We start from the raw sequence: 56491 nt of genomic DNA, 5'->3' as shown, positions 1-56491 counted from the left end.
GTACGTCGAGTCATGGATGTCGGTGTCGCGGATCGTGACACCGGGGATGTCGGGGCCCTGGGCGAACAGCGTGATCGCGCCGAACTCCTGGTCCTCGTTCCAGAACGCGCCGCCGGTTCGGTAGAGCCCGTTGTTCGCGATCAGCGTCTGCCCGGTGAAGGGAATCGGGTCGTGGTCGGTCGCGAGCATGATGCCGGGGTAGTTCATGGTGTCGTACACGAGGTTGTTCTCGATCTTGTTGCCGTAACCGCCGTACACGGCAATGCCGTTGGCGCGCCAGGGCAACTGCACGGTGTTGTTGCGGAAGGCGTTGTCGTGGCCGACGTCCACCGATGTGTCCTTGACGTACTTGCTGGCCCACACGGCGAGGGCGTCGTCACCGGTGTTGCGGAAGGAGGAGTTGAAGACGGTGGAATTCCGGGTGCCGTTGGTGAAGTTCACGCCGTCCGCGTACGTGTTGCGGATGCGCATCCCGTTGAACTCCAGGCCGTCGCCGGGACCCCACAGCTCCGGGATGTTGCTGTAGTCGCGGCCGACCCAGGCACCCACGTTGGCGTGCTCGATCCAGACATCATTGATCTTGGTGTTCTTGCCGAAGCGGCCGTTGAGACCCACACCCCCCTCCGCGTTGCCGTCGCCGCCGCGGATGGCACCCGAGCCGAAGATGGCGATGCCGGAGATCTTGGTGTTGTCGTCGATGTCGAAGCCGAAGTTGCCCTCGTGCGGATGGTTGATGCCGCCCGCCTCGTGCGGCGGGGTCAGCGTGTAGAGCTGGGAGTGCCACATGCCCGCGCCCCGGATCGTCACGTCACGGATGCCCACCTGGTTGAACTGCCCGCGGTTCAAAGGGTCGTCGGTGAGAATCTTCTGCTCCTGGCGCCACTGTCCTGCCGGGATCCACACGCACGCGATGTCGCCGTTCTGGTCGGCGGTCACGGCCCGCTGGATCGCGGTCGTGTCGTCGATGCCGTCGTTGGGGATCGCTCCGTACGTGGTGATCGACGTGCACTCGGCGGGCTTGCTCGCCGCGGGCGCCACCTGCTCCAGATCGACCAGATCGACGATGTAGAACGCGGCGTCGTCACCGGCGTCGCGCTGCAGCTTGAACTTGGTTCCCTGTGGATACGTCTGCGTGAGCAGTGCGTGCGATTCGTCGAAGAGCCGCCGCGCGTCGCCGCCCGGGGTGTTGGTCAGACCCTCGGGCTGGTCGGTGTTGCCGTACAGCCAGCTGTGCTTGGAGGACAGGCTCAGCTTCTGCACGAACTTGCCGTCCGCGTAGAGGCTGAGGGTCTTCGACTGCCCGCCACCGCCCGGAGCGTCGGGTATCGAGTTGCGTACGACGATGGAGTTGGCCGCACTGGTCGAGCTGAACTCCACATACTGACCGGTGGAGTTGAGACGGACGGACTTCCGCCCCGAGGACTCGGTCGCGAAATTGGTGTGCCCGAAGGTGCGCGCGGCGTCGGCCTCGAGCAGCGTGCCTTCGTACCGACCGTCCTCCGCCTCGTACTCGACGTACGGCACGGCCGCCCCGCGCCCGACCACGATGGAGCGCGCGAAGACGTTGTTGTTCTCGTTGGTCTCGGCGACCGTGTTCGTGGCGTCGGCGGTCGCGGTGAGCGTGGCGCCGCCGCTGGCCGCGGTCCAGCTGCCGCTGATGCTCACGGTGGCCGTCTCACCCGCGGCGATAGCCGGAGCCGCACCATTGAGGGTGGTACCGCCCACCGTCAGACGGGTCACCGACCCCGCGCTCACGCCGCTGGTGCCGCGGTTGTGGACCTTCGCGGCGAAGGTGACGTTGGCGCCCACGGCGGGGTTCGCCGGGTTGGACGTGATCCCGGTGACTTCGAGGTCGGGCCCAGGACTCTGACCAACCGTCAATTTCTCCTCAGCGGTGCGACTGTTGTTGTCGTCGTTCTGCTCATCGATCGTGTCGCTCGGGTCGACCACCGCGGACACGGTGTAACTCCCCTGCGCGCGCTTGCCGATGCCCGCCTTGACGACAGCCGACTCACCGGCGCCGAGCGCGGGCACCGAAGCACTGCCCGCGACGGTGCCTCCGAGGCTGACGTTCACCGTGGTCGCGCCCGCGGCCGCGCTGCCGGTGTTGCGCACCGTGGTGTTCACGGCTATCTCGTCACTCTCGGAGGGCTTCGCAGGGTCCCAGGTGAGGTTCGAGACGGTCAGGTCGGGATTGGGCGCCGGGGTCCCGATCACCTGGAACTCGGCTGCCTGCGCCCCGTATCCGGAGCTGTTGCTGAAGATCTTCAGCTGTACGTCGGCGTACCGGCCGCTGACCGGAATGGTCACGGAGTTCCGGTTCCCGGAGGGATTGAAGCTGTAATCAGCGCGCGCCTTCAGGGACTTGAAGCCCTGAGCCGACTGCTCGCGCCCGAGCACCTCGATGCTCTGCGTGCGCGTCGACCAGGCGGCGTCGGGGTTGAGTTTGACGACGACCGATTCAAGATCGGCGTTGGCGCCGAGCTTCACCGTCAGCGTCGACGGGTGGCCGCTCGACTCCCAATAGGTGCTCGTGCTGTTGTCGTTGGCGTTCGTGGCGAAGTAGTTCTGCGTCGACGATGACGCCTCGATCGGCTTGTTCAGAGCGAGGTTCGCGGGCTCGGCCGCGGGCCGCGCGGGGGCCGCGCCGGCACTGACGGGCACAAGGCCCAGGGCTATCAGTCCAGCGCTGAGCGCGACGGTGATCAGCCGCCGGCTGCGTTGCTTCCATCTCATGGCGTCCTCTGTTCCACGGGGGGCTGCGGTGCCGCGGTGCGCCTTGCCGACGCAGCGCGGGGAGGAGCGGGGACTTGCTTGGGCGGTCGGATCGCCCGGCAGGAACTCACGTTTCACGTAGGCCTGTTGAGCCGGTAGTCCGCCCCGTTGGGCCGGTGCGGATCCATGCGGACCTATGTGAAATTTGCCGAATCTAGTCGACTTCTTGCGCCCACGACAGCACAGATTTGCCGCACACCACAGGAATGTCAACGCTTCGCACACACCACTCAACTCCGGTCTGTTCCAGGGCAGTTCAAACCCCACAGCCGCCGCAGCCGCCACGCCCCTGGCCAACGGGGTGCCGCGAAGGGGCGACGGACAGCGCCACACCTGACCGACTACGCGAAGTTCTTGCTCGATTTCATCAGGATCTTGCGAAGCAGGTGTCGGCCCGACGCGGGGCCCCAAGCTCGCCCCGCTGCCGAGCACGGGCGCCGGCGTCGTCGGCATCACCCAGTTGAGAGCAGGCCCTGACCCGGTACCGGAGAAGCGATGCAGTACCAGCCACTGGAAATCGTTCGCTGCCCGAGGCAGGCGCTTCTAGCCTGCATCGGGTGATGACAGCCGATGACGTGTTGTTCGTTCTGACCCAGTTGCAGCGGGCGAAGGTGGACGTCTGGGTCGGTGGAGGATGGGGGATCGACGCTCTGCTCGGCGAGCAGACCCGAGACCACCGCGACCTGGACTTGATGCACCGGCAAGACCAGGAAGGCGCTGTGCTGACGGTCCTCTCCGCCGAAGGATTCGGGGAGAGCCTGAACTGGAGGCCCGTCCGATTCGTCGTGACAGCGCCCGACGGGCGAGAGATCGACCTTCATCCGCTGGTCTTCTCCGATGACGGCTCAGCAGTGCAGGCGTCCCCCGAACCTCAGCGTCCGTTCATCTATCCCTCCGCGTGCTTCGCGACGGGCAGCGTCCAGGGGGCCCCTGTCCCGTGCTTGTCCGCCGAGCAACAGGTCTACTTCCACCAGGGATACGAACCATCGGCACGCGACCGGCACGACATGGCACAACTCCGCCGCGCCTTCGGGATCGCCACGCATTTCTGACCCATGCCGTCGGTGCGCGCGCCGTCAGGTTCGTCCGCGCCGGCGGAATGGCCTCACTGATCGCGCAACTGCTCGGCGGCCTCCTGGTACGCCTCGGCGGCACGGGCGAAGTAGTCGAAGAGGACGTCGAGTTGCTCCGGCTCATACCCGCCGAGGATCTGGCCGATCTTCTGTCGCGCCGGGGCCATGACGCGGTCGAGGTCCGCGGGTTCGCCGACCGGCTCGACGGTCACCTTGCGCCGGTCGACGGGGTCGGGGACGCGGCGCACGTAGCCCGCCTGCTCCAGGCGATCGATCAGGCGGGTGGTCGGCCCGGTCGTCAGGCCGGTGCGCGCGGCCAGTTCGCCCGGGGTCATCGCGCCCGTCAGCTGCAGGATGTTCAGCGCGTACAGATCGGTTGCGCCGAGCTCGCAGGCCCGGGCGCTCGCATGGCTGTGGAGCAGCACCGCGCTGAGGTACTGGCGGTAGATCTGGCCCGCATCGGGGCGCATGGCCGGCGTTGACATGGGCTCCCCCACTCCCTAATCTCTTCCTCAACGCAGAGACTTCCTCTGCGCAGTAACTTCGCCTACGAAGCTATCACGGGGGAGCCTGACCATGAACGCCACCAGCACAGCACAGCCCGAGCAGACCGAGCCCGCCACCACCCCGGCCCCGAAGAACCGCCGTCGCCGCCGCATCAAGATCGCCCTGGGCGTCACCGCGCTGACGCTGGCCGCAGCCGCCGGCGGTGGATACCTGTGGCTCAACGCCGTCTCCGACGTGAAGAACCTCGGCGTCAGCGACTGCAACGCGATCGAGCCCGAAGTCACCGCCACCCCGGCCGGCACCGCGACCGCCGACGACCAACGGGCCCTCTGCCACACCCTGCGCTCGATGAAGGACGCGTGGGCCCGGCACGACGCCACCGCGTACGGCGACCACTTCGCCAAGGACGCCACCTACACCAGCTACGTGGGCACCGCCTACCAGGGCCGACGCGACATCGCCGAAGGCCACCGCGCCCTGTTCGACGGATTCCTCAAGGGCACCAAGCTCTCCGACTCGTGGCTCAGCATCCGCTTCTACGGCCCCGACACCGCCGTTGCCACCAGCCGCGGCGACACCTACGAGGGCGGAGAGCCGAAGGCGGCCGACCTCTCCAAGACGCAGACCTACACACTGGTCCGCCAGGCCGACGACACATGGCGCATCGCCGCCTTCCAGAACACCAAGCGCCAGCGCGTCATGGAACGCATCTCATTCCTGTTCTCCCCCGACACCAAGCCCCGGGCCGAGAAGTGACCCCGCATGGCAGCAGCACATTCAGCGCTGAAATCACAGCCTCTCAGCGCTGACGGCGGCAGTCCCGGCCGGGGCGATGCGGCGCAGCAGGAAGCCGGCGGTCAGCGCCATGACGAACATCGACACCGCGTACACCGCCGAGGGGATGGCCATCCGGGTGCTGTCAAGGAGCGAGGGGCTGAGGGCGATCGCCATCGACAGCGTGGTGTTGTGCATGCCGATCTCGAAGCAGGTGGCGACGGACTGCCGGTGGTCGCCGCGGGCCAGCCGGGTCGCGGCGTAGCCGATGGTGAGGGAGATCGCGCCGAAGAGGAAGACGACGAGGCCGACGTCGGCGAGATAGCCGAGCACATTCTCCCGCTCGGCGGTGAGCGCGGCGATGATGATGCCGACGAGCGCGGCAACCGCCGTCACCTTGACCACCCGCGTGGAGCGCTCCGCGAAGTCCGGACGGCGGTGTCGGACCAGCATCCCCGCCGCGACCGGCACCAGGACGACGAGGAAGACCTGCAGTGTCTTGTCGAAGCGCAGTCCCAGCGCCTCGTCCGTACCGGTCATGAAGTGGTCGAGGGAGAGATTCACGACGATCGGCAGCGTGACGACGGCGATGACCGAATTGATGGCGGTCAGCGTGACGTTGAGGGCGACGTCGCCGCCGAAGAGATGGCTGAAGATATTGGCCATCGTGCCGCCGGGAGAGGCCGCGAGCAGCATCATGCCGACAGCCAGCGCGGGACTCAGGTCGAAGGCGAGCACCAGGCCCAGACAGACAGCGGGCAGCAGCACCAGTTGGCAGACGAGCGCGACGGCCACAGGCCGCGGATACGCCGCGATCCTGCGGAAGTCGGCCACGGACAGGCCGAGTCCGAGACCGAACATGATCACGGCGAGGACGGCAGGCAGCAGATAGGTGGTCAGCGGCGAGTCCACGCAAACAGACTCCGGGAAGCTGCTCGAAAAGTCCACGACCATGCAGAACGGCTACCGCACGGTGGCCGCGGCGGAGAGGTGGCAAGGCCCCGCGCAGCACCCCGGTTCGGTCCGGGGCGCTGCGCGGCGGTCCGGACCGTGGGTCGCTCGGGTCAGTGGGCGCGGGTCACCTGTGCGGCGAGGAGGTGTGAGTCGAGGAGGGTGATGTCGGCGGTGCGGTCGGCCCGGGAGTAGCCGGCCAGCATGCGTTTGGTCGTGATCAGAGCTTCGGGCGAGCGTCTGGCGAGCGGTCTGGTCCACGCGGTGACGGCCTCTTCCAGAGCGTCGGGCGTTGTCACCTTGTGCAGGAGCGAGATGCGGTGCGCGGTGGTGGCGTCGAACGTGTCGCAGGTGAGCATGAGTTCGCGGATCCTGGCGGCTCCGGCCTCGGAGATCAGGCGGCCCATGGCGCCGCCCCACGCCGGGGGCAGGCCGACGCCGACCTCCGGCATGCGGAACCGGCACGTGTCCGCGCCCGCGCGCAGGTCGCAGTACGAGGCCAGCGCGAGGCCTGCTCCGATGATCCCGCCATGGAGCCGGGCGATAGTGATCGCGTGGGTGTTCTCGAACGCTTGGCACAGGCGGTGGGCCTTGTCCGCGATACGGCGCAGGGCGGCGCCGGTCGGGTCCGCCTCCATGGCCGCCTGGAACTCGGTGCGGTCGACCCCCAGGCTGAAGTCCTCGCCCATCGAGGACAGCACCAGAATGCGGATGTCGGGCCGTTCGTGGAGATCGTCCAGTACCGCGATGAGGTCGTCGATGACGGCGACGCTCAACGTATCGTCCTGCCCTGCGGGGTTGAGGCGGACATGGAGGACCGGGCCGTCCTGCTCGACGCGTATCGCCTTGCGGGACGGCACAGTGAAGAAGCGATTCTGTTCTGTCATGCGAACGTAACGTCCAAGTTCAGCGGGCGCCGGAACGCCACTCGGGGCGCCCATGTCGGGGGGCGGACCAGAGTGAGACGGGGAAGGCGCTGTGTCAGGTGACGGAGGAGGATCTGGGCCTCGAGGCGGGCCAGCGGGGCGCCGATGCAGTAGTGGCTACCTCCACTGAAGGCGAGGTGGGCGGGCTTGCGCAGCGGGTCGAAGCGGTCGGGGTCGCTGTGCTTGGCCGGATCACGGTGCGCCGCCGCCACCATGAGGTGAACCATCTGGTCCCGGCGGATCTCGACTCCTTCCAGGATCGTGTCCTGGGAGGCGACCCGGCTGATCACATGGGTGGGTGGGTCGAAGCGGAGTGTCTCCTCGACGAATCCGGGTACGAGATCCGGGCAGGAGGCAATCAGGTCCCACCGCTCCGGGTGTTCGACGAGCCGCAGCGCCATCGACGACAGCAGGGTCGATGTGGTCTCCAGAGCTGCCAGCACGACGAACAGAACAAGCAGATACACCTGCTCGTCGGCTTCGGCGCGGTCCGGCTCGATCGCGTCCCACGCCTGTATCCACCGGGACACGGGGTCGTCGCCGGGCCGGGAGCGCCGACTGCGGACGTGATCGACCAGGTAGGCGCGCAGTTCGGCGGTGGCGGCGTCCGATCTGGCCAACTGCGTGGCGGAGGGCAGCAGTTCCTGGGTGAAGACCTGCTCGTGGGTCAGTGTGCGCAGGCGTGGCCAGTCCGCGGCGGGCAGACCGAGCCAGTGCCCGATGGCCGCGACGGGCAGTTCTTCGCTGACCAGGGCGGCGAAGTCAGCCTCGTCGTGCCGTAGTTGCTCGACCAGCGCGTCGAGGAGCCGGCCGACCACCTTGTCGAGCGTCTGACCGATGTCCTGGATGGTGGTGCGGTCGAAGCCGCCGGCGGCCCGGCGCACCCGCGTGTGGTGAGGCGAGTTGAGCCCGGGCAGGGTGTTGCTCATCTCCCGCGAGGAAGGGGCGTTCCAGCGTGTGCCCGCCCCCTGCCGTTCTCGCCAGCTCGCATCGGGTTCGAGCCACTCGCGGCTCCGCAGTACCTGGTCGCAGATGTCGAAGCCGGTGACGAGGAAGCCACCCCAAGGGGCGGGACTGACCCCGCCCCTCGCAGCGAGTTCGGCGTAGATGGGAAAGGGGTCGGCCTGGCCCTTTGCGGTTCGCAGTCGAGAGAACTGGGATACTGCGGCCCGGCGATCGTACGGCCGGGAGGTGACAATTCCCATGGCGACGGCTCCTTTCTGAGCATCAGCCGCCATGGATACCCACATGATCGTTCAAGCATCCAATAACCCACAGTTCTCAAGAAGTTACTTAGATCACTCGCCTCTCGTCCATGCCACGAATCGGCTGAACAGACCCCCTTTACGCTGCCTCGAAGCGGCGGAACCGGAATCTGCCTGGCTGCCCCGGGCGAGCAGCGCGTCCGCGGGAGCGACCGGCGGCTGGACGCCGGACGCCGTCTGCTGCTGGCTGAAGTCGCCCGCGGCAAAGGGAATCCTTCGCGAAGTGAAACGAACGGGGAGCGTCACCAGTGAGCGACTCCACGGCGACGGCACCCAGGCGAGGGCCGCGAACGGCCGGCTCAGCTCGACATCCGGCAGCCGCTTGAGCAGGGACTCGACGGCGGTGACCGCGATCATGAACGCCGGGTCCTTGGCGGGGCAGCCGTGCGGCCCTGCTCCGAAGCCCAAGTGCGCCTTCGCGCTGAGCTGTTCACGGTGGACGCTCAGCTTGGGGTCGGTGTTGGCCGCGGCGAAGGAAATCAGCACCGGATCGTTGGCCCGAAGCGTCCTGCCGCCCAGTTCGACGTCGTGCGTCGGGTAGTGGGCCGCGTAGTTGGCGATCGGGGCGTAGTTCCACAGGGTCTGGGAGACAGCGCCCTCGACCGGCAGGCCGGTCTGCCACTGCTCGTCCAGGTACAGCGCGCTGCTGGTGCCGATGGTGGCCGCCAGGGGTGCCGTTCCGCCGGAAAGGAGCGTCACGAGCTGGTGCAGCACCTCCTCGTCGCTCAGCCCGGCCGGGTGCTGCATCAGACGAGTCGTCAGGTCCGCGCCCGGCTGGCGGTGCTTGAGCGCGATCAGCTCGGCGAGCGCGCCGCCAAGTACCTCGTCGGCACCGGGCGTGCCCTCGAAGATGCCGCTGATCCCGGCGATCACCCGGTCGCCGAGCTCGGGCGGGCAGCCGAACAGGTGGCTGAAGATCAGCAGCGGCAGCGGACCGGCGTAGGCCGACATCAGATCCGTCTGGCCGCCGGGGTCGGTGCTGAATTGGCTGATCAGGTAGTCCGCGGACTGCTGCGTGAGGCGGATGAGTTGGCGCTCGTCGACCGTGGCGAGGCTGTCGGTCACGACCTGGCGCAGCCGGGCGTGGGACGCGCCGTCGCTGAAGAGGGCGTTCGGGCGGTAGCCCATCATCGGCAGGGCCGGGCTGTCGGCCGGGACGCGCCCCTCGTTCAGCGCGTTCCAGCGCCGGGAGTCGCGCAGGAAGGACGCGGGGTTGTGCAGGATGTGCAGGGCCGCGTCGTAGCTGGTGACCAGCTCGACCTGGACGCCGGGGGCGATGTCCACGGGGGCACTGGGGCCGGCCGCGCGCAGGTGCGCGTAGTGACCGTCGGGGTCGGCACCGAACGAGGGACCGTAAAGGTGCAGGTTCTCGTGCGCGGGGCAGCCCGGCGGTATGTACGAGGTCTCTGAGGGCTGTTGCATTCCGGGGCTCCTAGGGCCTGTCCGGCGGATCAGGCCGCGTATGGGTGACGGTCACTTGTCGGTGCTGGCAGCGGGGTCTGGTGCGTGCGGCCGCACGGCGGACGGCTGAGGCATCGCTGAGCGATGGTGAGGGAGGACAACGCCGCAGATGTGCGCACCAGACCCCGCGCCCGCGGCATGGTCCGCCGGGCAGGCCCTAGGCGAGCAGGGACATGAGGTGCTGCACGAGGGTGATGAGTGCCTGCGCCGCGGACTCCTCGTCGCGTACGTCGCATCTGACGACCGGGGTCTCCGGCGAGAGGTTCAGCGCCTCGTGCACTTCGTCGAGCGGGTAGTGGACGGTGCCGTCGAAGTGATTGACGCCGATCGCGTACGTCAGGCCGAACCGTTCCACGAGGTCGAGCACGGGAAACGACTCGTCCAGGCGCTCGGGATCGACGAGGACCAGCGCGCCGAGGGCGCCGCGCGACAGTTCTTCCCACATCTCCTTGAAGCGCTCCTGCCCGGGTGTGCCGAACAGGTAGAGAACGAGGGTGTCACTGAGGCTGAGGCGGCCGAAGTCCATGGCCACGGTCGTGGTCTTCTTGTCCGGCGTGCCGGAGAGGTCGTCGAAGCCGACGCTGGCCTCGGTGATCTCCTCCTCGGTCCGCAGCGGCTCGATCTCGGAGAGGGCGCCGATGCAGGTGGTCTTCCCGACCCCGAAGTGCCCCACTATGAGGATCTTCACCGCATGGGAGACATCTGGATCCAGGTACAAGAGTCACGCTCCGAATCGGTTCTTCAGGCCATTGAGCACAGCGCTGACCAGTTCCCTGTCGACCCGTTCGGCACGTGGTATGGGCTTCCTGACGAGGATCAGGCCGCCCTCCTCCAACTGCGCGAGGAGGATGCGCACGATGCCCAGCGGCAGGTGGGTGTGTCCGGCCACTTCGGCCACGGACAGGAATCCGTTGGCCACCAGGTCGATGACCGTGCGCGCTTCCGGGGACAGCGCGCGCACCGCTGTCTCGGCGTCGCGAACGGCCGTCACCAGGGCGGTGTGTTCGTACTGGTGATCCGGGGGCAGGGCTCGCCCGTTCGTGATCACGAAGAGTGGCACTAACGGGGAGGTCAGTTCCAGTCCCCCGTCCGGGTCCTCAGACATCGCCGGCTCCCCCTCCGTGCACGGACTGCGCGGTCAGATCGGGCACCACTTCGTGGAGCCGGGTGGTGAACTCCTCGATGTCGCAGTCGTGTTCGGCGGCGGCGGCGAGGAAGGCCCCTTCGCCGGCGGCGATCAGGAAGATCCAGCCGTGCGAGAACTCGATGACCGTCTGCCGCCACGCGGCGTCCTCGACGGCGCCCGCGAACTGTGCCGTCACTCTGCTGTAGGCGTGGATGCCGGTCATGGCAGCGGAGATGGTGTCCGCCAGGTCCCGGGTCATCCCCGCGGTCGCCCCGCGCGGCAGTCCGTCGCCGCCAAGGAGCACGGCGTGCCGGGCGCCTCGCACGTCGGCGATCGCCCGGTCAAGGGCGGGCAGCACGAAACCCGATCCACCGGTCTCGTGCCTGGCCGCATCGGCGTAGCCTCCCGCCGGAGCCTCGTCCGCCGGGATTCTGGGCGCCGATGTGAGGTTGTTGCCCAGCCTGGCCACCAGCCGGTGCATGCGGAAGGAGATCTGCTGCATGTCCACGTCGGGCTCTGCGGCCGCGGCGAGGTAGGCGCCCTGACCCGCCCCGATCAGGAAGATCCAGCCGTGCGAGAACTCGATGACCGTCTGACTCCACTGCCCGTCCTTCGCCGTACCGGCGAAGTGGGCGGTGGCCCGGCTGAGGGACTGCATACCGGCCATGGCCGCGGAGATGGTGCCCACGTCCTTGGGGCCAAGTCCCTCCGTGGAGCCGCGGGGAAGACCGTCGGCGGACAGCAGGACGGCGTGCCGCGCCCGGGGCACGTTCTGCACGATGTCCTGGAGCATCCAGGACAGGTCTGCGGTCATTCGTCTTCAGACCCTTCAGCAGACTCCGTGTCGAGGTTGCGGCCCGACATCGTTCCCTTCTGGAAGGCGCCCAGGCTGCGGCCCGAGGTGCGCGGCACTGCGCCGGTGGCCGGGAACGCGGGCGGCCGGGCGGCAGCGGCGTCGGGCACGCTCGCGACCGGCGACTGGCGTGCTCCACGCTTCGGCAGACCGTGCACCGTGCGCCGGGGGGGCGCGGCAGGCGTCTCAGCCTGCTCGATCTGCTCGATCGGCGCGGTCAGCGCGGTCGGCGCGGTCGGCTCGGGTGACGAGGTCGGCTCGGGCGGCGCGGTCCTGCGGATGGGGCTGACAGGCGCCTCCTGAGCCTGCGGCTGCGTATCCTCCATGGTCCACAGCTCCTCGGGCAGCAGGACGACGGCACGGACACCGCCGTACCGCGAGACTCCGGTGACATCCACCTTGAAGCCGTACTGACGGGCGATCAGACCGATGACGGGGAAACCGAACTTGGGCTGGTTGCCGAGCTGCGACAGGCGGGGGACGTCGGTGCCGGAGAGCAGCGCGGTCGCCCGCTGCCGGTCCTCGTCACTCATGCTGACGCCGGCGTCGTCGATGACGATGCACAGGTTGTTCTGGATACGCTGGAAAGTCACCTCGATCGGCGCGTCCTGCTGGGAGAAGCTGGCAGCGTTGTCAAGGAGTTCGGCCACGGCGAGGGCGACGGGCGCGACCGCGGACGCCTTCAGCGCTAGACCGGTCTGCTGCATGATGGCGACCCGGTTGAAGTTACGGATCTGGCCCTGGGCGCTGCGCACCACGTCGTAGACGCTGGCCGGCCTGTTGCGCCGGCCGAGGGGCGCGCCGCACATCACGGCGATGCCCTGGGCCTTGCGCGCCATCTGGGCGTTGGCGTGGTTCACGTCCAGGAGGTCACTGAGGACGGCGTGTCCTCCGTAGCGCCGCTGAACACCGTCAAGGAGCGTGGTCTGCTCGGCCGCAAGGCTCTGCAGGAAGCTGGCGGCACCCTTGAGGACCGCCTTGGTGTTCTCCTCTGCGGCTTCTTTCGCCTCCAGGATGGCGCCGTCGCGCTCGTCCCAGATTCTCTGCAACTCGACGCGGGAGACGTGAAGCTGGCCGTTCAGAGTGGTCAACTGCTGGCGCAGTTCGGCTTCTGTCTGCTGCTTCTTCGCCGCGAGGGCTCTACTGCGAGCGGTGAGTGCGACAACGGCGGCGACGGCTACCGCCGCTATCACAACCAGGCACCACACCAGTGCGTCTTGTGTCATGGAAACCTTCCTCGGCGCATGGCCAGCAGTGAGCGACAGATGCACTTCGTCAGGGCCGGCCACACGGCCCAGAGCAACGCCCGACACGCGATGCACACACAGGGGGCACATCGCAATGAGGCGCGCGGGACAAGTGGATCAAGATCGCGAATGCCGGGATGCTATCACCGTGATCACCCCTCAAATTCCGCTCAGATGCGCCCCTTGCCCGGCCGGGAATCCGGGGGCTTTTTCTGGCGGGTGAGCGCCTGCGGTTCGCAGCGACGGCCGTCCGACATGCCCTCGCCACCAGGCTCGATGTCCGCACTTCTGCGACGCGTCGACGGACGTCGACTCCATCCGGCCGACAGTTGAAAAGCGGACTTATCCCCAGAGGGTACGGGGGCGTCAATAGCCCCGCGCGCCGCCGCCCAGCGACTATTTCCGGCCGGTGGGGCGTCGGAAGTTGGCTTAAATCTACAGCCATGTAGATGAGTCATGCGGCGTTCCGGAAGTCCGAAAGCCGCCGCTCGCGGCAACCGTGGCCCTACCCCTGAGCCCCGTACGGCAAAGCGGCCGCAGACGGAAAGGGGAGAGTCGTCGACGCCGCCGCGACGCAACCGGTCCATCCACCGCCGAACCCGCTCCGGATTTGCCGTAATGGCAAGCAGACTTGCTGACGCGCTCAGGTCGAGCGCACCATCCAATCATCGACCCCACCGGCCGGTCCGCGGCAGGCGGCCGTGCTGAGGCGGCCGTCGACCGGCCGTCGACCGGCCGTCGAACCGGCCGTCGAACCGGCCGTCGAACCGGTCGAGGATTTCGGCCAGTGGGGAGCCCTGACGGCAGTGGCGGGTGACCGCCACCTTGGAGAGGAAGACATTGTGTCCAACGACTATTTCGGTGGCGACGACGCCTTGGCCGAGTACGACGGGTGGCGTCAGAGCCGATGGGAGGAGATGGCCGGCCAGGACGGGAAAGCGGGCCGCATCGCCTATCGGCTGATCACGGAACCGGGTCAGGAAGTCCCCGAGGTTCCCGGCCGGTGGACGTCCACCGGCTTCTCGAGGAGCCTGACACTGACCGCGGCCCATTCGGAGGGCGTGTCCGTCGATGACCAGGCCGTGGACGGCACGGTGGAACTGACCAGCGCCAGCCGGCTGTCCTTCCCCGGCGGGCTGCGCGGCACCATCGAGGAACTGCGGGGAGCCCATGTCCTGGTCGTGTGGGATCCGGCCGCGCCCACTCTCGTCGGCCTGCGCGGGATCCAGGCCTGGCCGTGGGATCCGGCCTGGACCGTCGACGCGGAATACCGTCCGGCGGAGGCCGGGCGCCTCCTGGAAATAACCCGGCTGACCAGCCCGAGCATGCGGGACACCCTCCCGGCCCCTGGTGACTTCGTCTTCGATCTGCGAGGCGAGCGGCACACGCTCCAGGCGTTCGGCGTGGGCGGCGACACCCTGCTGATCACGTTCACCGACGGCACCAGCGGCACGGACACGCCCGGCATGGGCCGGTGGCTGATCCTGCCCCGGCCCAAGGGCGCCACGGAGGACGGCACGGGTACGGCCCGTTTGGACTTCAACCGGGCCGTTGTCCCCCACCACATGTTCTCGTCGGCCTTCCCCTGCCCCCTGCCACCCCAGGCGAACCACCTCCCCCTACGCGTCGAAGCGGGAGAACGCGCCCCCGTCCTCGAAGAAGAAACGGCCGTCGGCACCGCGACCGGCCCCACCGTCTGACATTCGCCGCAACCGGCACACCCGAAAGGAAAAGACAATGACAATGACACCCGACCAGGACCTTCGCGCAGCAGCGGTGCACTACCTCCGGCAGTGGGAGGTACGGGACTACGCCACGATGCGCTCCCTGTGTACCGACACCGCCACCGTGTGGCACAGCGACGGAAGCGGCGACCAGCCGATCGACGAGAACATGGAACTGCTCAAGCGACTCGCCGCAGACGTCGACACACTCCGATACGACATCGTGCGGCAGTTCCAGGACGGCGACGAAGTACTCCAGCAGCAAGTACTGCACCTGACCATGACCGACGGGTCCCGCAGTGACGTACACGCGGCGATGTACTTCCGGTTCGACGGCGGCCTCATCGACCACATCGACGAATACTTCAACATCGTACCGATCAACGCATCCATGCCGTCGTCCGGATCGCCCGACCAGCGCTGACCGCGGGGGGCAGTTGCAGCACTGGATGCTGTTGGTAGATCCGGGCCAGTGCGCGACGTCGGCCTTCAAGACCTGATCGTGGTCTTGAAGGCCGCCGCTGTGGGGCGGCGTCTTTGACGAGATCACCGCCGGGCCGCACGGATGCAACGGCAGCTCGTTCCGCCCTCTACAGGGGATCACCTTCGGAACGCCTCTCGCGGTGGTGACGCCTCTCTGTTGGCTGAGGTCCGGCACCGAGGAGTTGAGTTCCGTCGCGCAGCCCGCAGCCACCAAGACAGGGCGATAGCATTGCAGAACTAGTTCTGAATTTATACCAGTAGGCATCGGAGAGGAGAAGTCGTGTCCGACCGGACGGATCACGTCACCTTCCAGCACGGGCAGGAGTTCCTGAGCGCCATCTCGGAGCGCTGGAACTACCAGATCCTGCGGGAGGTGTTCTTCGGGGTGAGCCGATTCGGGGAACTCAAACGAGCGCTCGGCATCTCGGCGAACATCCTCACCTCGCGACTGGCCACCCTGACGGAGCTCGGCCTGCTCTCGAAGCGCGCCTACCGGACGGACAAGCCGTGGTACGAGTACGAGCTCACCGATAGTGCTCGTGAACTCGTCGTCCCCGCCATCGTGGCGATCACCCGCTGGGCCGAGACTCGCGCGACCGACACGGACGCCACGCGGCACCCGCTGATGCACACGGCGTGCGGCAACCCGACCGACCCCTACCCCGCATGCAGCAGCTGCCACGAGCCGATAGAGGCAGCAACCCTGCGCCCCATACCCACCCAGGAGAGCAGCTCGGGCGAACCCGGCCCGCAACCTCCCGGGCGCCCGGCCTGATCCGGATCGGCGAGCCACTCCACTGGTAGCAATTTGGAACTAGTAGCGTTACGCTACCAGTACAGCTAGTGGAGAGGACTGCTCATGACGACCACGAATTGGTTCGAAGGCGGCACCGAGGAACTGATCCCCACCGCACTGGGGCTGATCAATGTGCGCATCGGCGGCCGCCCTGACGGCCCGGCCATGGTGTGCTGGCCGAGCCTGATGATGGACGGCACCATGTGGCGACACCAGTACGAGCACTTCTCCCCGACCCACCGCATGGTGCTCATCGACAGCCCCGGACACGGAAAGTCCGACGCGCTGCGCAAGCTCATCGACATGAAGCAATGCGCGGACGCTCTCGTCGAGATCCTGAACGCCCTCGACATCGAGAAGTGCATCCTGATGGGCAACAGTTGGGGCGGCATGCTCGCCGGCGTCTTCCCGGCCTACTACCCGGAACGGACGGCAGCGGCGATCGGTATCAACTGCACCGCTTCGCTGCCCACGACGTTCGAGAGCATCTGGGCCACGGCGCTTTCCAGCTTCCTGTCCCTGCACGCGAAGATGCCGCCGCTGGCCGCCAAGGCCGCGCGCGGCGCGTTCGCGGGGCCGACCGCAGAGGCAACCAACCCGGAGTTCGTCGAGTTCACCAGGTCCGTGCTGCGGAACGACCCGAAGTCGGTCGCCTGGGCGCTGCGCAGCATCCTCATCGGCCGCGCGGACGAGCATCGCCGCCTCAACACCATAAGGAGCGTGCCCGTTCTGATCATCGCGGGCGAGGAGGACAGCCAGTTCCCTGTGCACGCGGTGCGCAAGATGGCCGATGCCATCGAGGGCAGTACCTTCCGGGTGCTCCAGCACACCGCCCACCTCGCCGCACGCGAGAACCCCGAAGGCGTCAACACCGAGGTCGACGCCTTCCTTACCACCCTGCACGCCACAGCCTGATCAGGAGACGACGGCGATGACCAACACAGCACACGCGACGACCGCGCCCGAGTGGGCCCTGAAGTTCATGGACGCCATCGACACGCTGGAGTTCGGTGAGGGCTTCGCGCCGCTGACCGAGGACACCGACATGTTCTTCGGCACCGAGCACATCCACGGCGTCGAAGCCATCAAGGCGTTCTTCGTCAAGATCGACGAACCGCTGATCATCAAGCACGAGATCCTGGAATTCTGGGCCGCCGGCGACGGTGTCCGCCTGCTGCGCGGAGAGGCCACCATGGCCAAGAAGACCGAACCCGACCGCGTCGTCCGCGCCCCGTTCACGCACATCTTCTACCTCGCCGACGAGGAGCTCACCGGCGACGAGCTCACCGGCGAGGAGACGGTCCGCATCCGTGAACTGCGCATCACCGCAGGCCCGCTGCAGACCGACGCGGTGATGTGACCTCTACACACGACGCCAAGTCGCCGCGAGAGGAGACAGAGGGGCGCCACCCTGCAGCCTGGCGCCCCTCCCCCGCGGTTCTCAGGATGTGTCAGAACTGCCGCTGCCACTCGGCGCCGAGGGCCGACCGGCCGGATCCACGCATGACCGGGGTGGCGGATGGCTACAGCGAAAGCCCGTCATAGCAATATCCGGGGTCAGTCGGCATAGACGCGCCGATAGAGGGGTCGGTGACCCGCAGCCCGCTGACGCCCTTGACGGCGCCGCCGGAATCGACGGAATCGACGACAGCCCACGGTAGGTGCGCAGGCTCGTGAAGTACGCCCTGCACGGCCTGCTCGTCCCGGCGTCCGCCTCGTCGACCAAGCCGTAGATCGCGCCGGGCGCCGCCCCGGGGAGCCGCCTCGCGCCCCATCGAGCCACAGCCTGCCTCGCGCCCCCGCCTACCGGGTCGACCACTCGGCCAGACCCAGGCAAGGCCACCCGGATCAACAATATCAGCATGCTTGCATCTACCTACACATGCTCCTATTGTTTCAGCATGCTTACAGACGCTCGAACTCCGGGTTTCCGCATACCGGTCACCCGCCGGACCACCCGGCACCGCCAGCCCTCCCCCTCCCCCTCTCGCTCCCCCATGTCCCTGTCCGCAGAGGCCAGTTCATGACAACCCTGACCTTGCCCGACGCCCGCGCACTCGCCGCGGCCGCGATGACCGCATGCGGGCATTCCACCGCGGATGCCGAGACCATCGCGGACCACTTGCTCGACTGCGAACTGCGCGGACTGTCCTTCGGCGGGCTCGCCCGCGCACTGTCCATAACGGAGCGCATTCGCTCGACCGAGGTGCCGCAGCAGCCGATCCGGGTCGTCGCCGAGACCCCGGTGTCAGCCACAGTGGACGGCGGCGACCAGGTGGGCTACCTCGTCGGCATGCGCGTACTGCAACTGGCCATGGCCAAGGCCCGCGCTCAGGGAATCGCGGTCGTCGGCGCGCGCAACACCTGGTACACCGGAATGTTCTCGTACTACCTGGAGAAGGCCGCGGAAGCCGGGCTCGCCGGGATGATCGCAGGCAGCGCGCCGGCGCTCGTGGCCCCGCACGGCGGCACCGAAGCCCGGTTCGGCACCAACCCGATCGCCTTCGGTTTCCCGGCCACGCCCCACCCCGTCATCTGGGACATCGGTACCTCAGCCGTGATGTACGGAGAGGTGACGCTGAAGGCGCGGCTCGGGGAGAAGCTGGCGCCCGGCCAGGCATACGACGCCGCGGGAGTCCCGACGCTCGACCCGGCCGCCGCGCTTGAGGGCGCGTTCGGCGTGTGGGGCGCCCACAAGGGCTCCGGACTCGCCCTGGTCGTCCAACTGCTCGGCATGATGACCGGCGCTGCCGCCGACCCGCCCGGTGTTTCGGACTGCGGCTTCTTCGCCGTGCTCTTCGACCCCCGCGCGCTCACCGACCCGGACGACTACCGCCAGCGGGTCACGGCCTTCGCCGAATCGGTCCGCGCCACCCGCCCCGTCGAGGGCGGCAGCCCGGTCCGGGTGCCGTTCGACGGCTCGGTGACCCGCCGCGACGAGGCGCTCCGGCGCGGCACCATCGACGTACCCGAAGCGGTGGTCGATGCCCTGCACCAAGAGGCCGGCGGTGCCTGAGAAACCCGACGACCCCGATGACACCGACGCCTTCGCGATCGAGCCCTCACCGTCAGGCCGGCTCCTGTGCGGCGGCTGCGCTCCGCAAGACGCCTGCCGCCTGGGCGTCGAGCTCGCCGACGCGCAGGACGAGACGGTGCGATTCGACGTCGTCTGCCCCCGGTCCTGGCACGGCGGGCCCGGCGTCGCGCACGGCGGCTGGACAGCTGCCGTCTTCGACGACGTGCTCAGCATTGCCGCGCTACGGGTCGAACCGCGGCTGGTCACCAAGTCGCTGGAGATCTCCTACCTCCGCCCGGTCCCGGTCGAGCGGCCCCTGGAAGTGCTGGCGCGGATCGACCGGCATGCAGGCAGGGAGTGGGAGGTATCCGCCGAAATGACGCTCGCCGGCACGGTGTTGGCCATCGCCCGAGCCGATCTGCGGACACGCCGACCGCACCATTTCGCCCGCCACGAGGCCTGGCTCGCCCGCCAACCCCCGTCCGCGTCCCCGTCGTCCCCGTCCCCGTCCCCCAACAGAACCCACACAGAAAGCTGAGGACACCATGGTGGAATTTTTCACCGGGTTGCAGCCCCTTCAGGCAGGCGAAAACGACCCTGCCGAAATGATCTCCAGGGTCCGGGAACTGGACCGCTCGGAGGTCATCGACCGGGTCCTCGTCGGGTACTCCTCCACCTGGCCCCACAACCACGCCACCGCACCGTTCGCGCTGGCGATGTCGGAGAAGTTTTCGCCGATCGTCGCGCACCGCCCCGGTGTGATGGCGCCGGTGGCCGCCGCGCGCTACTTCGCCACCCTCGACGTACTCGCCCGCGGAAGGCTCGCCGTCAACGTGGTCGTGGGCGGCTCCGACAAGGACCTGCGCCGCGAGTCGGACGACCTGCCCAAGGCCGACCGCTACCGTCGGGCGGTCGAGTACCTCGACATCGTCCGCCGCGCCTGGACCGAGACCGAGCCCTTCGACCACCACGGCGAGTACTACACGGCCGACGCGGTGAAGCTGCAGACCAAGCCGGCGCAGGGCCAGGTGCCGATCTTCATGGGCGGCGAGAGCGACGACGCCGTGGACTTCGGCGCCCGGCACGCCGACCTGTACATGCTGTGGGGGGAGCCGTTCGCCGGTACGAAGGAACGCATCGACCGGGTCACCGCGGCCGCCGGACGCTACGGGCGTGACATGCGGTTCTCGCTGAGCCTGCGCCTCTTCATCGGCGACACCGACGACGACGCCTGGGCCCGGGCCCGAGCCGCGGAACGGCAGATCGCCGAGGCGGCCGGAACTCCGACCTTCCTGCGCTCGTCGTCGGCCGACACCTCCGTCGGGCGGCAACGCGCGCTCGCGCTCACCGACCACGAACTGCACGACGACTGCTTCTGGACCGGACTGACCAAGCTCCTGGGCGGCTTCGCCAACTCCCAGGCGCTCGTCGGCACCGAGGAGCGCGTCCTGGACACCCTCGGCAAGTACAAGGAGCTCGGAGTCGGGACGTTTCTCGTGACGACCGGCGCGGAAGCGGCCTGGGACCCGTCACTCGAGGGTTTCCTGGCCCGCGCCAAGAAGGAGCTGGGATGACGACAACCACCGCCCGGGGCAATGGCGCCCCGGGCCTGGAGAACTTCTCCGATCTCGCCGACGGCACGGTCGGCGGCCTCATCGCCGCCCGCGCCGCAGAACATCCGGACAAGCCCGCGCTCGTCTTCGAGGACAGCGAACTGACCTACGGCGCACTCGACGCGGCGGTCACCGACGTGGCACGCGGTCTTGTATCGGCAGGCGCCGCCCCGGGCAGCTCGGTCGGGATCCTCCTGCCCAACCGGCCCGAGTACCTGCTCGCCTGGTTCGGGGCGGCCCGCGCCGGACTCGTCGAGGTCCCGATCAACATCGCCTACAAGGGCGCCTTCCTCGACCACGCACTCCGCAGCACAGGCGTGCGCGTATTGGTCACCGATGCGGCCTTGCTGGAACTCGTCGCCGACCTGCCCGACGTACCGGGGACGCTCAAGACCGTCGTACTGACGGACGGCGACGGTCCGCGCCAGGACAGCGACCGTCCCCGCCGCATCCCGCCCGGGGTGACGGTACAGACCTGGGACGACCTGCTCGCGGCCGGCGACCCGGATGCGGAACTCCCCCGCGTCACACCGCAGGACCCTGTCGCGATCATGCTGACGTCCGGAACGACCGGGCGCAGCAAGGGAGTTGTATATCCGCACCTGATGCCCCTGGTGGCCGCGCGCGAGTGCGCGGTACAGATGGCCACGACCGCCGATGAGCGTCTCTACACATGCCTGCCGCTGTTCCACGGGGCCGCGCAGATCAACATATCCCTGCACGCCTTCTACGCGGGGGCGACCCTGGTCCTCGGACGCCGGTTCAGCGCCAGCGGGTTCTGGGACGAGCTGCGCACCCACCGCGTCACCCAGTTCAACGCGCTCGGCTCCGTACTGCCGATGCTCCTGGCACGGCCCCCGTCCGACCGCGACCGCGACCACCGGGCGACGAAGGTGTTCGCCGCGCCCGCCCCGCCCCAGGTACTCCATCCGTTCGAGGAGCGCTTCGGCGTACACGTCGTCGAGGGCTATGGGCTCACCGAGATAAAGAACGTTCTCTACAACCCTCTTGGCGCACGGAAGGTCGGCTCGCTGGGTCTGCCCACCGCATCGTCCGTTCTGGAGATCCACGACGCGTCCGGGAACCGTGTCGCGCCGGGCCAGGCAGGCGAGATCGTGTACCGGCCGCGCCTGGCGGACATCATGTTCTCCGGCTACCACGGCGATCCCGAAGCGACGTTCGCGACCATGAAGGATCTCTGGTGGCACACCGGCGACCTGGGCTACTGCGACGAGGACGGCTACTTCTACTTCATCGACCGCAAGAAGGACGCGTTGCGCCGCCGCGGCGAGAACATCTCCTCGCACGAGGTCGAGTCGGTCCTGCTCGCCTATCCCGGTGTCGTGGCCGCCGCCGCCATCGGTACGCCGTCGGAGCTGGGCGAGGACGAGGTCCTCGTCGTCGTGCAGCTCGAACCCGGTCACGAGCCGGACCACGCGAAGCTGTTCGCTCACTGCGACCGTTCCATGCCGCACTTCATGGTGCCCCGCTACTACCGCGTCGTGGACCAGCTTCCCGTCACCCCGAACGGCAAGCTGCGCAAACACCAGTTGCGTGACCAGGGCCGCGCCGATGCCTGGGACGCGCTCGCCGCCGGGCTCAAACCCACCCGCCACGCCTGAGGAGCCAGCCACCATGCCCCCAACCGACTCCCCGCGCGACGCGGTACGCATCCGCGAGATCGCGCCCCGGTTGGCCTTGCAGGACCATGCGGTGCCGACCGATATCAAGATCGAATTCGTGCGGCGCCTGATCGATGCCGGCGTTCGTGCCTTCGAGCTGTCGTCCTTCGTCCGACCCGATCTCGTACCGGGCCTCGCCGACGCCGCGGAGGTGTTCGCCCGCGTGCCGCGGGTGCCCGGGCTCAGCCTCGGCTGCTGCGTCGCCAATCAGCGCGGGCTGGCCCGCGCGGTCGACGCGGGGGCCGACACGGCGTACTTCCTGCTGTCCGCCGACGAGGAGTTCGCCCGGGCCAATACCGGGCGGTCCACGCAGGACTCGTTGCGCGAACTGGAGCGCATGGCCGGGTACGCCGCGGACCGGAACATCGTGCTCGGCACCTACGTCATCTTCGCCTGGGGCGGTCCTGCCGGTCCCGCACGCGGAGGCGATGATCTCGAACCGCTGGCCCGGCGGCTCCTCGACATCGGCGTGGACCGCTGGATCCTCGCGGATTCCTCCGGCTACGCGGCGCCGCCCCAGATCCGCGAACTCGTCACCGCCGCGCTCGCACACGTACCGGCAGGGAACCTGACCGTGCAGATCCACGACGACCGCGGCATGGGTCTCGCCGACCTGCTTCCTCTCCTCGAACTAGGCATCCGCGCCATCGACACCTCCCTCGCCGGCAGCGGCGGCCATCCGGCGATATCCGGCGCCCGGGGCGGCGGGCTGTGCACGGAGGACGCCGTGCAACTGCTTGAACGGTGCGGGGTGGACACCGGTATCGACCTGCCCCGCCTCATCGAAACGGCGAACTGGTTCACCGGCGAGGTCGGCGTACCCGGCAAGGGCTTCGTCCGGCACACCGGTCACGTACCGGGCGCGGCCGAGCCCGGCACACCCCTCGCCTTCACCTGGTGACAGCGACCACCAGCTTCCGTCTTCTCATGGAGGACCAGTGACGAAACCCCGTACGCCCACGATCGTCGTGGCAGGCGCCGGGCTGAGCGGCCTCTGCGCGGCGGTCTCCGCTCGTGAGGCCGGCGCCCGCGTCGTGCTGCTGGAAAAAGGCAGCCGCCAGGACGTCGGCGGGAACGCCGCCTTCTCCGGCGGGCTGTTCCTGTTCTGCTACGACGGGCCGGACGATCTGACGTCGGTCACGGAGGACTTCGAGCCGGGCCTGAAGGCCGACCGGATCGAGGCACCGCCGTACACTCGCCAGGCCTACGCGGCCGAGCTGATGGCGATGAGCGGCGGCCGAGCCGAGCCGCGGCTGGTCGACGAGCTCGCCGAACGGTCGTTGGACACGGTCCGCTGGCTGGCCGCGAAAGGCGTCCGCTTCACGTTCAACCGAACCCTGGGGGCCGCGGTCCGCGACGGCGTCCTGCACATTCCACCCGGCCAGGTACTGACGTGCGTCGGCGAGGGAATGTCCCGCGGGTTCGAGGTGATCCGTCCCCTGCTCGCGTACGCCGAGCGGATCGGCGTGGAAATCCGCTGGTCCGCACCGCTGATGGAGGTGGAGGTGGAGCGCGGCGGCGGCCGGGTCACAGGTGCGGTGGTCGGCGACGGCGGCGAGACGGTGCCCGCCGACGCCGTGGTGATCGCCGCCGGCGGCTTCCAGGGCAGCCGTGAGCTGCGCCGCGAGTATCTGGGTCCGCAGTGGGAGACGGCGCGCCTGCGCGGTACCCGCCTGGCCACGGGCGACGGGATCCAGGCCGCACTTCGCGCCGGGGCGGACAAGGCCGGGGCCTGGACGAGCTGCCATTCGGCCGCGGTCGACCCGACCCAGCCCTCGCCGCAGCGCAGTGAGGCCTCACCTCCGTTCCCGCTGCACGGCTTCTGGCTCGGCGTACTCGTCAACCGCGACGGCGAGCGGTTCGTCGACGAGGGCCCCGGCCCATGGGTCAGGAACTACTCGAAGATGGGCAAGGCGATCATGCGTCAGCCCGGGTGCGAGGCCTACGAGATCTTCGACCAGCGCACCGCGGCCAAGGTGGCCGATGAGTTCGCCGGCGCGGCGGTGCCCATCGTCGCCCACACTGTCCCGGAGCTCGCCGAGCGGATCGGGGTGCCCGCCGACCGGCTGGCGCACACGCTCAAGACGTTCAACAACGCCTGCCCGGCCGGTGACGGCGCAACCGAGGACGGTACAAGGGAAGAGCGCGGCACGGCTGCCCTCACACCGCCCAAGTCCCGCTGGGCCTCGCCCCTCGACCGGCCGCCGTTCGTCGCGTACCACGCCGTCGCGGGGCTCACCTTCACCTTCGGCGGCCTCCGGATCGACCCGGACGGGCGGGCGCTCGGAGCGGACGGGACGCCGGTGCCCGGTCTGTACGCGGCCGGCGAGGCTGTCGGTGGCCTGTTCTACGGCGACTATCCCGGTGGCGCCGCTCTCATGCGCGCCGCGGTGTTCGGCCGCGCGGCCGGACACACCGCCGCGACCGAAACCGAGCCTGCTTCTCGTCCGGCCTGAAGAACACGGAGCAAGCCGGACAAGCACGGGGCGCGGTCGAGTTCGTCGACCCGATGCACAATCGCCTGGCGGCCGCCCAACGATCGGGCGGCCGCCAGGTGGAACCGCCCGATGCCTACCCGAGTCTGCCTCTCGAGGCGGTGATCCGGCGCGTCTACTCCTCGGGCCGGCCAATGTCACGGAGTTCGGTCTCCACCACGACCGCGGCCTGCCGCAGGCGGCCATCAGTGGCGACGATGTCCTCCTGCCCCAGCGTGGCGTTCAACGTTTCGCTGATCTTGAGGACCTCGTTGCTCATCTCGTCCAAGGCGGCCAGGCCTGCCTCGGTGACCTGGAGCGAGAGTGCCCGTTCGCTCTCCGGATGTGCGTCACGGGCCACGAAACCGCGGTTCTCCAGCTGGGTGACGATCCGCGTCATGGTCTGCGGCCGCGCATAGCAGCGGCGTGACAGCTGAGCGAGGCTGAGGTGGGGCTGATTGGCCATGATCCGCAGGGCGGTGTAGCTGGACAGCGTCATCTTCCACGGACGCAGTCGCGTGTTCCCGATTCTGGTGACCGCCCTCTCGAACCGGAAGGCGGCGTCGATCAGCGACGACGCTTCGTCCATGCCGGCGGTGGGCCCGGCCGGCGAGCGACCGTCGTCGAACGGGTTGATGTAAGGCAGCGCGCTTGTCACCCATGCAGCATATGGCCTGCGGGGCCGAAGCATCAGCATGCTTGCACGTTATTAAGCATGCTTGTATTCTATCAGCATGCTTACATCAGTCGACAGTTCAGGCCCCGACGCTGCACGGTTTCGGGCCGTCCTCGGACATTTCCCCAGCGGCATCACCGCCATCACGTCGCGCGATGCGCAGGGCAGGCCAGTGGGCATGACCGTCGCCTCGTTCACTTCGGTCTCACTCGCCCCGCCGCTCGTGGCCTTCCTGCCCGGCAAGACGTCGTCGACGTTCCCGGTCATCGCCGAGCACGGCACCTTCTGCGTGAACATCCTCGCCACCGACCAGGAGCGGATCTGCCGTGCGCTGTCAGTGTCGGGAGACGACAAGTTCGCCGACGTGGCCTGGCAGCCCGGACCGCACGGAGACCCGGTCATCGACGGTGTCGTCGCCTGGATCAGCTGCACGATCGAAGCCGTGCACGACGCCGGTGACCACTACATCGTCATCGGACGGGTCGACGACCTCGACGCCGACAGCACGGCGTCACCCCTGCTGTTCTTCCGAAGCCGCTACGACCACCTCGTATCCGCCTGATCGGCGAGCACCCGCACACCTATGAACATCGGCAGAACATTGCCGGAGGAAGGGCTACCGACATGGACTGCGGAGTTCCACGCGAGCTGATCGACGATCTCGCGGCGGAGTTCGACTCGCTGCAGGCACTCATCACATCGGAGACAGACCTGCGGCGGCCGACTCCGGCTGCCGGATGGGACATCAGAGCCGGCGTGTCGCACCTGATCGGCTGCGATCTGCTGGCCAAGGACGCGATCGCCGTTCCCGATGAATTCCAGCGTGCCCGTCCCACCACGGCAGATGGCCTGACCGAACTCATCGACAGCCACATCGCGGCCCGCCAAGACCTCCCCGTGGAGCAACTGCGACAGGAGTGGACCGACGCCTTCGCGGCACTGTCGCGGGCATTCCAGTCCACGCGCCGGCACCAGAAGGTCCCCTGGTTCGGACCGCCGATGACCCCGGCGACGCTGGCGACAGCTCGCCTGATGGAGTATTGGGCCCACGGCCAGGATGTCGCCGACGCACTCAAGGCCATCCGCCGGCCCACGGACCGGATCCGGCACGTCTGCCATCTCGGGTTCGCCACCTTCGCATTCAGCTTCGCCAACCGCGGCCTGCCCGTGCCGCCGTCTCCACCGCGCGTCGAGCTGCGCCTGCCCAGCGGCCGGCCATGGGTCCGCGGCCCGGAAGACAGTGACGCCCGCATCACTGGCAACGCACTCGACTTCGCCCTGGTAGTCACCCAGCGCAGGCACCGGCTCGACACCTCCCTGACCTGCCGAGGCGAAGTCGCCGAGCAATGGCTCGCCATCGCCCAATGTTTCGCGGGCCCGACCGGCCCGGGGCGGCCACCGAGCGAAGTGTCGTAGCGCCTGCTACTTCGGCGGGTTGTTCAAGTTGGTGCTGTCCTAAGCGTGTTCCGGCAGTCGGCCGGTGTAGCACCGGACGTCGTAGCTGTCGCACCGCGACAAGGGGACCCACAGGAACAGTCACCCCCAGCCGACACGCCCTCCGACCTGCACAGCATCCCGCTACCGCGTTCAACCTCCGGATGACGTGTGCACCGAGACAGGGAGTCCACAGGCAAGGGGTCGGCGAGAACCGTCAAGGGGTCGAGTGGGAGCACGGCCCCTTGCCTCGTACACCAGACCGAGCAGCGGAGACTCTCCGTGGGAGCGACCGGATCGGGTGACCATCCCTCGACCCCCGAGCGACGTCGCCCCCAGGGAGCGGCTCCCCGCTCCCAGAATTGCTCCCGAACACGAAGTAGGGGCCATCCGAAGATGGCCCCTACCTGCGACGTTTCCGTCGGGACGACAGGATTTGAACCTGCGACCCCTTGACCCCCAGTCAAGTGCACGATTCCGGTTCGGAGTTCTGAAGCGCCGTTGACGCCCGTACGACGCCGTATGCGGAAGTACGGGGCCGCTGTGCCCCTCGCCGGCGAGGGGGTCGCGGCCGCCTTCGTGTCCCTCAGGCGTAGGCGACACGCGCCAGCGGGTCGAAGCGGTCTCGGCCAGCAATGCCAACACTGGAAGCGCTGAGATGCCCAAGTTGCGACCCACACCTCATTGAATCCACGGAGATCCGTGTGATCTGAGGACAAGGATAGTGGGTGCGTGGCAGGTTGTGCCTATGACGAACCGGTTGGTCCCCGTACGGGCGGGTGAGGTAGAGCTGCTGGTGGAAGCCGTGCCCGTGCCGGGCTCCGAACCTACGTCGCGGTTGCGGGACGCGAGCCAGCAGGTCGTGGCCTCGTTCGATATGGCACGGGACGCAGTCGTAGAGATCGCCACCTCCACGGCGCAGGCAGTCGGACGGCTACGGGAACAGGCCGTACGGCCCGAGCAGATCGAGGTCGAGTTCGGACTGAAGTTCTCGGCACAGGGGAATGTCATCGTGGCCGGCGCTTCTGGAGAAGCCTCTGTGGTGGTGCGAATGACATACCAGGCATCGACCTCGGACCCACGAGCCTGACGTACTGAAGGCCGGGTCCCAAGGGGGTGGGATGAACGGTTCACTTGGTCATCCCCGGGTCCCGGGGGCCCTTGGGCGAGTCCTGGCCGATGACGGCTCTCCCACAGGCACGTGCTTCCAGGTGACACCCGGTGTCCTGATCACGGCCTGGCACGTACTTGCGAGCCTTGGATGCGCCGAGGTGGGCTCCAAGGTGACGACCGATGCGCTCAACGGCTCGATGTCCCCGGCTCTCTCAAAGGTCGTGGCGACCGACCCCGTATGCGACCTGGCCGTGCTACGCCGCGCGGAACCCCTCCAGGACTCCGTGGTTGGCTGGGCACCGACCGACGGCGTGGAACTGCTGACCAAGGTGATGATCAACGGAGTGCCCGAGGTGGACGACCCCGGGCACAGCTACTCGTTCCTGCACGCCACCGGCACGTGGGAGGGCTGGACCATACGGGACGGCGTGCCGCTGGGGAGGTTGTCGTCCGATGCAGTGCTGCCTGGCATGAGCGGAGCTCCGGTGGTCCGTCTCTCCGACGGGCTTCTGCTCGGCGTGGTGTCCGCGCGCTACAACAGTGCCGACCACTGGTTGCGTGACTCGGTTTGGGTCGCCAGGACCGAGGATTTTACCCACCTGCTGGAGGAATCTGCCCAAGCCACCGTGCAACGGCGGCTGGCGCTCGATACCTTCACCGACGAGGTGGGCACGGTATTGTCCGCGCGCGGCTCCGCCCTGGCGCCCGTCGGTCCCGACACGGCGGAAATTGTCGGCCCCGTCGAAGCGGCCCGGGAAGCCGCCCTCGTCCTCACCGCACTCGACGACTCGTGCCGCGGCATCGGCAGGCTGGAAGATGTCGTGGAGCTGCTCGTCTCGCGTGCCTGCGGCGAAGGGTGGGGTCGGCAAGACGTCGAAGGCTTGCGGCGCAGGCTCCGCCTGCGCGGCCTGGAGCCGAGAGTGCTCCTCACGCGCTGTGCCGACCACGAGGAGGCGGTACGCCGGTGGGCAGAGCCGCTCCCCGGTATCCGTCCGGAACATGAGGTGTCCGACCATGCGGCGCGCGCCTTCCTCGGCAGCCTTCGCCGTGTCCTCGGCGAGGAACTGGAGAGCGGCTTCTTCGCGGAGCTTTCCGCTGCCTGCCGCCGCTTCCTGCGGGAGGCCCTGAATGACAGGGACACGATCCCCCTGTCCGGCTTCCTCCACGCACTGCTGAGCCAACTGCCCACGATCCGCTCCTCGTCGGTGTATCCGGTACTCCTCAGTGCTCGCACCCTGCCGGCAGAGGGCGTGAGTGAGGGTGACAGTGGCAACTGGGAGGATGGACAGGGCCGAACGCCGCTCAGAGCCGGGCCCGTACCCGGCCGCCCTGAACTCGCCTCCGTCGCCGTACAGATGTCCGGCCTGCCTCCCCCAGATTCATGCGTCACCGGCCGCGAGGAGCTCGTGGCCCGGGTCGTCGGTGCGGTCGACCGGCATATGACTCGGCACGGGTCGGCAACCGCGTTCCTGTGCGGACAGCCGGGTGTGGGCACCTCCGTCGTGGCCGTTGATGCCGCCCGCGCGCTCGCTCCCGCCTTCCCGGGCGGAGTGTTCTACGTGGATCTTCAAGGGCTGATGCCGGATGCGAACGCTCGTCCCAACGCCCGTACCGTCGTACGGATTGTGGGGGAGGCTCTGGAGCTCGATCTCGGCTCGGAGATGATGGACGACACCCGGGCGATCACGTCCTTTCTCGGGCAGCTCAACGATCGACGTGTCCTGCTCGTCCTCGACAATGCCCACGACGCCGCCCAGGTGCGGCCCCTGGTCAAGACGCCGCCCGGCTGCGGGCTCATCGTGACCTCACGGGACCGCGCCCAGGACTATGCCGATCCAGGACTCGTTTTCGAGGTCGGGCCGTTGGACCGGAGCGCCTCGGTTAAGGTGCTCACTCGGTGCGCGGAGGGACGAGACTTCGACTCCTCGGATGACCATGTGGCGAACGCCTTGCACCGGCTAGCCCATCTGTGCGACGACGTACCCATGGCGCTGCGTATTGCCGGGGCCCGCATGATGCACCCCACGGGGCTCGCCCCTTCTTACCTCGTCCAGCTGATGGAGACGGAGTCAGAACGGCTGGAAGTCCTGGACTACGGTGACCGGCCCGTGCGCCTGGCGATCCAGCTGAGTCACGACGCCCTCGACCCAGCCGCACGCCGGATCCTCCGGCTGATCACTGCGGCACCCGGATCGGCCATCACCGGGGCGGAACTGGGCCACTGTCTCCAGGCACCTGCGCTGCGGCAGGAGCTCCTGTTGAACCGACTGGTGGACCGGAGCCTCGCGCTGCAGAACCTCGTCCGCATGCCTGCCGGGCAACTGCTGGCCACCTTCCGTCTGTTCGACCTGGTTCGGCTCTTCGCCATGGAGCGACTGCAGAAGGACGAGCCGTCCGAGGCCGTACGCGAATTCCAGCAGGCATCCGTGTCGTATCTCTGTGCGCGGCTGACCGAGATCACCAACCAAACGCACGGGGCCCAGCTGTCGGGCGAGCTCGATCCCACCCGCTTCCACGCGGCCCAACGGCTCGCACAGGACAACGAATGGCTGGACCTCGCCGCGGACCTGGCAATCGGCCTGCACGTCCTGTACACGGCGCGCGGTGAACTCGACGCCGTCATAAGCGTCAACAACGATCGTATCGCCCTGCACCTGCGACAGGGCCGACCCGAGGAGGCGGTCAAGACCTGCCTGCTCAACGCCGACACTCTGCGCGGGGCCGGGGCGTCCGGCCCTGCCGCCGATGCTGCACGCCGAGCCGCCAGCATTGCCAGGGAGTATCAGATCCACGCACGCGTCGCCGAAGCCGAGTTCAGGCTCAGCCTCATCCTGTGGGACCAGGAAGAATGGGCCGATTCGCTGGCCGCGGGTGACCGGGCGGTCACGACGCTCACCTCGGCGAACCGCTCGGCCGCAGCTGTTCCCGTCGCAATCAACAACTGCCGCATCGCCCGCCGGATGGACGACCTGGATCTCGCACTTCGGTGGGGCCGTACCGCCACGGACCTGGCAGACCGTTGGAGTGCCGCTGACTACCGCGCCACGGCATGCAACGAGCGCGGTCTCGCCGAGGACGACGCAGGAAACACCAGGGCGGCGCTTGTTCTCTATCGCCGCGCGGCGACTCTGTGGGAAGAAATCGACAATCTGGGCAACGCAGCCAACGACTACGACAACGCGGCTCGCACCGCCCAGAGCCTCGACGACGCGGCGACCGCGGTTCATCTGCAGCAGCTCGCCGCCGACCTTTGGCACCGCGGCGAGCTCTACTCCAGATCCCTGGAAGCTCTTATTGACGCAAGCTCGCTGTACGCCGAGCAGCAGGCGCATGAACAAGTCACTCGAATCCTCGCCCGCGCCGAACGCCTGGCACTGAGCGTCGCCTCGACCGCACCCGCCCTCCTGCGCTGCGAAGTACTCGTACGCCACGCGGCGGCCCGCCTCTTTCACCACGACCCCGACACCGGGCCCTCACCGGGCCACGACATCGAGGACCCCCGCACAGCGGAGGAAGAGACCGCTGAGGACGAGGAACTGGCCCGCGTTCGCGCCGTTCTGACCCGCCACCAGGCGGGCAAACTCACCGAACGCAAAGCCCAGCGTGAGGTCCGCTCCCTGCTCACCACCCGCACCCGCAATTGGGCACCGCAAGATCCTCCCTGGGTGTACGAGGATTTAGGCCAGGAGGCGGTGGACCACCCCGTCCTAGAGGCCTGAACACCGTGACGCAATCCAGTGGGTGCCGGAAACTCGGCTACCGCTGCTGACCTCGGCCTTGCGATCGAGGCCAGGCAGGACGACACCTGAAGGGTGTCTTAACTCCGCATGGGCCTTGATCTGGTGCTTTGGTGAGGCCTGCGGACGCGGCATGCTCGCCTCTTATGGCTCTGCGACTGCTGTACATGTTCCTCTGCCAGATGCTCGGCTGGCTCGTTCTCTGCGGCCGGTCCAGTCGATCCAAGGACGCAGAGATACTCGCGCTCAGGCACGAGGTCGCCGTGCTGCGCCGTAACGCCCCGCGCCCTCGACTGTCGTGGGCCGACCGCGCGATCCTGTCCGCCCTGACCCGGCGCCTGCCCGCACTGCTGCGCCGGCGACGACTGGTCACCCCCGCCACCCTCCTGGCCTGGCACCGCCGTCTGGTGCGCCGCAAGTGGCGACAGCCGCCGGCCAGGCCGGGCCGTCCACCGTTGGCCGATGACCTCACCACGCTGATCCTGCGCCTGGCGAAGGACAAACCGACCTGGGGCTACATCAGGATCCAGGGCGAACTGCGCCGCCTGGGCCATCGCGTCGCGGCAGCGACCATCCGCCGGGTCCTGCACCGCAACAAGATCCCACCCGCGTCGGTCCGCGCCACCGAGCAGAGTTGGCGCGCCTTCCTGCACACCCAGGCCAACACGCTACTGGCAACCGACTCCTTCCACATGGACTGCACGATCACCCTCAAGCGCTTGTACATCTTCTTCGTCATGGAGACTGGCACCAGGACCGTCTACGTCCCCGGTGTCACCGCACATCCCACGGGAGACTGAATAACCCAGCAGGCCCGCAACCTTTACCTGCAGCTCGAGGACCGAGCACGCCTGTTCCGCATTCTCATCAGGGACCGCGACGCGAAGTTCACCGCCGCCTTCGACGCGGTGTGCACCAGCAACAGCACTCAGGTCCTGAAGACCGCACCGCAGGCACCGAAGATGAACGCCTTCGCGGAACGGTGGGTGCGCACGGCCCGGAGCGAGTGCACCGACCGGATGCTGATCTTCGGCGAAAGGCACCTGCGCACCGTGCTGGGCCAATACACGAGGCACTACAACACAGGTAGGGCTCATCGAAGTCTGAAGCTACGAGCGCCAGGAGACGACCCCACCATCGCCCCCTTCCCCGCAGACCGCATCCGACGCCGAAAGATCCTGGGCGGACTCCTCAACGAGTACCACTGAGCCTCCTGACGAACCATCACCCAAGAGCCACTAACACCCAGCTCACAGCACATACGAGGGTTTTGACACCCTTCAGGCGAGGGTCTGCACCATGAACTTCACGGTGGACAGCAGCTCGCCGGTACGCGGGTGGCGGGCGGTGAGGTCCATCGCGGAGAACGCGCCGTCGTGGATACGCACGGCGAGACGGTCGCGGTGCAGGACGTCGAGCACGTCGAGAATGTGCCCGGTGCCCCGGACGAGGCGAAACATCTCGGAGATGTGGACGGTGTCACCCGGCCGCGCGTACGTCAGCAGCTCGCCGAACTTCGGCCGCTGGAGCGGGTGGAGGCGGCTGGAGGTGCCCGGGTCCTCCTCGAAGGCGACCGGGTCCTCGATCCCGGCCTCGTCCAGGACGAGGTTCTGCCGGGCGGTGGACTGCTGGTCGGTCGAGACCCTCTTGTAGACCAGGTTCGCCACCGAGGGCCCCTTCCGTACGGAGGATCGGACCCTATCTGTCTCCAAACCCTGTCAGCAATCACCATCGGATCTGATTGGCTTCGCACCGTCCCGAACCCCCGGATTGCACGGGTTCATTGGCCGCAGCGGCCGCCTGTCGTCAAACGATCGTTTGCCGACAGGTAGACGGTTTCGCAGGGGAGGGGCATCCGGTGCCGTGCGGGTCTCAGCCGGTGAGTGTCTGGGTTCCCACGACGGAGAGCAGGGCGAGGCGTTGGGCGTCCTCGGTGGCGGGTCTGGCGGTGTAGGCCATGATCCGCAGGTGGTTGCCGGCGACGTGGAGGACGTCACAGTCCAGGGTGAGGGTGCCGACGGTGGGGTGGTCGATGGTTTTGCGGCTCGACTGGTGCTCGGCGGTGGTGCCGGTGTCCCAGAGATCGGCGAAGCGGGCGCTTCGCCGTCGGAGCTGGGTGATCAGGTCGGTGAGCGCGGCGTCGTCCGGGTAGAGGGCGCTGGTGCGGCGGAGGTCGGCGGCGAGGAGCTGCTGGAGGGCGCCGTTGGATTCAGGGGTGTGGCGCACGCGGGTGGTGGAGGTGACGAACGCCCGCCACGCGGCGTTGAGGTCGGGCCCGGACCACGCTCCTATCAGCGCGGTGTACAGCGGGTTGGCCAGCAGCTGGGTCCATGTGGCGTCGTAGACGGCGACGGGCGTGGAGTCCAGGCGGTCCAGGATGCGGTGGACGCCGGGGGTGATGTGGCGGGGCACGGTGCCGGGTCCGGGCACCGCGAGTCCGGCGAGCCGGAACAGGTGCTCACGTTCACCGCTGTCCAGGCGCAGGGCGCGGGCGAGCGATTCGATGATCTGTGGGGAGGGATTGCGGGCGCGTCCTTGTTCGAGGCGGACGATGTAGTCCGCGGAGATCCCGGCGAGCTGGGACAGTTCCTCGCGCCGCAGTCCGGGGGTGCGCCTGCGGCCACCGCCGGAGAGTCCGGCCTGGTCAGGGGTGACTCGGTTGCGCCAGGCATGCAGGGCTTCGCCGAGTTCGGTGGTGGGCATTCCGCCATCGTGACAGAAAGAGCTTTTGCCTAGCCTGGTACTGATAATCCCAGGAAAGAGAGTCGACTACCTATTCACCCGAATAGTGCGGATGCTGGGATTCATGAACGAAACCTCAGCGGCATCCCAAGACACTCCCGTCGTCGGATTCATCGGCCTGGGCGACCAGGGTCTGCCGATGGCCCGCGCGGTGGCGGAGGCCGGCTTCCCCCTGCGGGTCTGGGCCCGGCGCCCCGCCTCCCTGAAGCCCCTAGCGGGTACTCCCCACGAGGCGGCGGACTCGGTCGAGGACCTGGCAGCCGCGTGCGACATCGTTGCCCTGTGCGTGGGCACGGACGAGGACGTCGAGCGACTCGTCACCCAGATGCTGCCGCACCTGCGCAGCGGTGCCGTCCTCGTCAACCACGGCACCGGCGTCCCGGCCACCGCCACCCGTCTGGCCGAGCAGTGCGCGGCCCACCAGGTCGCGGTGCTTGACGCGCCGGTCAGCGGCGGCCGCTCGGCGGCCGAGGAGAAGCGGCTGACCTGCATGGTCGGCGGGCCCGACACGGCGTTCGAGCAGTGCTGCCCGGTGTTCGAGGCGTTCTCGGCCCACGTCCTGCACCTCGGGCAGGCCGGCGCGGGGCAGACGGCGAAGCTGTTCAACAACGCGCTGCTGATACTCAACCAGCGCTCGATCGCCGACATCGTCGCCCTCGCCGCCCAGCTCGACCTCGACCTCGGCTCGCTGGTGGACGTGCTCAAGCTCGGCAGCGCCTCCAGCGCCGCCCTGAGCCTGCTGAACACCATGGTCCGCCCCGACAACGTCGAGCACCTGTCCACGGTGGAAGCCCTGGACACGGAGCTGTTCGACCAGGCCATGCGCGACGCCGGCATCGAAGCCGGGGAGGTCACGGAGCGGGGCCTGTCCGGAGCCCGCGGCCTGCCCGCACTGCTGACCCTCCTCAACGGCTGAGGCCGTCATGGACAGCATCAGCGAGGTCACTCAGCTCGTCCTGCGCGAGCGCCAGAGCCGCGACCGCGGCTGGTACACGCGGATGGCCGCCCGTTACAGCGCCGACAGCCACATCCGGATGAGCTGGTTCACCGGCAGCGGCGCCGACTTCACCGCCCGCACCCGCAAGATGGCGCACCGCGGCGACATCGCCGTGCACCGGCTGGGCCCGCCAGCCGTCCACGTGGCGGGCGACAGGGCGCTGGCCGAACTGCCGCTGGTCATCGAGTGGCGCCATCGAGGTGGACGGCGTCGAGGCCGACCTCGCCTCCTCCTGCCCCTCCCAGTACCGCGCCCGCCGCGATGCGGACGGGGTGTGGCGCATCGTCGCCATCACCTCCGTCTACGAGAAGGACACCCTCACCCCCGTCCTTCCCGGCACCACCCTGCGCCTGGACCCCGCGGAGCTGGCCCACTACCGGCCCTCCTACCGGTTCCTGTCCTGGTTCCTGAACCGCCAGGGCTACCCCCTGGACGGCGATGACCTGGGCGACGACCAGCCCGAACGCGTCGCCGAGCAGTACCGCAGCGAGTTCGCCTGGCTGCACCGGACCCCCACCGACCCGGCCGCCTGAGCCGCGTCCCCCGAAAGGAAACAACCCCATGAGCAAGCTCGCCCTCGTCACCGGCGCGACCTCCGGCATCGGCAAGGCGTTCGCCGAGCGCTTCGCCGCCGACGGCTACGACCTGATCATCGTCGGCCGCCGCCAGGAGCGCCTGGAGGAGTTCGCCTCCGCCCACCCCGAGACCACCGTGCGCACGGTCACCGCCGACCTGGCCACCACCGAGGGCATCAACGCCCTCGCGGAGATCTGCGCCACCGAGCCGCTGGACATGCTCGTCAACAACGCCGGCGTCTCCCACTACATGCCGCTGGCCGACCTGCCCGCCGACAAGGCCCAGGAACTCGTCAACGTCAAGGTCCTCGCCCCCACCCAGCTCATGCGCGCCGCGGTCGGCCCCATGCAGCAGCGCGGGACGGGCACCATCCTCAACGTCGCCGGCATGATCGCCTTCTCCGGCCCGGCGGGACCCGAAGTCATGCCGCGCCGCGCCGTGTACGCCGGAACCCTTGCCTACCTCGTCGCCTTGACCCAGACGCTCGCGGCCGAGGTCCAGGACTCCGGTGTCACAGTCGGGGTGGTCTGCCCCGGCGTCGTGGCCACCGAGTTCCACTCCTCCCAGGGCCTGGACATGAGCGCTGTCCCCCGCATGAGCGCCGACGACCTCGTCACCGGCGCCCTGCGCGGCCTGGAGCTTGGCGAGACCGTCAGCGCCCCCGGTGTCGAGGACTACCAGCTCCTCCAGGACGTGTTCACCGCCGACCTCGCCGCCTTCGGCGGCCAATCCCCGGCCCTCGCCACCCGCTACACCAAGTAGCCGCGGCCGACGGCGCCCCTTCGGTCAGCACCAGCGCGTCGTCCGGGCGCCGCACCGGGATCCGGACCAGCTGGCCGAGTTCATCGAGACGGTGGCCAGGCAGTTGGACGAGCTCCGCGCGATGCACCCCCGGCTCACCGCTGCCCGCGCCGAATGGGCCGCACCGTCCGACACGAACCCCGAGACCGCGTAGTCCAGGCGGTCCAAGACCGCCCCGAGGTCCGCGTCTCCCAGCGTCATAGTCCGATGGCTGCGCAAACGACCAGTCCAGAGGCCTCGCCCGCCCCTCCGCGTCAGGGATTTCCAGGGCTGTCTGAGGGACTTCCGAGGGACTTTTCGGGGCCTAACACGGCAAGCCACCGAAGTTCAGAAAGGGCCTCCGACGCAGGCCAGAGGCCCTTTCCGAAGCCAACGTGCAGGTGGCGGCAGACGAGTCGGGCTGTACGCCGGGTTCAGTCGCGTAGGGCGGGGATGACACTGCTTCCGTAGCCGTCGATGACGCCTTCGCGGGCATCCCGTCATCAAGTCGATCGTCGGCTTAGGGCTTGGGGACGACTGTCGGTCTGCTGGGCCACGGAGTGCTGGGCGTCGACTGGGCACACCTAAAGCAGACCCCCTCGGCGGATCGGCTCGAGGTGCTGCAGGAGCCGGCGTCCCACTCGGAGCATCTCCATACGGCGGCCTACGGACGCCAACGGCCACTTGCGTCGCGGCAAGGGGGTCCACCGGAGCGTTCGCCCCCAGCCGGACACCCCCGCCGACCTGCACCGCACGGCATCACCGCGTTCAACCTCTCGATGACGTGTGCACCGAGACGCGGAGTTCACGCGGGCAAGGGGTCGCTGAAACCGTCAAGGGGGCGAAAAGCACGACCCCTTGCCTCGTACACCAGACCAGTCACCGGAAATGCTCCCTGGGAGCAACCGGATCGAGTGACCCCGCGTCGACCCCCGGTTGACGTCGCTCCCAGACCCCCGCTCCCAGGGAGCACAGGGAGCCGCTCCCCGCTCCCAGAATTGCTCCCGAACACGAAGTAGGGGCCACCCGAAGATGGCCCCTACCTGCGACGTTTCCGTCGGGACGACAGGATTTGAACCTGCGACCCCTTGACCCCCAGTCAAGTGCGCTACCAAGCTGCGCCACGTCCCGATGCCCGTGTGACCTGGGGTTTTCCCCTGGCCGAACGTGCACCGAAACAATACCGCACTCCGAGCCGTGATCGCTCACGCCTTTCCCGCCCCCGTTGACCTCAAGAGAACTTGAGGTTGCACGCTCTGTGGCATGACGACGACAACGGAACGCGGCAACGGATACGGATACGCAGACCTGTCCCGCCTCATGGGGCGGATGACGGGCGACGAGAAGCACGGGCCCGCCGCGACGTCCGCCCTCGACGCGCTCTGGGTCCTCTACGACCGCGTGCTCAGGGTCACACCCGAGCGTGTGGACGACCCGGGGCGCGACCGGTTCCTGCTGTCCAAGGGGCACGGGCCCATGGCGTACTACGCCGTCCTCGCCGCCAAGGGCTTCCTTCCCGTCGGCTGGCTTGAGGGGTTCGGGGCGTACGACTCACCTCTGGGGCACCACCCGGACCGGGTGCTCGGCCTCGGGGTCGGCCGTGCCGAGCTGCGCCGCTATGGGCAGATCGACGAGCACATCGCCGCGCACGGGCTCGACGTCCGCTCACTGCGGGAGCGGATCACCGACTTTCTGGGGGCGCGGCACGGGCTTTCGTATCGTCCCGTATAGCCCCGTCGGGCCGCCCCGTCGCGGGTCGGCCCTCCGGTCGTCCGGTCGCCGATTCGTTCACTGGTCCCCCGCCCGAGACCGGCGTCCTCCCGTCCACCCGCACCAGACCGCGTATCGCTGGCACCGAGAGCAGGGCCAGGCAGACGACGACCGTCGTCACGGCGCCCGTGATCAGGACCTGCTCCGCGCCGAAGGCGCTCGCGGCGGGGCCCGCGAGTGCCTGGCCGACCGGCAGCAGGGCGATCGATCCCGCGACGTCGTAGGCGTGGATGCGGTTGAGGACGTCGGGCGGCACCTGGGTCTGGACGCTCGTCGCCCACATGACGCCCCAGAAGGAGAGCCCGGCGCCCGCGACCGCGGCGCCCACCGCCATGAGTGGGACGCCGACCTGCGCCCCGACGGCCGCCGGGAACGCGCAGTAGCCCATCAGGGCCATGGAACCGGCGCGGAGCATGCGGCGGGGGCGCAGGCGCAGGGCGACCAGGCCGCCGAGCACGGTGCCGGCGCCCAGGGCGGAGTTCACCAGGCCGTACGCGCCCGAGCCGTGCTCCTGGACGACGAGGGTGGCGACGAGCGGTGTCAGGGGGCCCGTGGTCGTGATCATCAGGACGCAGAAGATGGCGATGACGCCCCAGAGCCAGGTGCGGGATCTGAACTCCCGCCAGCCCTGCACCAGATCGGCCCGGAAGCCGTTGCTGTGCGGGAGCGAGCCGGGGCGCGCGGGCGGCAGTCTGAGCAGCATCAGACACAGGGCGCTCAGTCCGTACGTTCCCGCGTGCGCGGCGAAAACGGCGCCGGGTGAGGCGAAGGCCACGAGGACGCCCGCGACGGCCGGTCCCGCCAGAGCCGCGGACGACTCGGCCACGCGTATCGCGCCGTTGGCCTTCTGGACGTCGGTGGCCAGGCGCGGGACCGTGCTGGCGACGCCGGGCTGGAAGAGGGCGCCCGCCGCGCCGTTGACCGCGCCGATCACGCAGATCTGCCAGAGGACGACATGGCCGGAGAAGAAGAGGGCAGCCGCGATCGACTGCGTGCCGAGCCTGACCACGTCCGCGCCGATCATCAGCAGGCGGGTGCTGAACCGGTCGGCGAAGACCCCTCCGAAGATCACCAGGCCCGCGAAGCAGACCGTCGTGGAGGCCATCGCGAGCCCGACGGCCCCCGCACCGTGTCCGTGCTTGAGCAGCCCCGCGGCCAGCGCGACGGGCAGCATGGTGTCGCCGAGCTTGGCCACGGTGCGCGCGCCGAAGAAGAATCCGAAGTCCCGCGACCAGATGCTCTCGCGCACGGCCGTCATCGGCATGGTGTTACGACCGGGGGTGCGATCGGGTGCGCGACCGAGGATGCGACCGGGCCGCTTGCCGTTGCCCTTGCCCTTGTCCTCACCCGTGCCCGTGCCCTGGCGCTCCACCGGGATCCGCGCACGCCCGCCCTCGTCCACCCCGCCCCCTGACGGCACCCCTGTCCCCTCCCCCTGGCGGCAGCGGCGGGCCCGCCTCACCGCGGCCCCTCGCCCTCCACCCCTGCCTGGATCATGCCATGGCGCACTGACAGCGGCCGATCGCGTCAGGCCGACCGCGTCAACTCGCCGGTGGCAGCCCCAACTCCGGGTAGGCATCGAGGAGTCGGGTGGGGGCGGCCTGGCGCCAGGAGTCGGCGAGGATGTCCTTCAGCTCTGCCGTGTCGAGGGCCGAGAGCCGTGCGCGCACCCAGGCGAACATCGCCTCGTGGTCGGCGATCCAGAACTTGTCCGGCTCCGCGAGGACCAACTCGTCGCGCTCCTCCTTCGGGCACCGCACGGCGATGGACGTCTCGTCCTCGGGGAGCGTGGCGAACATCTTTCCGGCCACCCGGAAGGTGGGCATGCTCCAGGCGATCTTCTCCGTCGTATCCGGCAGGGTCAGTGCGATACGGCGTACATCGTCACCCGTGACCTGGGCCTTGGCATGAGCTCGAGACATGCCGTGAACGGTAGCCAACGCCACTGACAGCGGCCCCCCGGACGCCGTTCACGACACGGCGGGCCCCCCCCACTGGAGGTGGCGGGCCCGCGGCGTTACGGCGAAGAGGGGAGGGGTCAGGTTGCGAGGGCCCAAGCCTTCCGGTAGCCCGGCATGCCGTCCGCCGCGCTTCGATCCTCGCACTGCTCACAAATGGTGTGCTGCGCACAAGCCCGCGGTTGTGCCGGCTCACCCTGAGCGTTGCGTGCAGTCAACCAGACCGCGATGTAGGCAGGCCCGGCCGTAATCACAGCTACGGCTATCTCGGTGAAGGCCATCGGTCTCACCCCCCAGTCACGCTGTCGTGTCCCTATCACCATAGAGGCGGGGGGTGTTGACAGTAAGCAGCGTGCCGAGAAGGAGCAACTGAGGCCGGATCAGGGCCTGTGCATGGCCGGATGCGGATGCCGACGCGCGCCGCTTCGGCTCTCCGATACGGCGACAGCTCGACGCCCTTCACAGCACCCGCTTGTCCAGCCAGTCCGTCAGGTCCTCCTGGACCTCGTCCCTGTTGGTCTCGTTGAGGATCTCGTGGCGCGCCCCCTCGTACCCCCTCCAGGTGAGGTCGTCCAGGCCCACGTACCGGAAGTCCTCAAGGAGTTCATGGACCAGCGTCATGCCCTGGTTGCAGGGGTCCTCGGTGCCGACGGCGATGTGGACGGGCAGGTCCGCCGGGACCCGGGCCAGGTTCCGCGGGTCGTTCATCTTGCGTACGGCACGCACCCAGTCCAGGCAGAGCCCGGCGGAGAACGGGAATCCGCAGCGCTCGTCGGCGACGTACGCATCGACCTCGGCCTCGTCGCGGGAGAGCCACTCGAAACCGGTGCGGTGCGGGTACGGGTCGTTGAAGGCGGCGAAGAGTTCGGGGAGGTAGGAGGAGAGCGACTCGCGGTCGTCCTCGGCGATCTCGCGCTCCAGGCGGACGATCGACTCCTCGATGCCGACCCCGGGCAGGGAGCGGAACGTTCCGGAGAGGATCAGACCCGCGAGGCCGTCCGGGAACTCCTGGGCGTAGTCCCTGGCCAGGTGCGAGCCCATGCTGTGGCCGAGCAGGAAGAGCGGGGTTCCGGGATTCAGGGTGCGCACCTGGTCGCCGATCGCCTTGAGGTCGTCGACGATGGCGCGCCAGCTGTCGAAGGAGGGCCCTGCGGCGGATGCGTCGGCCGACGAACCCGTCACCCCGTACCCGCCCGTCGCCTGCGCCGTCGCGCCGTGGCCCCGGTGGTCGGAGGCGATCACCCCATAGCCGTGCGCGACCAGGTGGCGCGCGAACCGGTCGTAGCGCAGGGCGTGTTCACCCGCGCCGTGCGCGATCTGCACGAAGGCGCGCGGTCGGCCGCCTTCGGGCAGCCAGGTGTACGTGGCGACGGGGACGCCGTCCGCCGCGTTCACCAGTCCGGCGGTGTACGCGGCGGGGGCGGGTGTCGAGGCGTGGTCAGACATGGCGGGAGACTCCCCTGTGCGGCTTCGGTACGGCTTCCGTACAGCTGTGCGGCTTCCGTATGGCGTTCGTGCGGCATCCGTACGGCGTTCGTGCGGCTTCCGTACGGCTGCGTTTCCTGGCCCTGAAACCCTCCCCCGCACACGCGACCTCATACCAGTGGCTCTACCGGTACCTCGCGGTGATTCCCTTCTCACGCCAGGCCCTTCCGACCCATTGACCCCCCGTCAGAGCGGAACCTACGCTGAACAGCGCGCGGGAGAAAGCGCTTTCTAGCCTCCGCACACCGAGGCCGGACCAAGCACCCGCGCACCATGCAACCAGTACCGCGCAACTCGCACTCACCGCACACCCGGCTACCGGCAGCCGTCCACCAGCCCAGCCCAGGGAGCGCCATGAGTACCACGAGTCCCACCGCGCCCAGACGCGGACCCGTACGGCCGAGACCCGGCCCCACCACGCCGAGCCCCTGGCTCGCGCTCATCGCCCTGCTGGCCCTCGTGATCGGCCTCGGCCTCACCGCACCGCCCCGCGCGACAGCACAAGCGGATCCGGAGCCGAAAGCCCCGGCCGCAGCCGCGGCCGCCCCGTACCGGGTTCTGGTCTTCTCCAAGACCACGAACTCCCACCACGAATCGATCCCCGCGGGCATCGAGGCCATCAAGAAGCTCGGCAGCGAGAACGGCTTCGAGGTGGAGGCCACGGACGACGCGGCAGCCTTCACCGACGCCAATCTCGCCCGCTTCCAGGCCATCATCTTCAACAACACCAACTCGACCCCTGAGACGGGTGATCTGCTCGACGCCGAGCAGCGCACGGCCTTCACGAAGTACGTCCGAGCGGGCGGCGGCTGGGTCGGCCTGCACTCGGCTTCGGCCAGTGAGCGGGACTGGGCCTGGTACGAGGGTCTGGTCGGCGCGATCTTCGACAAGCACCCCGAGGTGCAGACCGGGCGGATCAAGGTGCTCGACCACGCGCACCCCTCCACCAAGGGGCTTCCTGAGCTCTGGGAGCGCAAGGAGGAGTGGTACAACTGGCGCACCAATCCGACGGGGAAGGTGCACACGCTCGCGCAGGTCAAGGTGCGCGACGGCGTCACCGGTCTCGACGAGGGCGTCGACCAGCCGTGGTCCTGGTGCCAGAACTATGACGGCGGCCGCTCCTGGTACACGGCGGGCGGGCACGACAAGGCGGCCTTCCAGGAAGAGGGCTTCCTCAAGCACATCCTCGGTGGCATCGAGTGGGCCGCCGGCAACAAGTCCGGCGACTGCACCGCCACCAAGACCGGCGCCTTCCAGCGCACGCCGCTCGCCACCAACGACCTGGCCGACCCCTTCGAGCTTGCCGTCGCCCCCGACCGCCGGGTGTTCTTCGTCCAGCGCACCGGGAAGTTGAAGATCATCGACCAGGAGACGCTGAAGGTCTCCACGGCGCTCGACTTCGACTACACGCCCGAGATGACGAGCCAGTCGGACGGGCTGCTCGGCCTCGCGCTCGACCCGAAGTTCCAGGACAACCACTGGGTCTATCTCCTCAACTCCGACAAGACCGAGAAACGCATCAATCTCTCCCGCTTCACCGAAGCGGGCGGCAAGGTCGATCCGGCGTCGGAGAAGCGGATCCTGACCATTCCCACCTTCCGTGGCGAAGGCCGGGCGAACTCGCACATGGCGGGCTCGATCGCCTTCGACAAGAAGGGCGACCTCTACATCGCGACGGGTGACAACACCGATCCGTTCGCGTCGGACGGATTCAGCCCGATCGACGAGCGCGAGGGCCGCCGCGCCTGGGACGCGCAAGGCACCTCGGGCAATACGAACGACCTGCGCGGCAAGGTCCTGCGCGTCACGCCGAAGGACGACGGGACCTATTCCGTGCCGGAGGGGAATCTCTTCGCGCCGGGGACCGACAAGACCAGGTCCGAGATCTACGCGATGGGCATGCGCAATCCCTTCCGCATCACCACGGACCCGCTGAGCGGCGCCCTCCTCATGGCCGACTACGGGCCCGACGCGAGGGCTGCCGTCGCCGACCGCGGCCCCGAGGGGACGGTCGAGTTCAACCGCATCACCAAGGCGGGCAATTACGGCTGGCCGTACTGCGTCGGCAACAACACCCCGTTCAACGACTACGACTTCGCGACGAAGAAGTCGGGCGCGAAATTCGACTGCTCGAAGATCGTGAACGATTCGCCGAACAACACGGGCCTGCGGGACCTTCCGCCGGCGCAGGCCGCGGACGTCTGGTACGCCTACTCCGCCTCTGCGGAGTTCCCCGAGCTCGGCACGGGCGGCGGCGCCCCGATGAGCGGCCCCGTCTACGACTACGACGCCTCCAACACGTACAAGACGAAGTTCCCCGAGTACTTCGAGGGGAAGTGGTTCAACTACGAGCTGACGCGGCAGTGGTTCAAGGTCTTCTCGATGCAGGAGAAGGACCAGACGTTCAACGATCCGCGCTTCGACCCCGCCAAGGCGGGCGACCTGAATTCGATCAACTCCATTTTCCCGGACATGAAATGGAACCAGCCTTTCGACGCCGACTTCGGTCCTGACGGCGCGATGTACGTCATCGACTTCGGGCTCGGCAGCGGCACGGGCCGCGGCGGCAGCAACGAGGGCGCGGGCATCTACCGCATCGACTACGTGGCGGACGGACGCCTTCCGGACGCCCGCGTCTCGGCCACTCCGGACAACGGAAGCACCCCGCTCAAGGTCAAGTTCTCCAGCGCGGGTTCGGGCCTTCCGGGCGACAAGCCCGTCACGTACGCGTGGGACTTCGACGGCAACGGCACGACCGACTCCACCGAGGCCGACCCGACGTACACCTACACCAAGAAGGGGCTGTTCAACGCGCGCCTGAAGGTGACGGGCCCGGACGAGCTGAGTGGTCTGGCCGTGCAGGAGATCACCGTCGGTAACACCCGTCCCGTGGTGACGATCCAACAGCCGCCCAACGGCGGGACGTTCAGCTTCGGGGACACGATTCCGTTCAAGATCAAGGTGACGGACAAGGAGGACGGGAAGATCGACTGCAAGCGGGTCGTCGTCCAGTCCCAGCTCGGGCACGACGCCCATCTGCACCCGCTGGACAACTACACCGGCTGCGCGGGCGAGATCGTGACGGACGCCGGGGACAGCCACGGACCGGGGCAGAATCTCTACTACGGGATCACTGCCCAGTACGAGGACAAGGGCGCGTCCGGGGTGCCCGCCCTGACGGGTTCCGCCTCGCTGACGCTGCGGACCTCCTTCCGCGAGGCCGAGCACCGCACCACCACCGGTGGGGCGCACGGGGGCGTGGACACCGGTGAGCGCGCGGACGCGTCCGGCGGCAAGCGGCTCATCGAGATCGAGGACGGGGACTGGGTCTCCTTCGACCCGGTGAACCTCAAGGGCGTCGACTCCGTGACGGTGGGCGCGTCTTCGGGCGGGCTCGGCGGTGACATCGAGTTCCGCGCCGGGTCTCCCACGGGCAAGCTGCTCGGCAAGGTGAACGTGCCCAGGACAGGCGGCTGGAGCAACTTCATCTCGCCGACCGCCCAACTGGCCGCGCACGACGGCACGACGAAGCTGTACGCCGTCTTCACCAACCCCGAGTGGTCCGCCGACAAGGAGGATCTCCTCAGCGTCGACTGGCTGCACTTCAACGGCCCCGGCGTCGAGAAGAAGGCCGGCGCGAAGGTGACGGTCAAGGCGGCTCCGGCCGACGGCACCGCGCCGCTCGCCGTCAAGCTGACGAGCACGGTGAAGCTTCCGCAGGGCCGTACCGCGGCCTCGTACCACTGGGACTTCGGTGACAACGCCAAGCCCTCCGGTACGGAGAGCGGCAGCGCCGAGCACACGTACGCGCGCGCGGGGTCGTACACGGCGCATCTGACCGTCACCGACGACAAGGGCGACACGACGACCGGCGCGGTCCGGATCACGGCGAAGTGAGGGGTCGGCCATGAAGAGAAACAGTCCGAACGGGAAGAGAAGCGGCCTGAACGGGACCAGGCGAGCCTTTCTCGGTACGTCGATGGGGCTCGCGGCAGCGGCCACCACCGCGCTGCCCGCGCACGCGGGTGAGGCGTCACGGTGCCGGCGCATCCCGCGCGGCGGCATCGGCATGCACCTCTACACGATGCGCGACGTCCTCGCGAGGGACTTCGCGGGCACGCTGGAGCAGCTCTCCGACATCGGTTACGCGACCGTGGGCGTGAGCGGCCGGCACGGGTACGGCGCGGCCGACATCCGTAGGATGCTCGACGCGGTGGACCTGAAGGCGGTCCTCGAGCACGTCGCGTACGACACGCTCAAGGGCAGTGGCCTGCCCCGGGCTCTGGAGGATCTGCACACCCTCGGCGCGAAGTGGCCGGTGGTGCCGAGCCTGCCGGGCGCGCTGCACACGCCGGACGGTTTCCGGGAAGCAGCACGGCAGTTCAACCGCATCGGTCAGGCCTCGCGCGACGCGGGCCTGGGCCCTGTTCTGTTCCACAACCACGGCACGGACCATGTGGTGGTGGACGGCACGAGCCTGTACGACATCCTCCTGACCGAGACCGACCCGCATCTGGTCGGCTTCGAACTGGACGTGTACTGGGCGGCGAAGGGCGGCGGGGATCCGGCGGCGTACTTCGTACGGCACCGGCGGCGGTTCCCCGCGCTCCATGTGAAGGACATGGCGCCGGACGGCGGCTTCGCCGATGTCGGCTCGGGGACGCTGGACTTCGCCGCGATGTTCGACCACGCACATGTGGGCGGCGTCAAGCAGTGGCTGGTGGAGCACGACACCCCCACCGATCCGTTCGCCACGGCCCGTAACAGTTTCCGGTATCTGGCGGCGCTGCGGTACTGATGTGCCGGGTCCGGCCGGGGTGCGCTCGAACCGCCCACCTTCTTAAAGAAGGGCCACCTTTTAGAGAAGGCCCACCTTCTTGAAGAAGAGTGTCGTCGGGTGGAGCACTCCGGCCGGATCGGCCGCGTAGTCCGGGATGACCCCGGCTGCCGTCCAGCCCTCGGCCCGGTAGAGGGACTCGGCGGGGCTTCCCGTCTCCGTGTCCAGGATCAAGAGGGTCACGCCCGCGTCGGCCGCCGCTTGTTCCGCGGTGGCCAGGAGGGTGCGGGCGAGGCCCTGACCGCGCGCGGAGCTGTGGACCATCAGCTTGAGGATCTCGGCGCGGTGTCTGCCGTTGGGTTTGTCCACGAAGCCGACGCTGACGGTCCCGGTGACCCGCCCGGCGTCGCGCGCGGCCCAGACGGCGAGCCGCCCGTCCGCCACCGCCGGCGCCAGGCCCCGCCACCAGTCGGCGGCGGCTGCCCGGTCGAGGGGCGCGAGGAAGCCGAGGGAGGAGCCGCCGTCCACGACGTCGGCGAGCAATGCCCCCAAGTCGGCGGCGGATGCGCATAGTTGATCCGATGTGAGGCGCGTCGGCGTGGCCGTCGCCCGCCCCGCCCTCATCGCGCGACCACCACCAGGGCGTACCGCACGGCCCGCTTCCCCACGCACCGGAACCGCGTCGGCCCCCAGAGCCGGAAGCGCAGGCAGTCCCCGGTGTCCAGGGCGTGCGTCTCGCCCTGCACGGTGATCTCCAACGTCCCGTCGAGCACCCAGATGTGCTGTTCCAGGCCAGGTACGGGAGGCCGGTCGTACGCGACGTCCGCGCCGGGCTCCAGGCAGCCCTCGACGAGCTCGCCGCGCAGCCCCGCGTGCGGCGGCGACACCGACCTCCGTACGAAGCCGGACGCACCGTCGGTCCACACGCTCTGCTCGGCCGCGCGCACCAGCTGCGCGGGTTCGGCCTCCACCTCGCTCAGGAGCTGCGACATCGTGCGTTCGTAGACGGCGCAGAGCCGATTCAGGAGGGACGCGGTGGGGCTGATCTCCGCGCGTTCGGCCCGCGACAGGGTGGAGCGGCTCACGCCGCTGCGGTCCGCCAGGTCGCCCAGGGACCAGCCGCGTTCCGTCCGCAGCTCGGCGAGGCGGGTGGCGAGCCGCTCGTCGACATCATCGCGTTCCATATGTGGCACGCTATCCCACATATGGAACGAGGTGCGGCAACGCGCCTCACTCGTGCGCCGACGCCGCCCCCAGAAGCTCGCGGATACGTCCGGTGGCCTCGCCGAACTCGGCTGTCGCCAGCGTCGTCGCGTACGAACGCTCGGCGGGGAGGCCGACGTCGATGATCTCCTCCACCGTGCCGGGGCGCGGGCTCATCACGACGACGCGGTCCGCCAGGTAGACGGCCTCCGGGATCGAGTGGGTCACCAGGAGGACCGTGGTTCCGGTCTCGCGCCAGATCCGGTTCAGCTCGACGTTCATCTGTTCTCGCGTGAGCGCGTCGAGCGCCCCGAAGGGCTCGTCCATGAGCAGTACCGGTGGCTCGTGCAGCAGAGCGCGGCAGAGTGCGACGCGCTGCTGCATGCCGCCGGACAGCTCGTGCGGATAGGCGTCCTCGAAGCCGGTGAGTCCGGTCATGCGGATCAACTCATCGGTACGCGCGCGTGCTTCGGCGCCGGGGATCTTGCGTATCTCCGCCTGGAGCAGGATGTTGCGGCGTGCCGTGCGCCAGTCAAGGAGCGCGGCACGCTGGAAGACGTAGCCGATGTCGCGGCGCGGCCCGCGCACCGCCTCGCCGCCGAGGAGTACGCCGCCCGACGAGGGGGCGAGCAGCCCGGCGACCAGCTTCAGGAGGGTGGACTTGCCGCACCCCGAAGGCCCGACGATCGCCACGAATTCGCCCGCGCCGACGTTCAGCGAGACGTCCTGCAACGCGGTGACGTCCTTCTTCTTCGTACGGAAGCGGACGGCGACGTCGTCGAGGCGCACCGCCGCCGACTCCCTCGCCTCCCCCGCCGACGCACGTGGATCGTCACTCGCCTGTGGGTCGCCGGTCGTCTTGAGAGACGCGTCCTTCGTCATTGCCCTGCCGCCCCTCAACCCTTGATCCCCTTGGCCGCGTCCCAGTACTCCGCGACGGGTTTGGCCTCCTTGACCATGCCCGCCTTCGAGAAGACGTCAATGGTCTGCTGCCAGTCCGCCTCCGTGTTGGCGCCCGGTGCCTTCCCCTTCGTGGCGTCGGTGTGCAGCAGGGTCAGCGTCGTCTTGAACTGCTCGGACAGGACGTCCTTGGGCGGCAGTTGCTCGGACGCGCCCTCCATCGCGGCGACCGCGGGCTCCGGGCTCTTCTCGGCGGCCGCCCAGGACTCGCTCACTGCGGCGGTCATGCGCTTGGCCAGATCTCCGTTGCCCTGAAGGGTCTTGGGCCCTGCGATGAGGCCGTTGGAGTAGAAGTTGAGGCCGTTCTCCGAGAAGCGCAGATACGAGACGTCCTTCTTGGCCTTGTTCTGCATGGTAGGGCCCTGGTCGCTCGCGTACCCGAGCAGCGCGTCCGTCTTGCCGGAGATCACCGCGGCGATCTTGCCTGCCGGGTCGGTGTTCTGGACCTTGACGTCGGATATCTCCATGCCGTTCTTCTCCAGGAAGATCGGGAAGGTCTTGGTGAGCGCGTCGCCCGCCGTGCCCGCGATCATCTTGCCCTTGAGATCGGCGGGGGCCTTGATGCCCTGGGCGTCGAAGAACTGCACGGAGGCGGGCGTCGTCTGGAGGAAGACCCCGAGGCTCTTCACCTTGACGCCCTGGTCGACGCCCGCGAGCACCGCCGGAGTGTCCGCCCAGCCGAAGTCGGTCTGCCCGGCGGCGGTGGCCTGCACGGTCTTCTGCGAGCCCTGGCCCGCCCTGATGTCCAGGTCGATGCCGTGCTTCTCGAAGATCTTCTGCTTCTTGCCGTAGTAGAACGGCGCGTGCTCGCCGTAGGGATACCAGTTGAGCGTCAGCGTCACTTTGTCGAGCTTCTTGCCGGAGTCGCTGGTGCTCGTCTTGTCGTCATCGCCGCCGCAGGCCGTCGCGGTCACCGCGACGAGGGTCAGGGGGACGAGGCCGGTGAGCAGTCTGCGCGCGTGCATGGGCGGGCCCTTCTCGCGTACGTCGAGCATCGGACATGGCGGGGTGGGTGCGCCGGCACCGCGTGGTGGGTGTCAGTAGGTAGTGGTGGGCGTCAGTAAGTAGTGGTGGCGGCCACGTCCCTGCGGCTCGCGTGCCACGGCAGGAGGAGCTTCTCGGCGATCTCGACGAGCACGAAGAGGACGACGCCGATCAGCGACATGACGAGCAGCCCCGCGAAGAGCATCGGGGTGTCGAGGTTTCCGTTGGCCTGGAGGATCACATAGCCGAGGCCTTCGTTCGCGCCGACGAACTCGCCCACGACGGCACCGGTGACGGCGAGGGTGACGGCCACCTTCAGGCCGGAGAACAGGTGTGGAAGCGACGCCGGGAAGCGGATCTTGAGGAAGGTCTGCCAGGGCCTCGCGCCCATGGTGGCGGAGAGCTGGAGCATCTCCGGGTCGACGGCTTTCAGCCCGGTCACCATCGAGATGACGACAGGGAAGAAGGCGATCAGAACGGCGATGAGGATCTTCGGGGTGATACCGAAGCCGAGCCAGACGACGAACAGCGGGGCGATCGCGATCTTCGGTACGACCTGGGCGAAGAGGAGGATCGGATAGAGCGTCTTCTCGACGGTCGTCGAGTAGACCATGACGACCGCGGCGAGGATGCCGACGCCCACGGCGATGACGAAGCCGAGCAGGGTCTCGTAGGTGGTGACCCAGGTGTGCTGCCACAGGTAGTCGGGCTTGTCGAGGATCACGTCGAGGGTCGCGCCGGGCGAGGGCACGAGGTACGCCTCGACCATCTCGGTGGCGGCGATCAGCCACCACGCCCCGAAGCAGACGAGCAGCAGGACGAGTGGACGCCAGCTCTTCTCGGCCGCATCGGCGGTACGTTGCCGCAGGGTCGGGCGGCTGCGTTCGGCAACGCCCGCCGTTTTCACGGGAGTTGCCTGTAGTGCGCTCTGGCTCACGGTGAACTCCCCTGGCATTCAGCGAACTTCTGAGTCAGTTGCGGAGCTTGGGTGGTGCGGAAACCGCTTTCAGAAAGCGCTTTCTGATAAGGTGTCCGCCACGCTAATGACTGGCTGACCGCAGGGTCAATAGGTCGGCTCGAAGTTTCGCGGCGCGAGACGAAGGGGGCGCGGTGCGGGTGCTGGGGCGCGAGCAGGAACCCGGAGCAGGGCGGTCCCGTGAGAAGAAATCCGGAACGGGGCGGGGGTACGAGGGGTTGGCCGCCGCCGGATCGGGGAGAGCGGGCTCGGGGCAGACCGGCTCGGGACAGACCGGCTCCCGGATGACCAGCTCGGGACAATCCCGTGAGCAGCGATCCGCGCCCGGGCGCGGTCGTGAACGCGGGCCTCATGTCACTCTGCACGCGGTGGCCCGCACCGCCGGGGTCTCCCCGGCCACCGCGTCGCGGGCTCTGAACGGCACGACCCGCGTCCGCGAGGACCTGCGGCGGCGGGTGCTCGAAGCGGCGGAGCAGCTGGGGTACATCCCCAACGCCCATGCGCAGGCGCTCGCCAGCTCATCGAACAACACGGTCGGCGTCATCTGCCACGACGTCGGCGACCCCTACTTCGCGGCGATCGCGAGCGGGGTGATGGCGGCGGCGGCCGAGCAGGATGTACTGGTCATGCTGGCCAGCACGTTCCGTGCCCCGGCACAGGAGATCGCGTACGTCTCGATGCTGCGGGCGCAGCGGGCCCGCGCGATCCTGCTCATCGGCTCGGGCTTCCAGGACCCCGCGTGGGAACGGGCGTTGGAGGCGGAGTTCGCTCCCTACATACGTGACGGGGGCCGCGTCGCCGTGGTCAGCCGGCACCGCAGTCTGCGCGTGGACACGGTGCAGCCCGAGAACCGGGCGGGGGCGGGGGCCCTGGCGCGGGCGCTGCTCTCCCTGGGCCACCGGGAGTTCGCCGTCCTGACCGGCCCCGAACGGCTCACCACCGTCGCGGACCGTCTGGCCGGGTTCCGCGCGGCGCTGGCCGACGCGGGGGTCGCCCTGCCCCCGGAACGGATCGTGGAGGGTGCCTTCACCCGCGACGGGGGGCACGCGGCGGCGGTCGAACTGCTGCGCCGGGGGCAGCGGCCGACGTGCGTCTTCGCGGTGACGGACGTGATGGCCGTGGGGGCGCTGGGTGCGCTGCGGGAGCGGGGTCTTCGGGTGCCGGACGACGTGTCGCTCGCGGGCTTCGACGACATCCCCCTGGTCGGGGAACTGACCCCGCCGCTGACCACGGTGGCGCTGCCGCTGACGCGGATGGGTCGGGATGTGCTCGCCCTGGCGCTTCGCGAACGGGGCACGAGGTCACGGGTGGAACGGGTGAGGGGCGAGGTGGTGCTGCGGGCCAGCACGGGGCGGCCCTCGGCCTGAACAGCCAGGGACCTTCCGCGCCACGCCGGTCAGCCGCGAGCAGGGCGTCGGGGCACGGATCGAGCGGGTGCAGGGCAAGGTGGCGCTGCGGCGGCCCCCAGCCTGACGCGGCCCGCGACAGCCATGATGGGCCCAACTCGGCACTCCCGTCGGCCGCGAGCGGGCGCGGGGCACGGGTGGAACGGGTGCGGGGCGAGGTGGCACTGCGGGGCGGCCCTCGGACTGAGGGCTCACGGCGGCCAGTAGTTACTGCCACCGGGCCGCCGCCTGCCAGGGCTCCGCTCCCGGCTTCCGGCGGATTCAACCCCACCCGGCCATCCGATGGCCCGGCAGTATGGGTTCCGAGGTCGACGCCTTGCGCAGGTGGTCGGCCAGCGCCTCTGTCGCCGGGGACGCGGGGTCGTTCTTGGCGCCCCATGCCAGTAGGTGGTGGCGCCGGGCCCAGGGGTCCTGCAGGTCGCATACGTCCAGGGGCTGGGTGGGGTCGATCACGCGGCGCGGGACGATCGCGAGGCCGACGCCCGCGGCGGCCAGGGCGACCAGGACGTTGAGGTTGGCGACGGTGGTGCGGTAGCGGACCACCGGTGCGTGGGGGCCCACGTGTCTCTCGATCCAGCGACGCAGCGAGGCGTCGGCGTCGAGCCCGACGAGCGGGTGTTCGGCGGCCTCGCTGTAGGTCAACGACGTACGGCCCGCGAGGATCCCTCCGGCCTGGCCGACCACGACGAGGGAGTCGTCGCCGAGGGGCTCCATGGCGAGACCGCAGTCGCGTGCCTCGTCGTCGAGAACGATGCCCAGGTCCGCCTCGCCGTCGACGAGCATCCGCACGATCTGCGGGGTGCGCCTCTCGGAGACCCGGACGTCGACGTCCGGGTGCGCGCGGAGGAACGACACCAGGGCCTGCGGCACGAGTCGGTGCACCGCGGAACCGCCGCCCAGCAGGGTCAGCGGCGCGGTCGGGGACCGCGTATAACTCGCGACGGCGCTTTCGAGCCTGACGGTCTGGGCGAGGACCTCGCGCGCGTGCCGGGCCAGTGTGGTCCCCGCCGGGGTGGGGCGCACGCCCCTCCTGCCGCGGATCAGGAGAGCCACGCCGGCCTGCTGCTCAAGGGAGCGGACCCTGGCGCTGGCCGAAGGCAGGCTCAGATGCATCCGGCGGGCGCCCGCCGTGATCGACCCCTCCGTCACGGTGTCGAGGAAGAGCCGCAGATCGTCCAGGTCGTAGCGCACCTCATGAGCCTATGGCACAGCCTTAGGCTGGGTACACCGATTACGCATTGTGGACCCACCCGTCACGGGGCGATGCTCGCCGGGTGTCCGAGATTCTGCTCGTCCTGATAGCAGGCATCGCCGCCGGAGCGCTGAACTCCGTCGGCGGCGGAGGCACGTTCGTGGCGCTGCCCGCTCTGGTCGCGGTCGGCCTGTCCCCGGTGACGGCGAACGCGTCGTCGACGATCGCCCTGGTGCCGGGAGCCGTGGCCAGCGGATGGGTCTACCGGCGTGAACTCGCCCCGCTCGGGGCGACGTCGACGACGTCCCTGACGGCGGTCAGCGTGGTCGGGGGCGGCATCGGCGCCGCCCTGCTCCTCACCCTCCCCGCGGCCTCGTTCGACGCCGCCGTGCCGTGGCTGCTCGCCTTCGCCACGGCGGTCCTCGCCTTCGGCCGCCGCCTTTCCCGCGCGGTCAGCAGCGCGCTCGGCCGCCGGCTCGACATGAGTCCGCGAGCCGTCCTGGTCGGCCAGTTCCTGCTCGCGCTGTACGGCGGATACTTCGGCGGTGCCGTAGGCATCATGATGTTCGCCCTGTGGGGCATCGGCCTCGGTCTCGACGCCGCCGTCAGCAATCCGATGCGGGTCACCCAGATCGCGGCCATCAATCTCAGCGCGGCCGCACTGCTCCTCGTCGCATCGGACGCGCTGAACGCTCCGCTCGTCCTCGCCGCGATGTTCGTCGGCGCGCTGGCCGGTGGCTTCAGCGGCGCGCACTTCGCACGCCGTCTCTCCGCCCGGGTGCTGCGGAGCATCATCCTGACCACGGCCGTGACGATGACCGTCCTCTACTTCGTACGCGGCTGAGGCCGACCGGCATGGCGATCGAGGACTCCGATGCCGCCGCGTCGCCGTACACGGACGCGGCACGAGCACGGTTGGCGATGGCCCACGAGGCGTGCGAACTGGCCGGCCTCGCGCGCGCCGCCGTACCGATCGGCGAGCACGAGCTGCACCCCGACGGCACCGCCCGCTCCCCCGGCTCCGTGCTGGCCGACGCCGCCGGTGTCCTCAGAGCGGCGCACCGGTTCTTCGAGGCCGCCGCCGTGAGCGAGCGTCTCGGCGGCGCGAGTTGGCAGCTCATCGGCGACGTTCTGGGTGTGGAGGCGCAGAGCGCGCGAGCACGCTTCGCCGCGGCCGAGTCCTGTTTCCGGGAGGAACTCCAGAAGGCCGGTGCCGTCGGAGGCGCCGGCGATGCGGGCTGGTGGCGGGCCTACACGGCGGGCAACCCGCTGGAGGCGGCGCGCGACCTCGACGACTGGGTCCTGCGCCACGAGGACGGGGACGGCGATCTCGGCGCCGCACCGGTCTCCGGCGGCCTGGTACGGCGGGATCCAGGCAGCAAGCAGAGGGATCCCGATAGCAAATAGGGCCTCCCGAACGGCAGCTGAGGCGCGCCACGGATGAGAACCGGCCCCCGCACTCCCGGCGCGTCCCGCCCCACCGCGCGTCCCCCCAACGGATGTGCCGACGGGGAGAGTTGTTGCCACCTGGGTCGACGTCCGTGTGGGTGACCGCCACACGTCCCGGTAATTGAGGGGTAAATAGCAGCCGAAATCAGCCCGTATCCGTAATCGGTATCACCTCCTAATCTGTGAGGCGCACACGCGAGGGGATCACTGTCCGTCTTCCACGGAGGTTGACAAATGTCTGCGTTGTCCGAGGGGATCTACCTGCTCAAGAACGAGGAGAGCGGCCTGTACGCGGGAGTGCAGGGGGCCAAGACCGCACAGAGCGTACCGATCGTGCAGCAGGAGTTGCACCCGCAAGGGACCGCCCGGCACAGTCAGTTGTGGCATCTGCGGCCCAATGCGGCCAGGGAGGACGCCTGGACGCTGCAGAGCGTCCACAGCACCTTGCGCATGGACATCATGACCGGCCGCGGGCGCGCGGGCTCGCCGGTGCAGCAGTGCCCGGCGGAGACCCGGCAGGATCTGCTGATGTCCCAGCTGTGGCAGCCGGTGGAGGTCGGCGACGACCGGTACACGCTGGTCAACGTCAACAGCGGCCATTTACTGTCCGTCCGCGACGACAGCAGCACGCCGGACGCACCCCTGGAGCAGGCGGCCAAGCCCGCCTTGGGGCCCCGCACAGCCCAGCAGTGGATCCTCGAACGGGTGCCGGGTCGGGGCGAGGCCAAGGGGTTCGACGCGCTGACGGCCACCGTGGTCTCCTCCAGCGGAGGCGTCCTGGGTACGGTACTGGGCTCCCTGAGTGGCGCGACCAAGCAGGCGCTCGACGCGGGCGGCGGGATCTTCGAGTCGGCGGCGAAGGCGATTCCGGACAGCGACACGCCCTACGTGCGCTTCGACGGCTTCCGCGGGGACGAGTTCATCCGCTTCTCCAAGCGGCGCGGCATCGAGGCGGGGCCGAGGAAGATCGCCGATCAGTTCCCGCACCTGCCCAAGCCGTTCAGCGACGGCTTCGAGGCCGTCGGCCCGGCCGCCAGGCACAGCGGCCACACCTACCTGGGCTTCATGCGGGACCAGGCCGTCGAGTTCTCCGACAAGAGCCATGGGCCCGTCCACGACGCGGAGCACATCCTGCACCCCGAACTCCTGCAGGCGGTCGGCGAACTGTGCGATGTCACCGGCTTCGGCAGCGACGGCGGGAGGCTTCTGGTCTTCGGCCGCAAGGACAGTTGCACCGTGGACCCCGCGGAGGTCCACCTGAGGCGTGGCTCCTACCACCAGCAGTTCCTGCTGACGGCCGCACCTGAGGCCTTCGGTTTCGGCCCGGACGCGGCGAGCACGGCCGTCGCCGACTCCACGGCCCACTACTTCCTCACCAAGGGCGACGAGTTCGTCGTCGTCTCCGAGGACAAGCTCATTCAGGGTCCGGCCAGGCTCACCGACGTCTACCCGTTCCTGGACGGCCTCTGGATGTAACCGCCGTCCCGCCGGCGTCCGTACCCGGCCCTGTCCCGTCGGGGCGCACCGCCG

General features: G+C 68.9%; 50 protein-coding genes, 2 tRNA genes and 2 pseudogenes (1 of these 54 only partly in view). 30 read left to right on the top strand and 24 right to left on the bottom strand.

Features of this window, described 5'->3' with window-relative positions; all coding sequences use genetic code 11:
• A protein-coding gene (locus ACFQ7F_RS01750; RefSeq protein WP_383264486.1) for a CARDB domain-containing protein crosses the window boundary here: on the bottom strand, positions 1–2736 show its 5' portion. The gene continues 249 nt to the left of window position 1, outside the view; only the first 2736 of its 2985 coding nucleotides appear in the window; the start codon lies at positions 2734–2736; its stop codon lies off the left edge, out of view.
• A 599-nt stretch (positions 2737–3335) separates the two neighbouring features.
• On the opposite strand from ACFQ7F_RS01750, the gene ACFQ7F_RS01745 reads away from it, so the two are divergent.
• Entirely contained in the window at positions 3336–3827 is a 492-nt protein-coding gene (locus tag ACFQ7F_RS01745) for a nucleotidyltransferase domain-containing protein (protein WP_383264483.1), read from the top strand.
• Between the two features lie 53 nt (positions 3828–3880).
• On the opposite strand, the gene ACFQ7F_RS01740 is transcribed toward ACFQ7F_RS01745, so the two are convergent.
• A complete protein-coding gene (locus ACFQ7F_RS01740; protein ID WP_383264481.1) occupies positions 3881–4333 on the bottom strand; it encodes a MarR family winged helix-turn-helix transcriptional regulator in 453 nt (150 codons plus the stop codon).
• A 91-nt stretch (positions 4334–4424) separates the two neighbouring features.
• Here ACFQ7F_RS01740 and ACFQ7F_RS01735 point away from each other — a divergent pair, with 91 nt between their 5' ends.
• Complete coding sequence (locus ACFQ7F_RS01735; protein WP_383264478.1) at positions 4425–5111, top strand: SgcJ/EcaC family oxidoreductase; 687 nt, start codon at positions 4425–4427, stop codon at positions 5109–5111.
• Between the two features lie 33 nt (positions 5112–5144).
• Here the strand turns inward: ACFQ7F_RS01735 and ACFQ7F_RS01730 are convergent, their stop codons facing one another.
• From ACFQ7F_RS01730 to ACFQ7F_RS01695, 8 genes are all read right to left on the bottom strand, one after another.
• Complete coding sequence (locus ACFQ7F_RS01730) at positions 5145–6083, bottom strand: bile acid:sodium symporter family protein (protein WP_383264475.1); 939 nt, start codon at positions 6081–6083, stop codon at positions 5145–5147.
• Positions 6084–6193: 110 nt separating this feature from the next.
• The gene (locus ACFQ7F_RS01725) at positions 6194–6967 is read right to left on the bottom strand and encodes an enoyl-CoA hydratase/isomerase family protein (RefSeq protein WP_383264472.1); all 774 of its coding nucleotides are present in this window, start codon (positions 6965–6967) and stop codon (positions 6194–6196) included.
• Positions 6964–8211, bottom strand: a complete 1248-nt coding sequence (locus ACFQ7F_RS01720) for a cytochrome P450 (protein ID WP_383264469.1) — start codon at positions 8209–8211, stop codon at positions 6964–6966. The genes ACFQ7F_RS01725 and ACFQ7F_RS01720 overlap by 4 nt, the downstream gene beginning before the upstream one ends.
• 93 nt (positions 8212–8304) lie before the next feature.
• Entirely contained in the window at positions 8305–9693 is a 1389-nt protein-coding gene (locus ACFQ7F_RS01715) for a cytochrome P450 (protein WP_383264466.1), read from the bottom strand.
• A gap of 196 nt (positions 9694–9889) precedes the next feature.
• Positions 9890–10450 (bottom strand): ATP/GTP-binding protein, encoded by a 561-nt coding sequence (locus ACFQ7F_RS01710; protein ID WP_383264463.1) that lies wholly within the window; start codon positions 10448–10450, stop codon positions 9890–9892.
• Between the two features lie 3 nt (positions 10451–10453).
• Positions 10454–10837 carry a DUF742 domain-containing protein gene (locus ACFQ7F_RS01705; protein ID WP_383264460.1) on the bottom strand — a complete coding sequence of 128 codons (384 nt, stop codon included), beginning with the start codon at positions 10835–10837 and terminating at the stop codon, positions 10454–10456.
• Positions 10830–11672: a roadblock/LC7 domain-containing protein gene (locus tag ACFQ7F_RS01700; RefSeq protein ID WP_383264457.1), complete on the bottom strand. Its 843-nt coding sequence runs from the start codon at positions 11670–11672 to the stop codon at positions 10830–10832. Before ACFQ7F_RS01700 ends, ACFQ7F_RS01705 begins: the two co-directional genes overlap by 8 nt.
• Positions 11669–12937: an ATP-binding protein gene (locus ACFQ7F_RS01695; protein WP_383264454.1), complete on the bottom strand. Its 1269-nt coding sequence runs from the start codon at positions 12935–12937 to the stop codon at positions 11669–11671. The genes ACFQ7F_RS01700 and ACFQ7F_RS01695 overlap by 4 nt, the downstream gene beginning before the upstream one ends.
• Positions 12938–13800: 863 nt before the next feature.
• On the opposite strand from ACFQ7F_RS01695, the gene ACFQ7F_RS01690 reads away from it, so the two are divergent.
• The 11 genes from ACFQ7F_RS01690 (at position 13801) to tcuA (ending at position 24728) form a co-directional block, all read left to right on the top strand.
• Complete coding sequence (locus ACFQ7F_RS01690) at positions 13801–14658, top strand: DUF1684 domain-containing protein (RefSeq protein WP_383264452.1); 858 nt, start codon at positions 13801–13803, stop codon at positions 14656–14658.
• Between the two features lie 37 nt (positions 14659–14695).
• Positions 14696–15106, top strand: a complete 411-nt coding sequence (locus ACFQ7F_RS01685) for a nuclear transport factor 2 family protein (RefSeq protein WP_383264449.1) — start codon at positions 14696–14698, stop codon at positions 15104–15106.
• 339 nt (positions 15107–15445) lie between these two features.
• A complete protein-coding gene (locus tag ACFQ7F_RS01680; protein WP_383264447.1) occupies positions 15446–15940 on the top strand; it encodes a winged helix-turn-helix transcriptional regulator in 495 nt (164 codons plus the stop codon).
• An 84-nt stretch (positions 15941–16024) separates the two neighbouring features.
• The gene (locus tag ACFQ7F_RS01675) at positions 16025–16876 is read left to right on the top strand and encodes an alpha/beta fold hydrolase (protein ID WP_383264444.1); all 852 of its coding nucleotides are present in this window, start codon (positions 16025–16027) and stop codon (positions 16874–16876) included.
• Positions 16877–16892: 16 nt separating this feature from the next.
• Positions 16893–17321 (top strand): nuclear transport factor 2 family protein, encoded by a 429-nt coding sequence (locus ACFQ7F_RS01670; RefSeq protein ID WP_383264441.1) that lies wholly within the window; start codon positions 16893–16895, stop codon positions 17319–17321.
• Between the two features lie 663 nt (positions 17322–17984).
• Positions 17985–18977: an Ldh family oxidoreductase gene (locus ACFQ7F_RS01665; protein WP_383264438.1), complete on the top strand. Its 993-nt coding sequence runs from the start codon at positions 17985–17987 to the stop codon at positions 18975–18977.
• The gene (locus tag ACFQ7F_RS01660; protein WP_383264436.1) at positions 18970–19515 is read left to right on the top strand and encodes a PaaI family thioesterase; all 546 of its coding nucleotides are present in this window, start codon (positions 18970–18972) and stop codon (positions 19513–19515) included. Before ACFQ7F_RS01665 ends, ACFQ7F_RS01660 begins: the two co-directional genes overlap by 8 nt.
• A 7-nt stretch (positions 19516–19522) precedes the next feature.
• Entirely contained in the window at positions 19523–20551 is a 1029-nt protein-coding gene (locus ACFQ7F_RS01655; RefSeq protein WP_383264433.1) for an LLM class flavin-dependent oxidoreductase, read from the top strand.
• On the top strand, positions 20548–22212 hold the full coding sequence (locus ACFQ7F_RS01650; protein ID WP_383264430.1) for an AMP-binding protein: 1665 nt from the start codon (positions 20548–20550) through the stop codon (positions 22210–22212). Before ACFQ7F_RS01655 ends, ACFQ7F_RS01650 begins: the two co-directional genes overlap by 4 nt.
• Positions 22213–22225: 13 nt before the next feature.
• A complete protein-coding gene (locus tag ACFQ7F_RS01645) occupies positions 22226–23173 on the top strand; it encodes a pyruvate carboxyltransferase (protein ID WP_383264428.1) in 948 nt (315 codons plus the stop codon).
• 37 nt (positions 23174–23210) lie between these two features.
• On the top strand, positions 23211–24728 hold the full coding sequence (gene tcuA / locus ACFQ7F_RS01640) for an FAD-dependent tricarballylate dehydrogenase TcuA (RefSeq protein ID WP_383264425.1): 1518 nt from the start codon (positions 23211–23213) through the stop codon (positions 24726–24728).
• Between the two features lie 154 nt (positions 24729–24882).
• Here tcuA and ACFQ7F_RS01635 read toward each other — a convergent pair whose 3' ends face one another.
• On the bottom strand, positions 24883–25404 hold the full coding sequence (locus tag ACFQ7F_RS01635) for a MarR family winged helix-turn-helix transcriptional regulator (protein WP_383264422.1): 522 nt from the start codon (positions 25402–25404) through the stop codon (positions 24883–24885).
• Between the two features lie 76 nt (positions 25405–25480).
• On the opposite strand from ACFQ7F_RS01635, the gene ACFQ7F_RS01630 reads away from it, so the two are divergent.
• Both ACFQ7F_RS01630 and ACFQ7F_RS01625 read left to right on the top strand, forming a co-directional pair.
• Positions 25481–25984 (top strand): flavin reductase family protein, encoded by a 504-nt coding sequence (locus ACFQ7F_RS01630; protein WP_383264419.1) that lies wholly within the window; start codon positions 25481–25483, stop codon positions 25982–25984.
• Between the two features lie 62 nt (positions 25985–26046).
• Positions 26047–26838, top strand: a complete 792-nt coding sequence (locus ACFQ7F_RS01625) for a TIGR03084 family metal-binding protein (RefSeq protein ID WP_383264416.1) — start codon at positions 26047–26049, stop codon at positions 26836–26838.
• Between the two features lie 439 nt (positions 26839–27277).
• On the opposite strand, the gene ACFQ7F_RS01620 is transcribed toward ACFQ7F_RS01625, so the two are convergent.
• Positions 27278–27412 (bottom strand) — tRNA-Pro (locus ACFQ7F_RS01620).
• A gap of 192 nt (positions 27413–27604) precedes the next feature.
• Between ACFQ7F_RS01620 and ACFQ7F_RS01615 the strand changes: the two genes are divergently transcribed.
• The 4 genes from ACFQ7F_RS01615 (at position 27605) to ACFQ7F_RS01600 (ending at position 32914) form a co-directional block, all read left to right on the top strand.
• Positions 27605–27946 (top strand): CU044_2847 family protein, encoded by a 342-nt coding sequence (locus tag ACFQ7F_RS01615; protein WP_383264414.1) that lies wholly within the window; start codon positions 27605–27607, stop codon positions 27944–27946.
• Positions 27947–27977: 31 nt separating this feature from the next.
• Complete coding sequence (locus tag ACFQ7F_RS01610) at positions 27978–31688, top strand: trypsin-like peptidase domain-containing protein (RefSeq protein WP_383264411.1); 3711 nt, start codon at positions 27978–27980, stop codon at positions 31686–31688.
• Positions 31689–31852: 164 nt separating this feature from the next.
• Positions 31853–32506 carry an IS3 family transposase gene (locus ACFQ7F_RS01605; protein WP_383264408.1) on the top strand — a complete coding sequence of 218 codons (654 nt, stop codon included), beginning with the start codon at positions 31853–31855 and terminating at the stop codon, positions 32504–32506.
• Positions 32507–32614: 108 nt separating this feature from the next.
• Positions 32615–32914, top strand: a complete 300-nt coding sequence (locus ACFQ7F_RS01600; protein ID WP_383264406.1) for an integrase core domain-containing protein — start codon at positions 32615–32617, stop codon at positions 32912–32914.
• Positions 32915–32989: 75 nt separating this feature from the next.
• Here the strand turns inward: ACFQ7F_RS01600 and ACFQ7F_RS01595 are convergent.
• Together ACFQ7F_RS01595 and ACFQ7F_RS01590 are read right to left on the bottom strand one after the other, a co-directional pair.
• A pseudogene (locus ACFQ7F_RS01595) lies at positions 32990–33373 on the bottom strand (recombinase family protein); the annotation flags it as partial.
• Positions 33374–33578: 205 nt separating this feature from the next.
• Positions 33579–34409, bottom strand: a complete 831-nt coding sequence (locus ACFQ7F_RS01590; RefSeq protein WP_383264403.1) for a helix-turn-helix transcriptional regulator — start codon at positions 34407–34409, stop codon at positions 33579–33581.
• Between the two features lie 103 nt (positions 34410–34512).
• Here ACFQ7F_RS01590 and ACFQ7F_RS01585 point away from each other — a divergent pair, with 103 nt between their 5' ends.
• The 4 genes and pseudogenes from ACFQ7F_RS01585 to ACFQ7F_RS01570 all read left to right on the top strand — a co-directional run bounded on the left by ACFQ7F_RS01585 (position 34513) and on the right by ACFQ7F_RS01570 (position 36783).
• Positions 34513–35364: an NAD(P)-dependent oxidoreductase gene (locus ACFQ7F_RS01585; protein WP_383264400.1), complete on the top strand. Its 852-nt coding sequence runs from the start codon at positions 34513–34515 to the stop codon at positions 35362–35364.
• Positions 35365–35371: 7 nt separating this feature from the next.
• Positions 35372–35572 (top strand): annotated as a pseudogene (locus ACFQ7F_RS01580) (hypothetical protein); the annotation flags it as partial.
• A gap of 73 nt (positions 35573–35645) precedes the next feature.
• On the top strand, positions 35646–35978 hold the full coding sequence (locus tag ACFQ7F_RS01575; RefSeq protein WP_383264860.1) for a hypothetical protein: 333 nt from the start codon (positions 35646–35648) through the stop codon (positions 35976–35978).
• 28 nt (positions 35979–36006) lie between these two features.
• Positions 36007–36783, top strand: coding sequence for an SDR family NAD(P)-dependent oxidoreductase (locus tag ACFQ7F_RS01570; protein ID WP_383264397.1), 777 nt, complete (start codon positions 36007–36009; stop codon positions 36781–36783).
• A gap of 1075 nt (positions 36784–37858) precedes the next feature.
• Here ACFQ7F_RS01570 and ACFQ7F_RS01565 read toward each other — a convergent pair.
• Positions 37859–37932, bottom strand: a tRNA-Pro gene (locus tag ACFQ7F_RS01565).
• Between the two features lie 132 nt (positions 37933–38064).
• Between ACFQ7F_RS01565 and ACFQ7F_RS01560 the strand changes: the two genes are divergently transcribed.
• Positions 38065–38532, top strand: coding sequence for a hypothetical protein (locus tag ACFQ7F_RS01560; protein ID WP_383264394.1), 468 nt, complete (start codon positions 38065–38067; stop codon positions 38530–38532).
• On the opposite strand, the gene ACFQ7F_RS01555 is transcribed toward ACFQ7F_RS01560, so the two are convergent.
• From ACFQ7F_RS01555 to ACFQ7F_RS01545, 3 genes are all read right to left on the bottom strand, one after another.
• Positions 38483–39835, bottom strand: coding sequence for an MFS transporter (locus ACFQ7F_RS01555; RefSeq protein WP_383264842.1), 1353 nt, complete (start codon positions 39833–39835; stop codon positions 38483–38485). The genes ACFQ7F_RS01560 and ACFQ7F_RS01555 overlap by 50 nt on opposite strands.
• Positions 39836–40112: 277 nt before the next feature.
• Positions 40113–40493, bottom strand: coding sequence for an MmcQ/YjbR family DNA-binding protein (locus ACFQ7F_RS01550; protein WP_383264392.1), 381 nt, complete (start codon positions 40491–40493; stop codon positions 40113–40115).
• A gap of 495 nt (positions 40494–40988) precedes the next feature.
• Positions 40989–41975, bottom strand: coding sequence for an alpha/beta fold hydrolase (locus ACFQ7F_RS01545; protein WP_383264389.1), 987 nt, complete (start codon positions 41973–41975; stop codon positions 40989–40991).
• 393 nt (positions 41976–42368) lie between these two features.
• Here ACFQ7F_RS01545 and ACFQ7F_RS01540 point away from each other — a divergent pair, with 393 nt between their 5' ends.
• Entirely contained in the window at positions 42369–45911 is a 3543-nt protein-coding gene (locus tag ACFQ7F_RS01540; RefSeq protein WP_383264387.1) for a ThuA domain-containing protein, read from the top strand.
• Positions 45912–45993: 82 nt separating this feature from the next.
• A complete protein-coding gene (locus ACFQ7F_RS01535; protein ID WP_383264839.1) occupies positions 45994–46812 on the top strand; it encodes a sugar phosphate isomerase/epimerase family protein in 819 nt (272 codons plus the stop codon).
• A 60-nt stretch (positions 46813–46872) separates the two neighbouring features.
• On the opposite strand, the gene ACFQ7F_RS01530 is transcribed toward ACFQ7F_RS01535, so the two are convergent.
• From ACFQ7F_RS01530 to ACFQ7F_RS01510, 5 genes are all read right to left on the bottom strand, one after another.
• Complete coding sequence (locus ACFQ7F_RS01530; protein ID WP_383264384.1) at positions 46873–47415, bottom strand: GNAT family N-acetyltransferase; 543 nt, start codon at positions 47413–47415, stop codon at positions 46873–46875.
• Complete coding sequence (locus ACFQ7F_RS01525) at positions 47412–47975, bottom strand: helix-turn-helix domain-containing protein (protein WP_383264381.1); 564 nt, start codon at positions 47973–47975, stop codon at positions 47412–47414. The genes ACFQ7F_RS01530 and ACFQ7F_RS01525 overlap by 4 nt, the downstream gene beginning before the upstream one ends.
• A gap of 46 nt (positions 47976–48021) precedes the next feature.
• Positions 48022–48876, bottom strand: coding sequence for an ABC transporter ATP-binding protein (locus tag ACFQ7F_RS01520; RefSeq protein ID WP_383264379.1), 855 nt, complete (start codon positions 48874–48876; stop codon positions 48022–48024).
• A 14-nt stretch (positions 48877–48890) separates the two neighbouring features.
• On the bottom strand, positions 48891–49919 hold the full coding sequence (locus ACFQ7F_RS01515) for an ABC transporter substrate-binding protein (RefSeq protein ID WP_383264376.1): 1029 nt from the start codon (positions 49917–49919) through the stop codon (positions 48891–48893).
• 92 nt (positions 49920–50011) lie between these two features.
• Entirely contained in the window at positions 50012–50893 is an 882-nt protein-coding gene (locus ACFQ7F_RS01510) for an ABC transporter permease (protein ID WP_383264374.1), read from the bottom strand.
• A gap of 389 nt (positions 50894–51282) precedes the next feature.
• Between ACFQ7F_RS01510 and ACFQ7F_RS01505 the strand changes: the two genes are divergently transcribed.
• Entirely contained in the window at positions 51283–52281 is a 999-nt protein-coding gene (locus ACFQ7F_RS01505) for a LacI family DNA-binding transcriptional regulator (RefSeq protein WP_383264372.1), read from the top strand.
• Between the two features lie 300 nt (positions 52282–52581).
• On the opposite strand, the gene ACFQ7F_RS01500 is transcribed toward ACFQ7F_RS01505, so the two are convergent.
• A complete protein-coding gene (locus ACFQ7F_RS01500) occupies positions 52582–53511 on the bottom strand; it encodes a LysR family transcriptional regulator (protein WP_383264370.1) in 930 nt (309 codons plus the stop codon).
• An 83-nt stretch (positions 53512–53594) separates the two neighbouring features.
• On the opposite strand from ACFQ7F_RS01500, the gene ACFQ7F_RS01495 reads away from it, so the two are divergent.
• The 3 genes from ACFQ7F_RS01495 (at position 53595) to ACFQ7F_RS01485 (ending at position 56437) form a co-directional block, all read left to right on the top strand.
• On the top strand, positions 53595–54356 hold the full coding sequence (locus tag ACFQ7F_RS01495; protein ID WP_383264367.1) for a sulfite exporter TauE/SafE family protein: 762 nt from the start codon (positions 53595–53597) through the stop codon (positions 54354–54356).
• Between the two features lie 11 nt (positions 54357–54367).
• Positions 54368–54919 (top strand): hypothetical protein, encoded by a 552-nt coding sequence (locus ACFQ7F_RS01490; RefSeq protein ID WP_383264365.1) that lies wholly within the window; start codon positions 54368–54370, stop codon positions 54917–54919.
• A gap of 276 nt (positions 54920–55195) precedes the next feature.
• Positions 55196–56437, top strand: coding sequence for an RICIN domain-containing protein (locus tag ACFQ7F_RS01485; RefSeq protein ID WP_383264363.1), 1242 nt, complete (start codon positions 55196–55198; stop codon positions 56435–56437).
• The last annotated feature ends 54 nt before the right edge of the window (positions 56438–56491 follow it).

This window comes from Streptomyces sp. NPDC056486, from assembly GCF_042795295.1.
GTDB lineage: Bacteria > Actinomycetota > Actinomycetes > Streptomycetales > Streptomycetaceae > Streptomyces.
This window is presented reverse-complemented; position numbering and strand designations above follow the sequence as displayed.

Bases quoted from the DNA above. Each gene is read 5' to 3' on its own strand.
- ACFQ7F_RS01745 (WP_383264483.1), top strand. From the start codon at position 3,336: ATGACAGCCGATGACGTGTTGTTCGTTCTGACCCAGTTGCAGCGGGCG.
- ACFQ7F_RS01740 (WP_383264481.1), bottom strand. From the start codon at position 4,333: ATGTCAACGCCGGCCATGCGCCCCGATGCGGGCCAGATCTACCGCCAG.
- ACFQ7F_RS01735 (WP_383264478.1), top strand. From the start codon at position 4,425: ATGAACGCCACCAGCACAGCACAGCCCGAGCAGACCGAGCCCGCCACC.
- ACFQ7F_RS01730 (WP_383264475.1), bottom strand. From the start codon at position 6,083: ATGGTCGTGGACTTTTCGAGCAGCTTCCCGGAGTCTGTTTGCGTGGAC.
- ACFQ7F_RS01725 (WP_383264472.1), bottom strand. From the start codon at position 6,967: ATGACAGAACAGAATCGCTTCTTCACTGTGCCGTCCCGCAAGGCGATA.
- ACFQ7F_RS01720 (WP_383264469.1), bottom strand. From the start codon at position 8,211: ATGGGAATTGTCACCTCCCGGCCGTACGATCGCCGGGCCGCAGTATCC.
- ACFQ7F_RS01715 (WP_383264466.1), bottom strand. From the start codon at position 9,693: ATGCAACAGCCCTCAGAGACCTCGTACATACCGCCGGGCTGCCCCGCG.
- ACFQ7F_RS01705 (WP_383264460.1), bottom strand. From the start codon at position 10,837: ATGTCTGAGGACCCGGACGGGGGACTGGAACTGACCTCCCCGTTAGTG.
- ACFQ7F_RS01700 (WP_383264457.1), bottom strand. From the start codon at position 11,672: ATGACCGCAGACCTGTCCTGGATGCTCCAGGACATCGTGCAGAACGTG.
- ACFQ7F_RS01695 (WP_383264454.1), bottom strand. From the start codon at position 12,937: ATGACACAAGACGCACTGGTGTGGTGCCTGGTTGTGATAGCGGCGGTA.
- ACFQ7F_RS01685 (WP_383264449.1), top strand. From the start codon at position 14,696: ATGACAATGACACCCGACCAGGACCTTCGCGCAGCAGCGGTGCACTAC.
- ACFQ7F_RS01675 (WP_383264444.1), top strand. From the start codon at position 16,025: ATGACGACCACGAATTGGTTCGAAGGCGGCACCGAGGAACTGATCCCC.
- ACFQ7F_RS01670 (WP_383264441.1), top strand. From the start codon at position 16,893: ATGACCAACACAGCACACGCGACGACCGCGCCCGAGTGGGCCCTGAAG.
- ACFQ7F_RS01665 (WP_383264438.1), top strand. From the start codon at position 17,985: ATGACAACCCTGACCTTGCCCGACGCCCGCGCACTCGCCGCGGCCGCG.
- ACFQ7F_RS01655 (WP_383264433.1), top strand. From the start codon at position 19,523: ATGGTGGAATTTTTCACCGGGTTGCAGCCCCTTCAGGCAGGCGAAAAC.
- ACFQ7F_RS01650 (WP_383264430.1), top strand. From the start codon at position 20,548: ATGACGACAACCACCGCCCGGGGCAATGGCGCCCCGGGCCTGGAGAAC.
- ACFQ7F_RS01645 (WP_383264428.1), top strand. From the start codon at position 22,226: ATGCCCCCAACCGACTCCCCGCGCGACGCGGTACGCATCCGCGAGATC.
- ACFQ7F_RS01630 (WP_383264419.1), top strand. From the start codon at position 25,481: ATGCTTACATCAGTCGACAGTTCAGGCCCCGACGCTGCACGGTTTCGG.
- ACFQ7F_RS01625 (WP_383264416.1), top strand. From the start codon at position 26,047: ATGGACTGCGGAGTTCCACGCGAGCTGATCGACGATCTCGCGGCGGAG.
- ACFQ7F_RS01615 (WP_383264414.1), top strand. From the start codon at position 27,605: ATGACGAACCGGTTGGTCCCCGTACGGGCGGGTGAGGTAGAGCTGCTG.
- ACFQ7F_RS01610 (WP_383264411.1), top strand. From the start codon at position 27,978: ATGAACGGTTCACTTGGTCATCCCCGGGTCCCGGGGGCCCTTGGGCGA.
- ACFQ7F_RS01605 (WP_383264408.1), top strand. From the start codon at position 31,853: ATGGCTCTGCGACTGCTGTACATGTTCCTCTGCCAGATGCTCGGCTGG.
- ACFQ7F_RS01590 (WP_383264403.1), bottom strand. From the start codon at position 34,409: ATGCCCACCACCGAACTCGGCGAAGCCCTGCATGCCTGGCGCAACCGA.
- ACFQ7F_RS01585 (WP_383264400.1), top strand. From the start codon at position 34,513: ATGAACGAAACCTCAGCGGCATCCCAAGACACTCCCGTCGTCGGATTC.
- ACFQ7F_RS01570 (WP_383264397.1), top strand. From the start codon at position 36,007: ATGAGCAAGCTCGCCCTCGTCACCGGCGCGACCTCCGGCATCGGCAAG.
- ACFQ7F_RS01560 (WP_383264394.1), top strand. From the start codon at position 38,065: ATGACGACGACAACGGAACGCGGCAACGGATACGGATACGCAGACCTG.
- ACFQ7F_RS01555 (WP_383264842.1), bottom strand. From the start codon at position 39,835: ATGCCGATGACGGCCGTGCGCGAGAGCATCTGGTCGCGGGACTTCGGA.
- ACFQ7F_RS01550 (WP_383264392.1), bottom strand. From the start codon at position 40,493: ATGTCTCGAGCTCATGCCAAGGCCCAGGTCACGGGTGACGATGTACGC.
- ACFQ7F_RS01545 (WP_383264389.1), bottom strand. From the start codon at position 41,975: ATGTCTGACCACGCCTCGACACCCGCCCCCGCCGCGTACACCGCCGGA.
- ACFQ7F_RS01540 (WP_383264387.1), top strand. From the start codon at position 42,369: ATGAGTACCACGAGTCCCACCGCGCCCAGACGCGGACCCGTACGGCCG.
- ACFQ7F_RS01535 (WP_383264839.1), top strand. From the start codon at position 45,994: ATGGGGCTCGCGGCAGCGGCCACCACCGCGCTGCCCGCGCACGCGGGT.
- ACFQ7F_RS01530 (WP_383264384.1), bottom strand. From the start codon at position 47,415: ATGAGGGCGGGGCGGGCGACGGCCACGCCGACGCGCCTCACATCGGAT.
- ACFQ7F_RS01525 (WP_383264381.1), bottom strand. From the start codon at position 47,975: ATGGAACGCGATGATGTCGACGAGCGGCTCGCCACCCGCCTCGCCGAG.
- ACFQ7F_RS01520 (WP_383264379.1), bottom strand. From the start codon at position 48,876: ATGACGAAGGACGCGTCTCTCAAGACGACCGGCGACCCACAGGCGAGT.
- ACFQ7F_RS01515 (WP_383264376.1), bottom strand. From the start codon at position 49,919: ATGCACGCGCGCAGACTGCTCACCGGCCTCGTCCCCCTGACCCTCGTC.
- ACFQ7F_RS01510 (WP_383264374.1), bottom strand. From the start codon at position 50,893: ATGCCAGGGGAGTTCACCGTGAGCCAGAGCGCACTACAGGCAACTCCC.
- ACFQ7F_RS01490 (WP_383264365.1), top strand. From the start codon at position 54,368: ATGGCGATCGAGGACTCCGATGCCGCCGCGTCGCCGTACACGGACGCG.
- ACFQ7F_RS01485 (WP_383264363.1), top strand. From the start codon at position 55,196: ATGTCTGCGTTGTCCGAGGGGATCTACCTGCTCAAGAACGAGGAGAGC.